The sequence below is a fragment of the Citrobacter sp. CK198 genome (assembly GCF_030333295.1).
Taxonomy (GTDB): Bacteria; Pseudomonadota; Gammaproteobacteria; order Enterobacterales; family Enterobacteriaceae; genus Citrobacter_B; species Citrobacter_B koseri.
Window position 1 is genome coordinate 286,153 of sequence record NZ_JAOWGE010000028.1, and the last position, 57,671, is coordinate 343,823.

General features: G+C 54.0%; 49 protein-coding genes and 3 pseudogenes (2 of these 52 only partly in view). 19 read left to right on the forward strand and 33 right to left on the reverse strand.

Features of this window, described 5'->3' with window-relative positions; genetic code table 11:
- The 3 genes in view from entF to fes are tightly spaced (at most 29 nt apart) and all read right to left on the reverse strand, a layout consistent with a single transcriptional unit that may run on beyond the window.
- On the reverse strand, positions 1-2,308 hold the 5' portion of the coding sequence (gene entF, locus OGY62_RS07860) for an enterobactin non-ribosomal peptide synthetase EntF (RefSeq protein WP_286459465.1). 1,577 nt of this gene lie to the left of the window's left edge; only the first 2,308 of its 3,885 coding nucleotides appear in the window; it begins with the start codon at positions 2,306-2,308; the stop codon falls past the left edge of the window.
- Entirely contained in the window at positions 2,305-2,523 is a 219-nt protein-coding gene (locus tag OGY62_RS07865; protein ID WP_047458244.1) for an MbtH family protein, read from the reverse strand. The genes entF and OGY62_RS07865 overlap by 4 nt, the downstream gene beginning before the upstream one ends.
- 29 nt (positions 2,524-2,552) lie before the next feature.
- A complete protein-coding gene (fes, locus tag OGY62_RS07870) occupies positions 2,553-3,767 on the reverse strand; it encodes an enterochelin esterase (protein ID WP_286459467.1) in 1,215 nt (404 codons plus the stop codon).
- A 305-nt stretch (positions 3,768-4,072) separates the two neighbouring features.
- Between fes and OGY62_RS07875 the strand changes: the two genes are divergently transcribed.
- Both OGY62_RS07875 and entD read left to right on the forward strand, forming a co-directional pair.
- Complete coding sequence (locus tag OGY62_RS07875; RefSeq protein ID WP_012133407.1) at positions 4,073-6,316, forward strand: TonB-dependent siderophore receptor; 2,244 nt, start codon at positions 4,073-4,075, stop codon at positions 6,314-6,316.
- A gap of 47 nt (positions 6,317-6,363) precedes the next feature.
- Positions 6,364-7,017, forward strand: a complete 654-nt coding sequence (entD, locus tag OGY62_RS07880; protein ID WP_286459469.1) for an enterobactin synthase subunit EntD — start codon at positions 6,364-6,366, stop codon at positions 7,015-7,017.
- 169 nt (positions 7,018-7,186) lie between these two features.
- Here the strand turns inward: entD and OGY62_RS07885 are convergent, their stop codons facing one another.
- Positions 7,187-9,220, reverse strand: coding sequence for a choline transporter (locus tag OGY62_RS07885; RefSeq protein ID WP_047458253.1), 2,034 nt, complete (start codon positions 9,218-9,220; stop codon positions 7,187-7,189).
- Positions 9,221-9,502: 282 nt separating this feature from the next.
- Between OGY62_RS07885 and betI the strand changes: the two genes are divergently transcribed.
- The 5 genes from betI to OGY62_RS07910 all read left to right on the forward strand — a co-directional run bounded on the left by betI (position 9,503) and on the right by OGY62_RS07910 (position 14,810).
- A complete protein-coding gene (gene betI, locus OGY62_RS07890; protein WP_024130562.1) occupies positions 9,503-10,096 on the forward strand; it encodes a transcriptional regulator BetI in 594 nt (197 codons plus the stop codon).
- A gap of 13 nt (positions 10,097-10,109) precedes the next feature.
- A complete protein-coding gene (betB, locus tag OGY62_RS07895; protein ID WP_112002151.1) occupies positions 10,110-11,582 on the forward strand; it encodes a betaine-aldehyde dehydrogenase in 1,473 nt (490 codons plus the stop codon).
- Between the two features lie 13 nt (positions 11,583-11,595).
- Entirely contained in the window at positions 11,596-13,272 is a 1,677-nt protein-coding gene (gene betA, locus OGY62_RS07900) for a choline dehydrogenase (RefSeq protein ID WP_058668741.1), read from the forward strand.
- A 105-nt stretch (positions 13,273-13,377) separates the two neighbouring features.
- Complete coding sequence (locus tag OGY62_RS07905) at positions 13,378-14,496, forward strand: YbdK family carboxylate-amine ligase (RefSeq protein ID WP_058668740.1); 1,119 nt, start codon at positions 13,378-13,380, stop codon at positions 14,494-14,496.
- Positions 14,497-14,561: 65 nt separating this feature from the next.
- Positions 14,562-14,810, forward strand: a complete 249-nt coding sequence (locus OGY62_RS07910; RefSeq protein WP_012133415.1) for a DUF1158 domain-containing protein — start codon at positions 14,562-14,564, stop codon at positions 14,808-14,810.
- On the opposite strand, the gene OGY62_RS07915 is transcribed toward OGY62_RS07910, so the two are convergent.
- Positions 14,739-16,364: an alpha/beta hydrolase-fold protein gene (locus tag OGY62_RS07915; RefSeq protein WP_058668739.1), complete on the reverse strand. Its 1,626-nt coding sequence runs from the start codon at positions 16,362-16,364 to the stop codon at positions 14,739-14,741. The genes OGY62_RS07910 and OGY62_RS07915 overlap by 72 nt on opposite strands.
- Positions 16,365-16,521: 157 nt before the next feature.
- Between OGY62_RS07915 and OGY62_RS07920 the strand changes: the two genes are divergently transcribed.
- Complete coding sequence (locus OGY62_RS07920) at positions 16,522-18,666, forward strand: TonB-dependent siderophore receptor (RefSeq protein WP_286459590.1); 2,145 nt, start codon at positions 16,522-16,524, stop codon at positions 18,664-18,666.
- Positions 18,667-18,702: 36 nt separating this feature from the next.
- On the opposite strand, the gene OGY62_RS07925 is transcribed toward OGY62_RS07920, so the two are convergent.
- Together OGY62_RS07925 and OGY62_RS07930 are read right to left on the reverse strand one after the other, a co-directional pair.
- Positions 18,703-19,044: a RamA family antibiotic efflux transcriptional regulator gene (locus tag OGY62_RS07925; RefSeq protein ID WP_024130566.1), complete on the reverse strand. Its 342-nt coding sequence runs from the start codon at positions 19,042-19,044 to the stop codon at positions 18,703-18,705.
- A gap of 29 nt (positions 19,045-19,073) precedes the next feature.
- Positions 19,074-20,174: an MBL fold metallo-hydrolase gene (locus OGY62_RS07930; protein WP_012133420.1), complete on the reverse strand. Its 1,101-nt coding sequence runs from the start codon at positions 20,172-20,174 to the stop codon at positions 19,074-19,076.
- 190 nt (positions 20,175-20,364) lie between these two features.
- Here OGY62_RS07930 and OGY62_RS07935 point away from each other — a divergent pair, with 190 nt between their 5' ends.
- From OGY62_RS07935 to nfsB, 3 genes are all read left to right on the forward strand, one after another.
- Positions 20,365-20,946: a TetR/AcrR family transcriptional regulator gene (locus OGY62_RS07935; protein ID WP_012133421.1), complete on the forward strand. Its 582-nt coding sequence runs from the start codon at positions 20,365-20,367 to the stop codon at positions 20,944-20,946.
- Positions 20,946-21,314 carry an MmcQ/YjbR family DNA-binding protein gene (locus tag OGY62_RS07940; RefSeq protein WP_058668738.1) on the forward strand — a complete coding sequence of 123 codons (369 nt, stop codon included), beginning with the start codon at positions 20,946-20,948 and terminating at the stop codon, positions 21,312-21,314. Before OGY62_RS07935 ends, OGY62_RS07940 begins: the two co-directional genes overlap by 1 nt.
- 120 nt (positions 21,315-21,434) lie before the next feature.
- Positions 21,435-22,088 (forward strand): oxygen-insensitive NAD(P)H nitroreductase, encoded by a 654-nt coding sequence (gene nfsB, locus OGY62_RS07945; protein ID WP_047458272.1) that lies wholly within the window; start codon positions 21,435-21,437, stop codon positions 22,086-22,088.
- Positions 22,089-22,311: 223 nt separating this feature from the next.
- On the opposite strand, the gene OGY62_RS07950 is transcribed toward nfsB, so the two are convergent.
- Positions 22,312-23,178, reverse strand: a complete 867-nt coding sequence (locus OGY62_RS07950) for a helix-turn-helix transcriptional regulator (protein WP_049010291.1) — start codon at positions 23,176-23,178, stop codon at positions 22,312-22,314.
- A 107-nt stretch (positions 23,179-23,285) separates the two neighbouring features.
- Between OGY62_RS07950 and OGY62_RS07955 the strand changes: the two genes are divergently transcribed.
- Both OGY62_RS07955 and OGY62_RS07960 read left to right on the forward strand, forming a co-directional pair.
- The gene (locus OGY62_RS07955; protein WP_286459471.1) at positions 23,286-24,722 is read left to right on the forward strand and encodes an MFS transporter; all 1,437 of its coding nucleotides are present in this window, start codon (positions 23,286-23,288) and stop codon (positions 24,720-24,722) included.
- 74 nt (positions 24,723-24,796) lie between these two features.
- Positions 24,797-26,041 (forward strand): mechanosensitive ion channel family protein, encoded by a 1,245-nt coding sequence (locus OGY62_RS07960; RefSeq protein WP_012133427.1) that lies wholly within the window; start codon positions 24,797-24,799, stop codon positions 26,039-26,041.
- A 2-nt stretch (positions 26,042-26,043) separates the two neighbouring features.
- On the opposite strand, the gene OGY62_RS07965 is transcribed toward OGY62_RS07960, so the two are convergent.
- The 6 genes from OGY62_RS07965 to OGY62_RS07990 all read right to left on the reverse strand — a co-directional run bounded on the left by OGY62_RS07965 (position 26,044) and on the right by OGY62_RS07990 (position 33,339).
- A complete protein-coding gene (locus OGY62_RS07965; protein WP_286459472.1) occupies positions 26,044-27,024 on the reverse strand; it encodes a LacI family DNA-binding transcriptional regulator in 981 nt (326 codons plus the stop codon).
- Positions 27,025-27,101: 77 nt separating this feature from the next.
- Positions 27,102-28,253, reverse strand: a complete 1,152-nt coding sequence (locus tag OGY62_RS07970; RefSeq protein ID WP_200091917.1) for a Gfo/Idh/MocA family protein — start codon at positions 28,251-28,253, stop codon at positions 27,102-27,104.
- Entirely contained in the window at positions 28,250-29,278 is a 1,029-nt protein-coding gene (locus tag OGY62_RS07975) for a sugar phosphate isomerase/epimerase family protein (protein WP_060815862.1), read from the reverse strand. The genes OGY62_RS07970 and OGY62_RS07975 overlap by 4 nt, the downstream gene beginning before the upstream one ends.
- Positions 29,279-29,293: 15 nt before the next feature.
- Positions 29,294-30,535 (reverse strand): MFS transporter, encoded by a 1,242-nt coding sequence (locus OGY62_RS07980; protein ID WP_286459474.1) that lies wholly within the window; start codon positions 30,533-30,535, stop codon positions 29,294-29,296.
- Positions 30,536-30,733: 198 nt separating this feature from the next.
- Positions 30,734-32,128, reverse strand: a complete 1,395-nt coding sequence (gene pheP, locus OGY62_RS07985) for a phenylalanine transporter (RefSeq protein ID WP_024130568.1) — start codon at positions 32,126-32,128, stop codon at positions 30,734-30,736.
- Between the two features lie 125 nt (positions 32,129-32,253).
- Positions 32,254-33,339: a YncE family protein gene (locus OGY62_RS07990; RefSeq protein WP_024130569.1), complete on the reverse strand. Its 1,086-nt coding sequence runs from the start codon at positions 33,337-33,339 to the stop codon at positions 32,254-32,256.
- A 407-nt stretch (positions 33,340-33,746) separates the two neighbouring features.
- On the opposite strand from OGY62_RS07990, the gene OGY62_RS07995 reads away from it, so the two are divergent.
- A complete protein-coding gene (locus OGY62_RS07995; protein WP_012133435.1) occupies positions 33,747-34,922 on the forward strand; it encodes a coiled-coil domain-containing protein in 1,176 nt (391 codons plus the stop codon).
- Positions 34,923-34,975: 53 nt separating this feature from the next.
- Here OGY62_RS07995 and OGY62_RS08000 read toward each other — a convergent pair whose 3' ends face one another.
- The 5 genes from OGY62_RS08000 to OGY62_RS08020 form a co-directional block, all read right to left on the reverse strand.
- Positions 34,976-35,671, reverse strand: coding sequence for a flagellar brake protein (locus tag OGY62_RS08000; protein ID WP_012133436.1), 696 nt, complete (start codon positions 35,669-35,671; stop codon positions 34,976-34,978).
- Between the two features lie 627 nt (positions 35,672-36,298).
- Complete coding sequence (locus OGY62_RS08005; RefSeq protein ID WP_286459477.1) at positions 36,299-39,445, reverse strand: CusA/CzcA family heavy metal efflux RND transporter; 3,147 nt, start codon at positions 39,443-39,445, stop codon at positions 36,299-36,301.
- An 11-nt stretch (positions 39,446-39,456) separates the two neighbouring features.
- Positions 39,457-40,734 (reverse strand): efflux RND transporter periplasmic adaptor subunit, encoded by a 1,278-nt coding sequence (locus tag OGY62_RS08010; RefSeq protein ID WP_115609519.1) that lies wholly within the window; start codon positions 40,732-40,734, stop codon positions 39,457-39,459.
- A gap of 98 nt (positions 40,735-40,832) precedes the next feature.
- A complete protein-coding gene (gene cusF / locus OGY62_RS08015; RefSeq protein WP_024130571.1) occupies positions 40,833-41,180 on the reverse strand; it encodes a cation efflux system protein CusF in 348 nt (115 codons plus the stop codon).
- Positions 41,181-41,211: 31 nt separating this feature from the next.
- A complete protein-coding gene (locus OGY62_RS08020; protein WP_286459480.1) occupies positions 41,212-42,594 on the reverse strand; it encodes an efflux transporter outer membrane subunit in 1,383 nt (460 codons plus the stop codon).
- A 194-nt stretch (positions 42,595-42,788) separates the two neighbouring features.
- Between OGY62_RS08020 and cusR the strand changes: the two genes are divergently transcribed.
- From cusR to OGY62_RS08035, 3 genes are all read left to right on the forward strand, one after another.
- Positions 42,789-43,472, forward strand: a complete 684-nt coding sequence (gene cusR, locus OGY62_RS08025; RefSeq protein WP_024130574.1) for a copper response regulator transcription factor CusR — start codon at positions 42,789-42,791, stop codon at positions 43,470-43,472.
- Entirely contained in the window at positions 43,462-44,913 is a 1,452-nt protein-coding gene (locus tag OGY62_RS08030; protein WP_047458304.1) for a Cu(+)/Ag(+) sensor histidine kinase, read from the forward strand. Before cusR ends, OGY62_RS08030 begins: the two co-directional genes overlap by 11 nt.
- Positions 44,914-45,358: 445 nt before the next feature.
- Positions 45,359-45,553, forward strand: coding sequence for a helix-turn-helix transcriptional regulator (locus tag OGY62_RS08035; RefSeq protein WP_316391248.1), 195 nt, complete (start codon positions 45,359-45,361; stop codon positions 45,551-45,553).
- Positions 45,554-45,574: 21 nt separating this feature from the next.
- Here the strand turns inward: OGY62_RS08035 and OGY62_RS08040 are convergent.
- A pseudogene (locus OGY62_RS08040) lies at positions 45,575-45,721 on the reverse strand (excisionase family DNA-binding protein); the annotation flags it as partial.
- 41 nt (positions 45,722-45,762) lie between these two features.
- Between OGY62_RS08040 and OGY62_RS08045 the strand changes: the two are divergent.
- Positions 45,763-45,942 (forward strand): helix-turn-helix transcriptional regulator, encoded by a 180-nt coding sequence (locus tag OGY62_RS08045; protein WP_286459482.1) that lies wholly within the window; start codon positions 45,763-45,765, stop codon positions 45,940-45,942.
- Positions 45,943-45,947: 5 nt separating this feature from the next.
- Positions 45,948-46,130 carry a DinI-like family protein gene (locus OGY62_RS08050; protein ID WP_502873548.1) on the forward strand — a complete coding sequence of 61 codons (183 nt, stop codon included), beginning with the start codon at positions 45,948-45,950 and terminating at the stop codon, positions 46,128-46,130.
- Between the two features lie 124 nt (positions 46,131-46,254).
- Here the strand turns inward: OGY62_RS08050 and OGY62_RS08055 are convergent, their stop codons facing one another.
- The 13 genes and pseudogenes from OGY62_RS08055 to OGY62_RS08115 all read right to left on the reverse strand — a co-directional run.
- Entirely contained in the window at positions 46,255-46,488 is a 234-nt protein-coding gene (locus tag OGY62_RS08055; RefSeq protein WP_286459486.1) for a tail fiber assembly protein, read from the reverse strand.
- Positions 46,488-46,760, reverse strand: a complete 273-nt coding sequence (locus OGY62_RS08060; protein WP_286459487.1) for a hypothetical protein — start codon at positions 46,758-46,760, stop codon at positions 46,488-46,490. Before OGY62_RS08060 ends, OGY62_RS08055 begins: the two co-directional genes overlap by 1 nt.
- A 427-nt stretch (positions 46,761-47,187) precedes the next feature.
- Positions 47,188-47,574: pseudogene (locus OGY62_RS08065) on the reverse strand (phage tail fiber protein); the annotation flags it as partial.
- Positions 47,575-47,583: 9 nt separating this feature from the next.
- On the reverse strand, positions 47,584-48,537 hold the full coding sequence (locus tag OGY62_RS08070; protein WP_275055689.1) for a DUF6453 family protein: 954 nt from the start codon (positions 48,535-48,537) through the stop codon (positions 47,584-47,586).
- Positions 48,538-48,539: 2 nt separating this feature from the next.
- Positions 48,540-51,251 (reverse strand): phage tail tip fiber protein, encoded by a 2,712-nt coding sequence (locus tag OGY62_RS08075; protein ID WP_286459490.1) that lies wholly within the window; start codon positions 51,249-51,251, stop codon positions 48,540-48,542.
- Positions 51,251-51,649, reverse strand: coding sequence for a DUF6950 family protein (locus OGY62_RS08080; RefSeq protein WP_286459491.1), 399 nt, complete (start codon positions 51,647-51,649; stop codon positions 51,251-51,253). Before OGY62_RS08080 ends, OGY62_RS08075 begins: the two co-directional genes overlap by 1 nt.
- A 6-nt stretch (positions 51,650-51,655) precedes the next feature.
- Positions 51,656-52,240 (reverse strand): hypothetical protein, encoded by a 585-nt coding sequence (locus OGY62_RS08085; RefSeq protein WP_286459493.1) that lies wholly within the window; start codon positions 52,238-52,240, stop codon positions 51,656-51,658.
- Positions 52,240-52,833, reverse strand: a complete 594-nt coding sequence (locus tag OGY62_RS08090) for a hypothetical protein (protein WP_286459495.1) — start codon at positions 52,831-52,833, stop codon at positions 52,240-52,242. The genes OGY62_RS08085 and OGY62_RS08090 overlap by 1 nt, the downstream gene beginning before the upstream one ends.
- Before the next feature lie 14 nt (positions 52,834-52,847).
- Positions 52,848-56,180: a phage tail tape measure protein gene (locus tag OGY62_RS08095; RefSeq protein WP_286459498.1), complete on the reverse strand. Its 3,333-nt coding sequence runs from the start codon at positions 56,178-56,180 to the stop codon at positions 52,848-52,850.
- Positions 56,181-56,238: 58 nt separating this feature from the next.
- Positions 56,239-56,652, reverse strand: a complete 414-nt coding sequence (locus OGY62_RS08100) for a hypothetical protein (RefSeq protein WP_136164429.1) — start codon at positions 56,650-56,652, stop codon at positions 56,239-56,241.
- 54 nt (positions 56,653-56,706) lie between these two features.
- Positions 56,707-56,997, reverse strand: coding sequence for a phage tail assembly protein T (locus tag OGY62_RS08105; RefSeq protein ID WP_284885606.1), 291 nt, complete (start codon positions 56,995-56,997; stop codon positions 56,707-56,709).
- Positions 56,998-57,008: 11 nt separating this feature from the next.
- On the reverse strand, positions 57,009-57,377 hold the full coding sequence (locus tag OGY62_RS08110) for a phage tail assembly chaperone (protein ID WP_286459500.1): 369 nt from the start codon (positions 57,375-57,377) through the stop codon (positions 57,009-57,011).
- A 34-nt stretch (positions 57,378-57,411) separates the two neighbouring features.
- Positions 57,412-57,671, reverse strand: a pseudogene (locus OGY62_RS08115) (phage tail protein); its annotated part runs 160 nt beyond the window's last position; the annotation flags it as partial.

Genomic DNA, 57,671 nt, shown 5'->3' on the forward strand with positions numbered 1-57,671 from the left:
CGGTGACATCCGCCAGTTCTTTGCCGCAGGCGGGATACCAGCTGACATCCACCGCCGCTTCCGTCGGCCCGTACAGATTGTGCAGCGGCGCGCCGGTCAACTGTTCCCACTCGCGGCACAGCCCGGTGGGCAACGCCTCGCCGCTACAAAATACGCGCTGTAGCGTAGCGCAGCTTTCATGAGCGGATTCAGGGGTGAGCGAGGCGACGAACGCCGCCAGCATTGACGGGACAAAATGGGTGGTGGTCACACCATACTTCGCAAAGAAATGCTGCATGGCAATCGGATCGCGGTGCGCGTCCGGCTCCGCCATCACCAGCTTCGCCCCGGCAATAAACGGCCAGAAGAACTCCCACACCGAAACATCGAAACTGCACGGCGTTTTTTGTGCGACCACATCCTCTGTCGTTAACGGATAGTGATCCTGCATCCACAGCAGGCGATTCACGATAGCGGTTTGCCCGACCATTACCCCTTTCGGCCTGCCGGTCGAACCGGATGTAAAGATGATGTATGCCGTATGGTGCGGCAACGACAACGCCAGCGATTCAGCCCCGTTCGTCGGCAGCAGCGCGCTGTAGCACAGGCTCTCTACGCCGGGGATATCGTTAAATCGCGGCAGTTGTTCTGCGGTTGTGATCAGTAATTTCGGCTGCGCGTCTTCGAGCATCATTCGCAGACGATCGTCTGGATACCCCGTATCTAACGGCAGCCAGGCGGCTCCGGCCTCCACAATGCCGTGCAGCGCCAGCGTCAGGAAAACCGAGCGCGGCAACGCCACCGCGACGCTGTCGCCCGGTTTAACGCCATGTTCACGCAGCAGGTGCGCCAGGGCGATCACCTGCTCGCGCATCTCCTGATAACTGAGCTGATAGCGCGCATCAGCCAACGCGGGCGCGTCCGGCGTTTTGCGTGTCTGTTCGTCAACCAGCGTGCTGAGCGTCGTGAGCGGTATGCTTACCGCCGTATCATTAATCTGCGCCAGTTGCGCATATTCGGCAGGCAGAAGCATTTCGGCATCGCCACAGCGCAGCGCCGGATTGTCCGCAAACTGGCGTATCAGCGCCGTCAGCCGTGACGCATGGCGGGATAACGTCGCCTCATCATAGCGCTGTTTGTTGGCTAAGATTTCAATGCTCAGGCCGCCCTCTTCATCCGGGAACAGCGCCAGTTCAAGATCGTTAACCGGGCCGGTCGCCAGCGTATGGGTTTGCGCCTGTACACCGGGAATATCCAGTTGATAATCAAAGACCTTCACGTTCAGCACCGGGCCAAACAGCGGCTCTTCACCCGCCGCGCGGCCGCTGTCGCGAACGATCTGTTCGGCGTCATAACGCTGATGGCGACGCATTTTTTTCATCTGCCCGGCAAGACGCGTCGCCAGTTCCGGCAGCGTTTCCGCCGCATTAATGCTTACCCCTAACGGCAGGACGTTCAGTACCGGGCCGGTCGCCGTTAACGCCGCCGATCCCATACGCCGCATGAATATAAATCCGGCGGCATAGTCCATCCGACCGCACAGGCGGCCCAGCCATAGCGCCACCAGCGCCAGCGCTAAATCCGCACGTTGAATATCAGACATGCGTGCCGCCAGCTGACGGAAAACACCGTCGGGCACATCCAGTTTCATACGCAAAATATCGGCGCTGGCCGCCCGCCCTGGAAGCGGCGCAGCCGACAGCGAAGCGGGAGGCGGCAACTGGCGACGCTGCTCCGCCCAGAAGGCGCCATCGCGTTGATAAGCCTCGCTCTCACGGTAACGCTGATACTCCTCCACCACGTCAGCAAATGGCGTAAACGGCGAGTCGGGCGTCGGGGCGTTACACTGCCAGGCGCGGTAAATCGCCGCGATCTGACGGGTTATCGCCGGGAAACTGAAGCCATCCACCAGTAGATGGTGATAACGCTGATACCAGTACCAACGGGTATCATCGACCTGAATCAACTGGTGGAACGCCAGCGGTTTGCCGCCATCAACGCGTAAATTTTGTCGCAGATCGGCCTGCATCCGCGCCAGCGCCGCCGCATGCGGATCGGGCTCGTCACGCAGATCGATAAGCTCAGGTTGTGCAAACGTGAATGCCGGGTCCACCCACTGCCAGACCTCGCCGTTATCTTCAGTAAATCGCATACGGAGGGTATCCGCTTGCGCCATACCGGTTACAATCGCCTGCGCCAGCAGAGGGGCATTCAGCGTGCCGTGTAATTCCACATAGTGCGCCACGCTCCAGGCGGAAGGCAGTGTAGAGAGTTTTTCCGCCATCCAGATCCCTGGCTGGGCGGCCACTAACGGTAAACGCGTGGTCATTGAGCCTCCTGCGCAGCGGCGTAATGGGCGGGAGTTAGCGCGGTCCAGTGCGCATCCAGCCACTGCTGGCAAAGCGCCTGCGATTGCGGTTCGCACACCACCTGCCAGCCCGCAGGGAGAGAACACTGCTGTGGCCAGAGGCTAAATTGACGCTGCGGGTTTTGCAGAATGTAAAATTGTCCCTGCGGGTTATCGAAGGGATTACTGAATTCCATACTCAACTCCTGTCGTGGAAAATCGCCAGCTACAGCGTGTCGGTTAACGGTTGCCAGAGGGTCATCAACCCCTGCATTAATCCGCCACGCCAGCAAAGCGCATCATGTCCGCCGTCAACCTGACGCCAGAAAACCGACTGCTGCGTAGTGTGTAGTTGGCTGTAAAGCGCCTGATTTGCCCGGAAAATAAGCGGCTCTCTGATACCGGCCTCCAGCACGATGCGCAATCCTCTGGCGGTCAATGTGCCCGCCTTCAGTTGTTCAATAATCTCGCCTTCCCGATCTGCGCCGCGCTGCGGCCACCAGAACGATCCCGACTGGCTCAGTACGCAGCCAAAGCGCTCAGGCCAGTTCAGACCGGCATACAGCGAGGAGAGCCCGCCAAAACTCTGCCCGGCGACGATCGTCCTTTTTGCACAATCGCTGAATGGCGCAACGGTTTTCACCAGCGGCAGGAGTTCTTGTTGTACCGCCAGCCAGAAATCGGCATTGCAGGGCAGTTCACGGCTACGGTGGGGGGTATCAATGGCATCAATCAGCAGGTAGACCGCAGGAGGGAGCTGACGCCGCCGGGTCAGTGAGGTGAGCGCGGGCCAGACGGGCATGCTTTCCGCCCAAAACTGCCCGTCGAGCAGAATCGCTAGCGGACGTTCAGGTCGGACGTCGCCGGTCGTGAACACCCACACGCGACGCGTATTGCCCAGCCGCTCGCTGCGCCATTGCAGACATACCGGGGGAGCTGACGGATTTTCAGGCTTATCCCAGCCGGGTTGTGCTGGCGCGCCAGGCATTTCCAGCGCGGAAACCGCATGGCCCCGCCCCCCCTTCCAGCTCACCGGGTTAAGAGGATCGGCAATCGCCTGCGGCAATAACTGACGCCAGCCTTCACGCAGCGTGGTTCTGTCAGGCGTTTCATCTACTGCCAGAGAAGCAAAAATATCATCGCGTTCAGAAGGGATGAAACAGTAACTACCACGCCAGTCGGCGCTTAATGTCGTGCTCCATCGCCAGACATCCGTGCCCGCAATACGCTGCATGGATTGCGGAACCGCATTCTGATGATGGTCGGTGACGCCCGTAATGTAGACCCATACGCGGCGAATTGAAGAGCGGTTTTCCGTTCCCTGCGGATCGCGCCACCAGAAAGTCACCCGATATTTTTCGTCTGTTTCACGCTCCCATTCGGGACCGTGTTTTGACTGCCACCAGGTCTCACTTCCTGTCGTTAACGCCGTCACCGTCATAACCCCATGTTTATTGTGTAATTTTTTATTTAATGATGAAATATATTGATAATATTATTGATAACTATTTTCATTTGCAATAGCGTATTGTCGCGCCGTGGGAAGCGCGAACATTATTTCACCACCCAGGCTGGGTCTCTCATTCGTGCATTGACGCCACCTTCAAATGAGAAACACAACCTGAAACCTGCACTGCGTGCTTTTTCTGGAATGTATGGCTTTCGCAGATGCGGGCGACATCAGGCTAAACACCTCACCACGAGAGTTTGGCGCATGTGGCTAAATAAAGATAAGCAGGAAACACAATGAACAATAAGATTCATTCCCTGGCCTTACTGGTCAATCTGGGAATTTATGGGGTCGCTCTGCCTGTTATGGCGGAGGAGACCACTGATAGCGCAGCGCTTCATGAAGACACCATCGTGGTCACCGCCGCCCAGCAGAACCTCCAGGCACCGGGCGTATCGACCATTACCGCCGACGAAATCCGTAAAAATCCTCCCGCTCGCGACGTTGCCGAAATCATCCGCACCATGCCGGGCGTGAACCTGACCGGTAACTCAACCAGCGGCCAGCGCGGCAACAACCGCCAGATCGACATTCGCGGCATGGGCCCGGAGAACACCCTGATTCTGATCGACGGCAAACCGGTGACCAGCCGCAACTCCATCCGTCTGGGCTGGCGCGGCGAGCGTGACACCCGTGGCGATACCGGTTGGGTGCCGCCAGAGATGATCGAACGCATTGATGTGATTCGTGGCCCTGCGGCGGCACGTTACGGCAACGGCGCAGCGGGCGGCGTGGTAAACATCATCACCAAGAAATTCGACGATCAGTGGCATGGTTCGTGGAACACCTATCTGAATGCGCCGGAACACAAAGACGAAGGTTCCACCAAGCGCACCAACTTTAGCCTGAGCGGCCCGCTGGGCGGCGAATTCAGCTTCCGCATGTACGGCAACCTGGATAAAACTCAGGCCGACGCCTGGGACATCAATCAGGGCCACCAGTCTGAGCGTACCGGCGCCTACGCCAACACCCTGCCAGCAGGTCGTGAAGGGGTTGAAAACAAAGATATTAATGGTGTCGTACGTTGGGATTTCGCGCCGATGCAGGCGCTGGAGTTTGAAGCAGGCTACAGCCGCCAGAACAACCTTTACGCGGGCGACACCCAAAACACCAATAACGACAATGCCCTGGTGAAGAAAAACTACGGTAAAGAGACTAACCGTATTTATCGCCAGAACTTCGCAGTGACCTGGAACGGCGGCTGGGATAACGGTATCACCACCAGCAACTGGGCACAGTACGAACACACCCGCAACTCGCGTCTGGGCGAAGGACTGGCGGGCGGTCTCGAAGGGTTGTTCAACAGCGACGAATTCACCGACACCGACCTGGCCGACGTGATGTTGCACAGTGAAATTAACCTGCCGCTTGATTTCATCGTTAATCAAAACCTGACGCTGGGTACTGAGTGGAACCAGCAGCGTATGAAGGATTCCGCCTCGAATACTCAGGCTCAACAGGGCGGAGCCATCCCAGGCATGAGCGACGACCGCAGTCCGTACTCATCCGCAGAAATCTTCTCCCTGTTTGCCGAGAACAACATGGAGATAACTGACAGCACCATGCTGACCCCGGCGCTACGCTTTGATCACCACACTATCGTCGGCAACAACTGGAGCCCGTCCCTGAACCTGTCGCAGGCGCTGGGCGATGATTTCACCCTGAAGATGGGTATCGCCCGTGCCTATAAAGCACCGAGCCTCTATCAGACCAACCCGAACTACCTGCTGTACAGCAAAGGCCAGGGTTGCTATGCAAGCTCCGATGGCGTCGGTTGCTACATGATGGGTAACGATGACCTGAAAGCGGAAACCAGCGTCAACAAAGAGATTGGTCTTGAGTGGAAACACGACGGCTGGCAGGCCGGTGTGACCTGGTTCCGTAACGACTACCGCGATAAGATTGAAGCGGGCTATGCGCCAGTCGGCCATACCTCTTCAGGTAAAGTGCAAACCGATATCTACCAGTGGGAAAACGTGCCGAAGGCCGTGGTAGAAGGTCTGGAAGGATCGTTGAATATTCCGGTCAGCGATGCGATAAACTGGACCAACAACATTACCTACATGCTACAGAGCAAGAACAAAACAACCGGCGATCGTCTGTCGATCATCCCGGAGTACACGCTGAACTCAACCCTGAGCTGGCAGGTACATCAGGATGTGTCAGTGCAGTCAACCTTCACCTGGTACGGCAAGCAGCAGCCGAAGAAATACAACTATAAGGGCCAGCCTGCTACCGGCTCTGAGAAAGATGAAGTCAGCCCGTACAGCATTGTCGGCCTGAGCGCGACCTGGGACGTAACCAAAAACGTCAGCCTGACCGGCGGCGTGGATAACGTCTTCGACAAGCGTCAATGGCGTGCGGGGAATGCCCAGACCACGGGTAACGACGCGACCGGCGCTTATATGTACGGTGCAGGTGCTTACACCTACAACGAGCCGGGTCGTACATGGTACATGGGCGTTAACACGCGCTTCTGATAACGACCGCCCTCTCCCTGAACGGGAGAGGGTTTTTATGAGAAACCATGCGAACCACTTACACCGCCCTCTCTTTTTCCCGCCACAAACTTCATCTTATCGGGTTCGATATCGATAGCTTCCACGAACACGATCTGCTCTGGTTGCCGCACCATGCGCAGTTGCTTCCCGCCGGGCGAAAACGTCAGGCTGAACATTTAGCGGGACGTCTCGCCGCGTTTCATGCTCTGACTGAATATGGGCACAAAACCGTACCCGCTATCGGCGATAAACGGCAGCCCTTGTGGCCGGAAGGTCTGTTCGGCAGTATCAGCCACAGCGCCGCCACGGCGCTGGCAGTCGTCTCCCTCACTCCGGTAGGGGTTGATATCGAAGCAATCTTCACGCCTCAAACGGCGGCAGAACTCACCAGCAGTATCGTCGATAACGATGAACAACGCGTTTTACAGCGCAGTTCCCTCCCTTTTCCGCTCGCGTTAACCCTGGCGTTTTCCGCCAAAGAGAGCGTCTATAAAGCGTTCTCCGATCGCGCGGCAACGTTACCGGGTTTTGCCAGCGCCAGGATCGTTTCAGTGACGAAAACACATCTAACCATGCAAATGACGTCGGCGTTTTCGCCGCAGCTTGCTGATTGCACAGTGGATATTTCGTGGCGTGAGTACGACGGTCAGGTCATTACGCTCTGCGCGTCCGCCCTGTAGAATTTGCCCGCAGCCATTGCTGACTGCGGAGCACAAGAATTGCCATAAAAGCGTACTTCGTCAGCATATATCGCCTCCATGCGAAGAAGAGACTAACAAGCCGAATTGTCGTGTTCGGGTTGTTAGCCTCAAGGTTGACGGAACTATTTTCAGAAAACGTGAGATCCGCTTACATTCCCGGGAACAACACCCCGTTGCCAGGCGCCTCACGATCCAGATGAATAAAGTTCAGATGACGTTCATACTGATCGAGAATGTCCGTAATCACCTGCTCTTTGCTGTAGTCCATCAGGTCATTTCCCTGGCTTCCTTCCAGCAGGAACGTTTCCAGCCGGTAATAGCTCGACTTGCCGCTACGCGCCCGGTAGGTAAAGCCGGGGATTGCGTACTGCTGCGGCCAGATCTGATAGATAAAGTTGCGCTCATCGCCCATATGAACCCGCAGATCCAGATGACCAAGGTTTTCCCCTTCCTGCGGCGGCATACTTTTCAACTCCACCGATGCGCCGCGCAGTTGCAGCTCATGGGCGACCTCTTCCATTGCCGGGAAACATACCTTCTCCATCATTTCGCGGGTATAGCGCGTTCCCGGGTAGTTCATCAGGCGCGACAGCCGTTTTTTCCAGCTCAGCCGGTCCTGCACGCCCATCGGACGCGGCGCGGTATGACGACTGGCGCTTTCCCGACGATAATCTTCAACTTTCAATGACTTATACAATCCCGCCATAATAAAGAAGATCACAAAACTAAACGGCAGCCCCATGATCACCGTCGTGTTTTGCAGCGCTGAAATCCCGTTGGTCATCAGCATCCCCAGCGTCAGCAGGCCAATCGCTACCGACCAGAAAACACGCAGCCAGGCTGGCGCATCGCTGTTGATGTCTTTCAGTTTTGAGGTGAAATTGCCCAGCACCAGCGCACCGGAGTCCGCCGATGTCACGTAGAACAACAGACCGGTGATTGTGGCGACAGACGCGCTGAAGGTGAAGGCCGGATACTGCGCCAGCAGGCTATAAAAGCCGCGCTCAGGGTGCGCCATCGCTTCCTCGGCAAAACCGGCATCGCCATGAATGATTTCATACAGCGCGCTATTGCCAAACACCGACAGCCACAGCAGGGTGAAAGTGAACGGGATAATCAACGTACCGAAGACAAACTGGCGAATGGTGCGGCCACGCGAAATACGCGCCAGGAACAGCCCGACAAACGGCGACCACGCAACCCACCACGCCCAGAAAAAGAGCGTCCAGTTGTTCATCCACTCAACCGGCCTGTCGAACGCAAAGCTGTTCAACGTCATCCCCATAAAGCGGTTAACGTAGTCGCCCACATTCAGCACCAGCGCATTGAGCAGGAATGAGGTGTCCCCCATAAACAGCACAAAGAGGATCAACCCCAGCGCCAGCAGCACATTCAGCTCCGACAGAACCCGAATGCCTTTGTCCACGCCAGAAGTCACCGAGATCGTGGCGATCACCACCGACAGCACAATCAGCGCCGCTTTGGCCGCCATTGAATCCGGGATATCAAACAGCACGCTCAGACCGTAATTGAGCTGCACCACACCAATCCCCAGCGTCGTGGCGATACCAAAGATGGTGCCGATAACCGCGGCAATATCCACACTATGCCCAATCGGCCCGTTGATGCGCTTACCGAAGATTGGATAGAGCGCTGAGCGAATGGTCAACGGCAGGTTATAGCGATAGCTAAAGTAGCCAAGCGCCATCCCCATTAACGCATACATCGACCAACCGGTCAGGCCGTAGTGAAACAGCGTCCAGACCATCGACTGGCGAGCGGCTTCAATGGTCTGCCCTGCGCCTTCCGGCGGCTGCATATATTGGGTGACGGGCTCAGCCACCGAGAAGAACATCAGGTCGATGCCAATCCCGGCGGCGAAAAGCATTGCCGCCCAGCTTAGCAGACTAAATTCCGGCTTTGACTGCTCAGGCCCGAGCTTGACGGAACCGAAACGCGAGCAGGCAATGAATATGACAAAAACGATATAGAGCGTGGCGGCCAGCAGATAGTACCAGCCAAACGTTCTGGAGACCCAGTTCAGCGTGCGGCCGATCCAGACTGCGGAGAAATCACTAAAAAAAATGGTCGTCAGGGAAAACAACAAAATCAGTCCGGCAGACGTATAAAACACAACGGGATTGATTTTGTCCTTTTCTCTGTTCTGAGCAAGGTTCGTCATCGATTACCTCTGATTAAGTAACGGTGACTACTCTGTCGAGCAGCTAACTTTTTGAGATTCTGTAAGGCGATGGCATTTTTAACAGATTTGCAAAAATAGCCTTATTAACAGAAATGATGATATTTTCAATTTATTGTTTTTATTAAGTTTATCTAATATCCCATTACATTCTCCTTACCTGTTAACCGCTAAATTGATAACAATTAAGACACATTTTATATTGAACGTCCAATCAAAAAACGGTTTAATACATAACCATAACTGATGACTGGAGCGATAAAAATGCCCAAAGTGGGGATGCAAACCCTTCGTCGCAGGCAACTGATTGACGCCACCCTGGAGGCCATTAATGAAGTCGGGATGCATGACGCGACCATTGCGCAAATAGCCCGGCGAGCAGGCGTGTCGACCGGCATCATCAGTCACTATTTCAAGGATAAAAATGGATTGCTGGAAGCGACGATGCGCGACATCACCAGCCAGCTTCGCTATGCCGTCCTGCGTCGGTTGCACGCCCTTCCAGAGGCCAGCGCTGAATTGCGTTTGCGCGCCATCGTAGCGGGCAACTTTGACGACAGTCAGATAAGCCAGGCCGCGATGAAAGCCTGGCTCGCATTCTGGGCAAGCAGCATGCATCAGCCGATGCTCTACCGCCTGCAACAGGTCGCCAGCAAGCGGCTGCTGTCGAACATTGTGTATGAATTCAGGCGCGAACTTCCGCGCCAGCAGGCTCAACAGGCCGGTTATGGCCTGGCGGCGCTTATCGATGGGCTGTGGCTACGCGCCGCGCTGAGCGGAAAACCGTTTAATCTCAGTCTCGCTCAGGCGCTGACCACCCATTTCATCAGTCAGCATTTGCCGAACGCCACTGACTAACCGAGGAGAACTCATGCCCCGAATGGCAGAACAACAGCTTTATATTGACGGCGCATATACTGCCGCCACCAGCGGTCGCACCTTTGAGACGATCAATCCCGCTAACGGCGAGGTACTGGCTACCGTACAGGCCGCAGGCCGCGACGATGTCGATCGCGCCGTGAAAAGCGCGCAGCGCGGGCAAAAAATATGGGCCGCGATGAGCGCAATGGCGCGCTCGCGAATCCTGCGTCGGGCAGTTGATATTCTGCGTGAACGCAATGACGAGCTGGCGCAACTGGAAACGCTCGATACCGGTAAACCACTGAGCGAAACCGCCAGCGTGGACATCGTCACCGGCGCTGACGTGCTTGAGTATTACGCCGGGCTGATCCCAGCCCTGGAAGGCAGCCAGATCCCGCTACGCGAGACGTCATTCGTCTACACCCGTCGCGAGCCGCTGGGCGTGGTGGCCGGGATCGGCGCATGGAACTACCCCATTCAAATCGCCCTGTGGAAATCCGCTCCGGCGCTGGCGGCAGGCAATGCCATGATCTTCAAACCCAGTGAAGTCACGCCGCTAACCGCGTTAAAACTGGCGGAAATCTACAGCGAAGCCGGTCTCCCGGACGGCGTGTTCAACGTGCTGCCAGGCACCGGCGCGGAAACAGGGCAGTTCCTGACGGAACATCCTGATATCGCCAAAATCTCCTTCACCGGCGGCGTCGCCAGCGGCAAGAAAGTGATGGCTAATTCAGCGGCTTCATCGCTGAAAGAGGTGACGATGGAGCTGGGCGGCAAATCACCGCTGATTATCTTTGACGACGCGGACCCCGACCTCGCGGCGGATATCGCCATGATGGCGAACTTCTTCAGCTCCGGCCAGGTCTGCACCAACGGCACGCGCGTATTCATTCCGGCGCACATGAAAAGCGCCTTCGAGCAAAAAATTCTGGCGCGCGTAAGCCGCATTCGCGCAGGCGATCTGTCTGACCCGGCAACCAATTTTGGCCCACTGGTGAGCTTCCCTCATCGCGACAACGTTCTGCGCTATATCGCCAGCGGAAAAGCGGAAGGCGCAACGCTGCTTTGCGGCGGCGACGTATTAAAAGGCGAAGCGTTTGATAACGGCGCCTGGGTCGCCCCCACCGTATTCACCGACTGCCGGGATGAGATGACCATCGTACGCGAAGAAATTTTCGGCCCGGTAATGTCCATTCTGACCTACGAAAACGAAGAAGAGGCGATCCGCCGCGCCAATAACACCGATTACGGACTGGCCGCCGGGGTAGTGACAGCCGATCTCAACCGCGCTCATCGCGCAATCCACCAGCTTGAAGCGGGGATCTGCTGGATCAATACCTGGGGGGAATCTCCTGCTGAAATGCCGGTCGGCGGCTACAAGCATTCCGGTATTGGTCGCGAGAACGGCATCATGACGCTGCAAAGCTACACCCAGGTGAAGTCCATCCAGGTTGAGATGGGTCAGTTTCAATCCATATTTTAACCAGGAGGTTTGTTTGCATTTTGACTACATCATTATTGGCGCCGGTTCGGCGGGCAACGTACTGGCAACACGGCTGACCGAAGACAGCGACACCACCGTGTTGCTGCTGGAAGCGGGCGGCCCGGACTACCGTGCGGATTTCCGCACCCAGATGCCTGCCGCGCTGGCGTTTCCGCTACAGGGTAAACGTTATAACTGGGCGTATGAGACCGAACCGGAGCCGCATATGAACTACCGCCGCATGGAGTGCGGCCGTGGTAAAGGGCTGGGCGGCTCATCGCTGATTAACGGCATGTGCTACATTCGCGGCAACGCGATGGATCTCGACAACTGGGCGCAGGAGCCGGGCCTCGAACACTGGAGTTACCTCAACTGCCTGCCCTATTACCGCAAGGCGGAAACCCGTGATATCGGCCCCAACGACTACCACGGCGGCGACGGCCCGGTAAGCGTCGCCACGCCAAAGCACAATAACAATCCACTGTTCCATGCGATGATAGAAGCAGGCGTCCAGGCGGGATATCCACGTACCGACGACCTCAACGGCTATCAGCAGGAGGGGTTTGGGCCGATGGACAGAACCGTGACGCCGCAAGGACGACGCGCCAGTACGGCACGCGGGTATCTCGATCAGGCCAAAGGTCGGCCGAATCTGACCATCATCACCCATGCGCTGACCGACCATATTCTATTCGAAGGTAAAAAAGCGTCAGGCGTTGAGTGGCTGGAAGGCGACAGCACCATCCCGACCCGGGCGACGGCGCGCAAAGAGGTGTTGCTGTGCGCGGGCGCCATTGCGTCGCCGCAAATCCTGCAACGCTCCGGCGTGGGTGACGCATCACTGCTGAAAGCGTTTGATATTCCGTTGGTGCACCACCTGCCGGGCGTGGGTGAAAACTTGCAGGACCATCTGGAGATGTATCTACAGTATGAGTGCAAAGAACCCGTCTCTCTCTACCCGGCATTGCAATGGTGGAACCAGCCGAAAATTGGCGCTGAGTGGTTATTTGGCGGCACCGGCGTGGGCGCCAGCAACCATTTTGAGGCAGGTGGATTTATCCGCAGCAGCGAAGCGTTTAGCTGGCCGAATATTCAGTATCACTTCCTGCCGGTGGCGATTAATTACAACGGCTCGAATGCGGTGAAAGAACACGGTTTTCAGTGTCATGTCGGTTCGATGCGCTCACCCAGCCGTGGGCATGTGCACATTAAATCGCGCGATCCGCGCGAGCATCCGGCCATTCTGTTTAACTATATGTCCACCGGGCAGGACTGGCAGGAGTTCCGCGATGCCATACGCATCACGCGTGAAATCATCAACCAGCCTGCACTGGACAAATACCGTGGACGCGAAATCAGCCCCGGTATTACGTGCCAGACCGACGAACAGCTGGATGCGTTTGTGCGCGACCACGCGGAGACCGCGTTTCATCCTTGCGGCACCTGCAAGATGGGTTACGACGAAATGGCGGTAGTCGACGGCGAAGGCCGGGTTCACGGCGTGGAAAATCTGCGCGTGGTGGACGCCTCCATTATGCCGCAAATTATCACCGGCAACCTGAACGCCACCACCATTATGATCGGCGAGAAGATGGCCGATGCGATTCGTGGCCGCGAACCGCTGGCAAAGAGCACCGCAAGCTATTACGTCGCAGGTGATGCGCCCGTGCGTCAGCCGCCGCTGCGTTAATCCCACCTCTTTTTCCCGCTCTGCTGCTGAGCGGGAAAAGACCACGCCCCCCTCCTCCTCCCTGACATCTATACTCAACGCAACGCCCTGACAAAAGAGAACGTTATGCCGCTACCCGATTTTCACGTTTCCGAACCGTTTACGCTGGGAATTGAACTGGAAATGCAGGTGGTCAATCCGCCGGGTTACGATTTAAGCCAGGACTCTTCCACCCTGATTGACGCCGTCAAATCCCAACTCACCGCCGGAGAAGTGAAGCACGATATCACCGAAAGCATGCTTGAGATGGCGACGGGAGTCTGCCGCAACATTGACCAGGCGGCGGCGCAGTTCTCCGCCATGCAGCAGGTGATTTTGCAGGCTGCCGCAGACCATCATCTTGAAATCTGTGGCGGGGGCACGCACCCTTTTCAAAAGTGGCAGCGCCAGGAGGTGTGCGACAATGCGCGCTACCAGCGTACGCTGGAAAACTTCGGTTATCTGATTCAGCAGGCGACGGTATTTGGTCAGCACGTCCATATTGGATGCGCGAACGGTGATGACGCTATCTACCTCCTGCATGGTCTGTCGCGCTTTGTTCCTCACTTTATTGCGCTGGCGGCGGCATCGCCGTATATGCAAGGGTCAGATACCCGTTTTTCCAGCGCCCGGCTGAATATCTTCTCAAGCTTTCCTGATAACGGCCCGATGCCGTGGGCCAGCAACTGGCAGGAATGTGAAGGGCTGTTCCGCCGCCTCGCGTACACCAGCATGATCGACAGCATCAAAGATCTGCACTGGGATATCCGTCCCAGCCCTCACTTCGGCACGGTAGAAGTTCGGGTAATGGATACGCCTCTGACCCTTGCTCATGCGGTCAATATCGCGGGGCTGATTCAGGCGACGGCCCACTGGCTGCTGACCGAGCGCCCGTTCAGGCATCAGGAGCGGGATTATCTGCTGTACAAATTCAACCGCTTTCAGGCCTGTCGGTATGGTCTGGAGGGAACATTGACCGATGTCCACACCGGCAACCATCACCTGCTGTCTGATGACACGCTACGCCTGCTGGAGAATGTCGCCTCCTCCGCAGATAAAGTCGGCGCCGCCAGCGCCATTAACGCTCTGCGCCTCCAGGTGAAAAACGGGCTGAATGAAGCGCGGCAGATGCGGGAGTTTGTGACGGATGGCGGTTCGCTGATTGGGCTGGTGAAAAAACATTGCGAGATCTGGGCGGGTCAGTAGGCGACGATTTGCGTTAGCCGGCGATATCCCGGACAATGGCTTTTTAACTCAAGTTTAACAATGCCATGAAACACCCGCTTGAATCGTTGATGACCGCTGCTGGCATCCTGCTGATGGCTTTTCTCTCCTGCCTGCTGCTGCCTGTGCCCTCGCCTGGCATGGTGCTGGCGCAAAAGCTGGTTGCGACCTTCCATTTAATGGATCTCAACCAGCTTTACACCCTGCTGTTTTGCCTGTGGTTTTTAACGCTTGGCGCTCTCGAATATTTCGTGATCCGCTTTATCTGGCGTCGCTGGTTTTCGCTGGCTGACTAAGCCGGTGAAATCCCGCATACCGTGAACCAGCGCTTCACACCACGCGGCGTAATCGTGTCCGCTTGACCACGGATGAAAACTCACCGGATAGCCTTTTTCACGTAGTACCTGCGCAAATTCCAGCGTGTTGCGATAAATACCGCCGTCCGGGCCTTTGGTTTCAAAGCGGCCGGCCTGCAACCAGAAGCGGACAGGATAACGCGGCGAATTCTGGTACTGACGCGTCAGCCAGCTGGCCTCCTCGTCTTTTGGCGCCCACCAGTACGAACCGGATAAACTCAGCACGTTACCGAACAGACGCGGATAGCGCAACGCGACCCAGGATGACGCCAGCCCGCCATAGCTGGAGCCCGCCAGCACCGTTTTTTGTCGTTGCGTAGTCACCCCCTGCTGACGCAGCCAGGGCAATAATTCATGCGCCATAAAGTCGGCAAAATCAGGGTTCGGCGGCAGCTCTTTCGCCCGTCTGGCGTGATCGAGCGTATCAATAAACACCACGTTTATCGGCGGCAGTTGATGGCGCGCGATCAGCCCATCCAGCACGCGATCGATATGATAATCATCAAGATACGTTTTGCCGTCAAACAGCATCAGCGTCCAGCGTGCCGGTTGCGCGCTGTGTGGGCGATAAATCGCAATTTCACGACTGTTGCCCAGACGTTCGCTGAACAATGTTTTGCGCGTAAGCGAACCGTAACGAACAGGCTGCGCGGTAGCTTGCGCAGAGCAAAAGCGCGCGGGACTCAGATCGAGAAGGGAAAACTGATTCCAGCGATCGGCATACTTCTCGCCAAGCGTCAGCGGGTTAAGCGGATCTCTCTGCGCGCTGACCAGAATCGCCCGCCGCTGATCGCGCGGCGAACCGTTCACCAGCGGAACATCCGGCGCCAGTTTATACTGCATTACCGTATCCGCAGGCACCACATAGCTGCGAAACCAGACGTCGGAATCGCCCAGGCGGAACAAGGGATCGTGATCGCCTGCCGGAGAACCGAGAATAAAAACGTTCTGCTTCGCACCGCGCCACAGAAACGTAACCCGCTTATGGCTGTCGTCAACCGGCTCCACCAGCGGCGTACCGTTGCGCTGTAGATCCTGCCAGAAATGAGCGGTTCCGGCGCCTGCCGCCAGCGCTTTTTCCAGTTGCTGCAAGGTTGGGCTGACGGGAGCGACGCGCTGTATTTTCGGCAGCGGCGTGGTCTCTTTCATCTGCCATGTAAATCGCCAGCGAGCGCCCTCATTACCGTGCAACACCAGAGAAGTGGCTTGTTGTACCGGCAACGAAAACAACAGTTGATGCTCACCATCGGCCGGGCCGCCTTCCAGTAAAGTACGGATGCGACGGTTCTGACCGTCCAGCAAACGAGCATCGGTAATCCCCGACAGGGTGGCCGAAACATAATTTTCACTCAGCGCGGGAAGCACAAAGCAGATCTCGCCGCTGGCATCAAATTTCCCCTGCTGCTCTCCCTGAACGGAGGGCGTCGAACACGGCATCGCCTGAGCCGACATCGTCCCCAGCCCAATCACCAAACCACTCCATGCCATCTTCATTAACGGTGCTTTCCTGATGAAATTTGTTAACAACGCTAATGCAAATGGTAATGATTTGCAATAACATCTGTCGCGTTTAATGAGGATGGCAGTCCGGCATTTGTCTGACAGGACGACCGGACAATTTCAGGTATGGCATAGAAAAGGATGCTAAATGATATTTAAAAATAACAAGATAATGCAGCTCTGGGTTCTCAGCCTGGCGACCGTCAGTACGACGACGTTTGCCAAAACGCAGGAGGAGACCATTCTGGTGATACAAGGCGTCAGCCAGGAACCCACTGCGCCGGTGAAGGGAATGGTGGCGACCAAAACCCTGTCGGCAACCAAAACCTCCGCGGAGCTGGTGAAAACGCCGCAGTCCGTCTCCGTCGTTACCCGCGACCAGATGGACGCGCTGGACGCCACCTCCGTCTCCCAGGCGCTACGCTACACCGCCGGGGCATTTACGGAGTATCGCGGCTCATCCAACCGTAACGATGAAGTGTTTGTACGCGGCTTCAGCTACGTTCCTAAATTCCTTGATGGTCTGAGCTTTGGCGCAACGGCGTCATCGCAAACCGGCACCGTTGATCCGTGGCTGCTGGAGCGGGTAGAGCTGGTGCGCGGCCCGGCTTCGGTTCTGTTTGGCCAGGTGAACCCCGGCGGGCTTATCAGCATGACCAGCAAACGCCCCACCAGCGAACCGATTCATAAGGTTCAGTTCAGCACTGGTAATCGCGATCTGGCGGAAGGCGCATTTGATTTCGGCGGCCCGCTGAGCGATGACGGCCGGGTACTGTATCGCCTGAACGGGATCGCCCGCACTCAGCATAACCAGGTTGAAGACTATAAAGATTCGCGCGTCGCGATTGCTCCGGCTATCACCTGGTATCCAAACGATCAGACCCGTTTCACGCTGCTGACCAGCTATCAGAAAGATCCCGATGCGGGCTACCGTAACTTCCTGCCTGCTTACGGCACCGTCACCAGCGCTAACGGAAAATATATTCCGCTCGATTTTAACGTCAGCGATCCTGATTACGATCAGTCATGGCGTGAGCAGACGATGGTGGGTTATGAGTTTGAACATCAGTTCAATGACATGATGACCTTCCGCCAGAACGCCCGCTATGCCAGCATCAAGCAAAAATACCGCTATCTGGTTTACTTCAACAGCAAACCGGAAAGCACGCTGCTCAGCCGTCGCGCCCAGCATGAGGAGCGCACGACCAATGAGTTTGGCATTGATAACCAACTGGAAGCACAGTTTGCGACCGCGCAGATGAACCATACGCTGCTCGGCGGGCTGGATTACAAGTCCAGCAACGACAAGCAACTGTTAATGCGCGGTTCCGGCTCGCAGTACGATATGGACTGGACGCACCCGGTTTATGGCGTAAACGTCGATGAAAGCACCTTCAGCCCCGCCAGCCACGAACAGCAGAACCTCGATCAGATGGGCCTCTATTTGCAGGATCAGATGAGCTGGAACAACTGGGAGCTGCTGCTCTCCGGGCGCTATGACTGGACGGAAGTTCGCACCACCGATTACATCAACAGTGAGAAAACGCAGCAGAACGACAACAAGTTCACCTGGCGTACCGGCTTGCTGTATGCCTTTGATTTCGGCCTCTCGCCGTACATCAGCTACAGCACCTCGTATGAACCTAATCTGCAAACCAACCGCGCGCCGGGCAGCGCGCCGTTTAAACCCACTACCGGTAAACAAACCGAAGTGGGCGTGAAGTATCAGCCGGTGGATAACACGCTGATGTCGCTGGCGTTATACGATCTCAAACAGAGCAATGTGTCCACTTATAACAGCACGCTGGGCTGGTTCGAAAACGCAGGGGAAGTGCGTTCCAAAGGCGTGGAAGCGGAAATTCACTCTTCACTGTGGGATAGCGTCAACCTGATTGGCTCGTATACCTACACGGATGCGGAAACCGTCAACACCACGGTAGCGGGTACGGAAGGGAAAACGCCTGCCCGTATTCCTGCCCACATGGCTTCCGCCTTCGCCAGTTATACCTTCCCCGGCGGCCCGCTGAAAAGCCTGACGACCGGCGTGGGCGTACGCTACATCGGCACCAGCTACGGCGATGCGAAAAACACCTTTAAAGTGCCGGCGGTGGATCTGTATGACGCGATGGTGAGCTACGAACTGGGAGAACTGAACAGCAGCCTGAAAGGCGCAGCCGTACAGTTTAATGTCAATAATATCGCCGATACGAAATACGTGGCCTCTTGCGCCAGCGACACCGCCTGCTTCTATGGCGTAGGTCGTACGGTTACGGCAACAGTGAGCTATTCCTGGTAAGAAAGATTCCCGGCAGCCAGGCGCTGCCGGGGAAACTCAGTGCGTACGGCTGTGATTCTCTTTACGGTAGGCGCCCGGCGGCTGATTAAAGGTTCGGGTGAAGATCCGCGTAAAGGTCTGCTGCGAATCAAAACCGTACTTCAGGCAGATGTCATACACCCTTTGGTCGGTATCGCGTAAATCACGCGCCGCCAGCCGCAGCTTACGCTCCCGGATATAGCGCCCCAGACTCTCCCCTTTGTACTGCATAAACAGGCGTTGCAGATGCCATTTGGAGTACCCGGCGTGGCGGGCAATATCATCAATGCGCAACGGTTGATTTAAATTATCATCAATCCACTCGACAATAGTGTCGATTACCTGAGCGGAAATGGTCATCGTGCTCTCCCCCTCCGAAAAATGGTCGCTTATTCCCACCAGGCCGTAAACTGCTGGGTCGGATCGGCCAACATCACCGGTTCTCCCAGCGTCGGCGTCAGCAGACGGTAGCGTTTATGACGACTCGCCAGCGCCAGACGTTTATACGGATCGTCCCAGCTGTGTTTCGCCAGGACAAAACGCCCGGCATGACCGGGTAAAATCGCTTTTGCGCGCAGGTCCTGCGCCGCCTGCGCGGTCTCTTCCGGCATCATGTGAATGTATCGCCAGTCCCGGTCGTACTGACCGTTTTCCATGATGGCCAGATCGACTGAGCCGAACTGTTCTCCAATCGCCTTAAAATGCGGCCCGTAACCGGAGTCCCCGCTGTAATAAACCTTCTGTTCAGGCGTCTCAAACATAAAACTCGCCCACAGCGTCTGGTTACGTTTGAGCCCCCGACCAGAAAAATGGCGCGCGGGCAGGACGTGGATCAGCAGCGCGTCATCGATCCTGACGGACTGGTTCCAGTCGCGCTCGTCGATAATCCCGCCATTCATGCCCCAGTAGCGCAAATGCGATCCCACACCCAGCGGCGTAATGACTCGCTTAATCTTCGGCATCAGCGCTTTGATGGTGGCGTAGTCCAGATGGTCATAGTGATCGTGCGAGATGATCAGCAGGTCGATCTCCGGCATATTTTGCGCCGTCCAGGGGTAGTCTCCGGCAAAGGCTTTATTCAGAAACGAAAACGGCGCGGCATAGCTGCTGAATACCGGGTCGATCAGAATGCGTTTTCCCGCCAGTTGCAGATACCAGGAGGAATGGCCCAGCCAGATGAGCGTGTCCCGATCGCGCGGTACGCTGGCGAGATCGGTGTTTACCAGCGGCAACGGTTGGGCAGGCCGCGCGTTTTCACGTTTAGCGACCAGAAACTCCCACCATGCGGCGAGCATCCCCTTATCCCCGGTGTAACCGGGAGTGGGTAATTGATTATGAAACTGTCCATCACGATAGTGTGGAGACTGTTCCACCAGGCTCAGTTGAGCGCCCTGCGGCACCTGACCAAACCCGGCGTTAAGGACAAACGGCAGACTCGCTGTAGAAGCAATAAGCATAATAACAACCACACAAATTGTGAGACGCTTCATATCCTGATCCGAAAACGCGCCCCTTTCCGCTGGTTTGCGCGACTGTCACTTGATTATGAGTGAGTAAGCACTCATTATAGAAAGCGAAGGAATCTCGTCAAGATGATTTTCAATCTTTGACATTCACCGTTGCGGCGCTGCAAAGAGCGTGTTTCAATCATGTTTTTTACATCATTAAGGGTAAAGTGTAGTGGCTCGTCCGAAGAGTGAAGACAAAAAACTGGCGTTACTGGAAGCCGCAACAAAAGCGATCGCGCAATCCGGCATTGCCGCCTCCACCGCCGTCATTGCTCGCAACGCAGGTGTTGCTGAGGGAACATTGTTTCGCTATTTCGCGACAAAAGATGACTTAATCAACGAGCTTTATCTGCATTTGAAGCAGGATCTCTGCCAGTCGATGATGGCGAATCTGGACCGCTCAATCACCGACACCAGGACCATGACGCACTTTATCTGGAACAGCTACATCAACTGGGGTCTGAACAACACTAACGGGCACCGCACCATCCGCCAGCTTGCGGTTAGTGAGAAAATCACGAAAGAAACCGAGCAACTGGCAGACGATATGTTCCCGGAACTGCGCGATCTCTGCCATCGTTCGGTTCTGCCCATTTTCATGTCTGACGAATACCGCGCCTTTGGCGATGCCCTGTTCCTCACCCTGGCGGAAACCACGATGGAATTTGCCGCCCGCGATCCGGCCCACGCAAATGAGTACATCTCGCTGGGTTTTGAAGCGATGTGGCGCGCCCTCACCCGCGAGGAAAAATAATGGACGGCCAGACGCTGCATCGTTGTGCGAAACGCATCGCGCTCGAACTGCCTTTCACCGAACACTGCTGGCCGTTCGGCCCGGAGTTTGATGTCTTTAAAGTCGGCGGCAAGATATTCATGATCGTTTCAGAACAACGCGGCCGTCGGTTTGTGAACCTGAAGTCCGATCCACAGAAATCCCTGTTAAATCAGCAGATTTATCGCAGTATTGAACCCGGTTACCACATGAACAAAAAACACTGGATTTCCGTTTACGCAGGAGACGATATCACGCCGTCGCTGCTTGCCGACCTGATCGGCGACTCCTGGAATCTGGTGGTGGATGGTCTGGCTAAAAAAGATCAAAAACGTCTGCGCCCCACCTGATTTATCGTTGATATCGATAAGTGTTTTCGCACTTTTCTCTCTTATCTTTTATGCGCTAACCCTGTACCCTGCTGGCACGAAAACGCACCCGCAGGGTATTAAAAAACATCAGGAGTATTTATGGATATCGTTTCTGTCGCCTTAAAACGCTACTCCACTAAGGCGTTCGATCCCAGCAAACAACTGACCGCAGACGAAGCGGAAAAACTCAAAACATTGCTGCAATATAGCCCTTCCAGCACCAACTCTCAGCCGTGGCATTTCATCGTCGCCAGTACCGAAGAAGGGAAAGCGCGCGTTGCGAAATCCGCCGCCGGTAATTTCGTATTTAACGAGCGCAAAATGCTGGATGCTTCCCATGTCGTCGTGTTTTGCGCAAAAACCGCAATGGACGACGCCTGGCTGGATCGCGTTGTCGATCAGGAAGATGCCGATGGCCGTTTTGCCACGCCGGAAGCCAAAGCGGCAAATAACAAAGGCCGTCGCTTTTTCGCGGATCTGCACCGCCGCGACCTGAAAGATGACGATCAGTGGATGGCGAAACAGGTATACCTGAACGTTGGCAACTTCCTGCTGGGCGTCGCCGCGATGGGTCTGGACGCCGTACCGATTGAAGGCTTCGACGCCGCGGTTCTTGACGCTGAATTTGGCCTGAAAGAAAAAGGTTATACCAGCCTGGTCGTGGTGCCTGTCGGCCATCACAGCGTAGAAGATTTTAACGCTGCGCTGCCGAAATCCCGCCTGCCGCAGGAAACCACCCTGACGGAAGTCTGATTTCTTGTTATGCCGGATGGCGGCTGCGCCTTATCCGGCCTACGAAGCACGTGTTATTGTAGGCCCGGTAAGCGTAGCGCCACCGGGCATATCGCCTTATCCGGCCTACGGAGCACACATTATTGTAGGCCCGGTAAGCGTAGCGCCACCGGGCATATCGCCTTATCCGGCCTACGGAGCATACGCTATTGTAGGCCCGGTAAGCATAGCGCCACCGGGCATTTTACTGCTTATCCAGCCACGCCAGCGCCTGTTCTCCGGCCTCATCCATCGGTAAATACACCAACAACCGGGAGCCGTTACGCGGGGCGGAATACCAGTACATCTGCTGCAAACTAAAACGCCCTAACCGGGGATGGAGAAAATTCTTCACCTGGTTTTCCACGCCACGCACTTCATAACGCTGATGCCATAACGCTTCAAACTCGGAAGATGCGGCGAAAAAGCGCGCCAGTTTATTTTCCCACCCCGGATCGCCACGGTGTTCCGCCATTGCCGCACGAAAATAAGAGACAAACGTCGGCAGCACGTCGCGGTTTTCTATACGGCTGCGCCAGGTTTCGTTGGTGAGGTAGAGGTAAATACAGTTGCGATCGTCATCCGGGATCGTGGCAAAATCCACGCCCATCAGCCGACAAAAACTCTCATTCCACGCCACAATATCAAAATTAGGTTTCTGAATGCTGGCTGGCTGCGGCATCAGGCTGTCAAGCATACGGCGGGTTCCCGCACTGATCCCCTCGCACACGGTGATCTGCGTCGATTCCGGCGGCGTCAGCCCGGCCAGAACAAACAGGTGTCGGGTTTCCAGCGGGCTGCATTGCAGCGCATTCGCAACGCCAACCAGTACCGACTCAGAGGGATTCACCTCCCGCCCCTGTTCCAGCCAGGTGTACCAGGTCACGCCAACTTCCGCCAGCATCGCCACCTCTTCGCGGCGCAGACCAGGCGTTCGCCGCCGACCGACGCGCGGCAGCCCCATACGTTGCGGATCGAGGCTTTCCCGCCGGGCGCGTAAAAATGCGCCGAGCTGCTTCCGGTTGTCTGCGGGTTGCATCACCGTGGGCTCACGTCGCGTCATCACCGTCATATTACCTCCAGCATGGTAGTACCAATACCAGTATAACCAGGAACTGGTACCCGTTTAATTCTTCAGTAATGCTACGTCCATCTGTTGAATGACGCAATGGAGTTACCATGAATACGTCAGTCGTTTCACTCAGTCGCACCGGGCTATCGCTCTTGCTGACAGGCCAAATGCTGCCGCTTATTGATACATCGATTACCAACGTCGCCCTGGAGTCCATTACCCGCTCTTTACAGGCGACAACGACGCAACTGGAGTTAATTGTCGCCCTCTATGGGATTACGTTCGCGGTCTGTCTGGCGCTGGGGAGCAAGCTCGGCGATAACTACGGTCGCCGCCGCCTGTTTATGTGGGGAGTCGCATTCTTTGGCGTCGCCTCCCTGCTCTGCGGTCTGGCGAATTCTATTCACATGCTGCTGGGCGCCCGTATTTTGCAGGGGGCTGGCGCGGCGTTGATCGTGCCGCAAATTCTCGCCACGCTTCACGTCACGCTAAAAGGAAGCGCGCACGCAAAGGCCATCAGTTTGTATGGCGGTATTGGCGGCATTGCCTTTATCGTCGGTCAAATGGGCGGTGGCTGGCTGGTCTCGGCGGATATCGCCGGGCTTGGCTGGCGCAACGCATTTTTTATTAATGTCCCGGTCTGCCTTCTGGTACTGGCATTCAGCCGCCGCCACGTTCCCGAAACGGCCAGCGAAACCCGCGCCGACATCGACTGGTTGGGCACCGTCTGTCTGGCCGCCATCCTCTGCTGCCTGCTTTTTCCTATGGCGCTGGGGCCAGAAACCGGCTGGCCCTGGCAGGCTCAGGCGGCGCTATTTGCCATTCTCCCGCTGGGATGGTGGATGCGTAAAAATGCGCTCCGGCAGGAGCTGCGCCACCAGCACCCGCTTCTGCCGCCGCGCCTGTTACGGCTGACCAGCATCCGCTTCGGCATTCTGATCGCATTGCTGTTTTTTAGCGCATGGTCAGGTTTTATGTTCTGTATGGCGCTGACTCTGCAAATGGGTCTGGGGATGGCGCCGTGGGAATCCGGTAACAGCTTTATCGCCCTCGGCGCGGCCTATTTCATCTCGGCCTGCTACGCACCGCGATTGATTGCGCGCTACAGCATGGGGCGTATTCTGTTGATGGGTCTGGCGATTCAGATAGTCGGCTTAGCCGGGTTAATGATGACCTTCTGGCATTCGGGCATGCAAACATCCACCTTCGCGCTGGCGCCGGCAACGGCCCTGATAGGTTATGGACAGGCGCTGATCGTGAACAGCTTTTATCGTATCGGCATGCGCGATATCAGCACGCAGGATGCCGGAGCCGGAAGCGCCATTTTAAGCACGTTGCAGCAAGCCACATTGGGGCTTGGCCCGGCGGTGCTGGGGGCGTTATTTTTGCATCTGCAACACAATAGTCACGGCGATTATACGCAGTCGGTGATCGGTTTTCTGGCCGTCGAAGCCGCCATGATGCTCAGTCTGGTTCTGGCGACATTATGGTTTCGCCGCGCATTGAATATCAATGCAGCCCGCCCCTGTATGGCGTCAAAATAGCAAACCTGCATCGTGCAATTTGCATAATATCCGCACAGCGGTCATCATAGACCGCTGTTTATAAAGGAGACGTTATGCAGGAATTAATATCTCAGGTAGAAGAACTCGGGATCGAAATGAATCACACCACTTCGCTGGTGATGATTTTTGGCATTATTTTTCTCACTGCCATCATTGTGCATATTATTTTGCATTGGGTGGTGCTGCGAGCCTTTGAAAAGCGCGCCAGCGCCAGTTCACGCCTGTGGCTGCAAATCATTACCCAGAATAAATTATTTCACCGCCTGGCGTTTACGCTCCAGGGGATTATCGTCAATATTCAGGCTGTGCTCTGGCTACAAAAGGGGACTGAGGCAGCTGAGATATTAACCACCTGCGCACAGCTGTGGATCATGATGTATGCCCTGTTATCCGTCTTTTCATTACTGGATGTTATTCTCAACCTGTCGCAAAAATTCCCGGCGGCCTCTCAGCTTCCGCTGAAAGGGATATTCCAGGGCATCAAGCTCATCGGCGCCATTATCATCGGTATTCTGATGATCTCCCTGCTGATAGGCCAGTCTCCGGCCATTCTCATTAGCGGTCTCGGCGCGATGGCCGCCGTCTTAATGCTGGTGTTTAAAGACCCCATTCTCGGTCTGGTCGCGGGTATACAGCTTTCAGCGAACGATATGTTGAAGCTGGGCGACTGGCTGGAAATGCCGAAATACGGCGCGGACGGCGCGGTGATCGATATCGGCTTAACCACCGTGAAAGTGCGCAACTGGGATAATACCATTACCACCATCCCCACCTGGTCCCTGGTTTCGGACTCTTTCAAAAACTGGAGCGGCATGTCCGCCTCTGGCGGTCGCCGAATTAAACGCAGCATCAGTATCGACGCCACCAGCATTCATTTTCTTGATGAGGATGAGCAGCAGCGTTTATATAAAGCGCATTTGTTAAAGCCCTATTTAACCACCCGTCATCAGGAAATCCAGGAATGGAACCAACAGCAGACTGCGCCGGAATCCGTACTCAATCATCGTCGAATGACCAATATTGGCACTTTCCGCGCCTACCTGAATGAATATTTACGCCACCATCCGCGTATCCGCAAAGATATGACCATGATGGTACGCCAGCTTGCGCCGGACGATCAGGGTTTACCCATTGAGATTTACGCGTTTACCAATACCGTGGTGTGGCTGGAATATGAAAGTATTCAGGCCGATATTTTCGACCACATTTTTGCCGTGGTCGAAGAGTTTGGCTTACGGATTCACCAGTCCCCTACAGGAAACGATATTCGCGCGCTGTCCGGGGCGTTTCAGCGCTAATATCAGGTACTGGCGCGGGAAATATAGCGCCAGTCCATCATCACCCTTTCGGTTGACGTATCCGGGTGTTCAATCCGGTTCAGCAGCAGCCCGACCGCTTTACGGCCAATATCGCGGGAAGGCTGCTCGATAGTGGTCAGTTGCGGGGAGACCATCTCCGCCAGTTCCGTACCGTCAAAACCCACGACGGCGATATCCTGCGGGATGCGCAATCCGGCGTTGGCAATGGCGCGCATGGCGCCTGCCGCCAGAGTATCCGATACCGCAAAAACCGCATCCGGGCGCGTTTCTGCCGCCAGCAAAACGTCCATCGCCGCCATTCCGGCGCTGGAACTCAGTTCGCTGGCATACTCTACCGCCTGATAATCCAGAGACCAGGCATGAAGCGCCGCCTTATACCCCCGCTCCCTCAGACGCGCATATTTATAGCTTAAGTCATGGTTGATCAGCGCAATCCGCTGATACCCCTTTTCGACCAGATGGGAGATGACCGACTGTGCGGCATCAACGTCATTGATCCCCACACAGGAGACCGCGCCTTTATCGGCGTATTCCGCGCACTGCACCCACGGCGCATCGCCGATCATGGTGGTCAGCTCCGGTAATTTTGAAAACGCGTCCATAGTGATAATGCCATCGACAATTTTCCCCGAGAGCAGTTTCAGCGCCGATTTTGAACGCGCCATATCCGAGCCTGAATTACACAGCAGAATGCGATACCCGTTTTTCTCCGCCTCTTCTTCAATGCCCTTCACCACTTCTGCGCAAAAAGGGTTCGCAATATTTGAAACCATCACTAGAATCATTGAACTGCGCGCGGTGCGAAGCTGGCGCGCCAGCAGGTTGGGCTGATAGTTACTTTCCTTGATGGCTTGCAGCACGCGCTCGCGGTTTTTGGCTTTGACGGTATCACTGTTATTGAGCACGCGTGATACCGTCGCCACCGACACACCGGCGAGCTGGGCGATTTTTTGAATAGACATAACGGCGACACATCCTGCGGTTTGCGCTTTGTGTTGAGGCTACCATAAAATCGCCCTCCGGCGAACCGGGCGAAGGTTTACCGCATCACGCTCACCCACCGCTGGTGTTGATGGCTTTTCACAATGGCGTCAATGATATACATCACGTCAGCACCGTCCGCGAACGAGGCAAAACGACGCACCTCCGGCGCGGGCATTTTTCCTGCCTGCACCGCAAGATAAAACTGCTGCATCATGTTTTTAAAGGCATCCGGCCAGCCCTCAATATGCCCACCGGGAAAGTGCGCGCTGCCAGCCACATCCGCGTTCATTAATCCGGGATCGTCCGTCAGGATCTGATTCGCCTGCTGCCGGTGGCCGATCCACAGCTGCTGCGGCACTTCCTGATCCCAGGCCAGCGAACAGTGACTGCCGTTAATCTCAAATGTCAGCTGGTTTTTCCGCCCGGCGCTCACCTGTGAAACGCTGAAACAGCCTTTGCTGCCGTCATCAAAACGTACCAGCACCGCGCCTCTGTCTTCCGTGCTGACCGGTTTATCTACCCACTGGCGTTCCGTGAGCGGCTGAGTAAACGTCGAGCCCCCTTCCACGCTGGCCTTACGCGTTGGCCAGACCGTGGCAAGATCCGCCATCACCTCCACAATCCGCTTTCCAGTAACAAACTGCACCGTGTCGCACCAGTGTGAACCGATATCCGCCACCGCGCGTGAGCTCCCGCCAAGCGCGGGGTCTACGCGCCAGTTATAGTCGGTTTCCAGCAGCATCCAGTCCTGCAAATAACTGCCCTGCACGGAAAACTGCCGCCCGACGCTCCCGGCGCGTACCATGCTGGCGGCCTGCTGCACCATCGCAAACTGCCGGTAGACAAAACTCACGCCATGCACCACCCCCGCCTGCTCCGCCAGCGCGGCCAGTTCACGCGCTTCATCCGGCGTCATGCAGAGCGGTTTTTCGGAGAACACAGACAACCCCGCCCGCAACACCTGGCGATTGATGTCGGCATGAAGGTGGTTTGGCGTGCAGTTGTGTACCACCTGCAATCCCGGATGCGCCAGTAATGCCTCCACGCTGCCGTAAGCGTGCGGAACGTTTAACGCCCGGGCTTTCTCCTGCGCCTTCTCCAGCGAACTGTCGCAAAGCGCAACCACCGATACGTTTCCCGGTCGGCGCAAGGCTTCAATATGCGCAGGGCCAATAAACCCGGTTCCGATAATGCCAACCTGAATCATTTACGTACCTCATCACCCGCAGCGAAATCATCAAACGCATGCTCAGAAACCGGAATAATATGACGGCGAATAAATTCACTGCCCTCACGCGCGCCGGTGGCGGCTTCTTTCAGGCAGCACTCCCACTCCAGTACCGCCCAGCCGGGGTAATCATATTGGGCGAACTTGCTGAACAGCGTTTTGAAATCCACCTGTCCGTCGCCCGGCGAACGAAACCGCCCGGCCCGCTCAATCCAGGGTTGATACCCGCCGTATACGCCGCTACGGCTGCTGGCGCGATACTCGGCATCTTTCACATGAAACGCTTTAATGCGCGAGTGGTACACATCCACAAAGCCCAGATAATCCATCTGTTGTAGCAGCAGGTGGCTGGGATCGTACAGAATATGGCAACGCGGATGATCGTCGACCAGTGCTAAAAAACGCTCGAACGTGACGCCATCGTGCAAATCTTCGCTGGGGTGAATCTCATAACACACGTCCACGCCATGCTCATCAAAGCAGTCGAGAATCGGTCGCCAGCGGCGCGCCAGTTCGCTGAACGCCTCGTCAAAACGCTGACGATTATGCGGCGGCCAGGGGTAAAAATAGGGCCAGGCGAGCGAACCTGAGAAGGTGGCATGTGCGGTCAGCCCCAGTTTTTGCGAAGCGGCGGCAGCCTGTTGCAACGTCTGCGTCGCCCATGCCTGTCGCGCCTGCGGGTTTCCGCGCACCGACGGCGGCGCAAAACCGGCAAACGCCTCATCATAGGCCGGGTGTACCGCAATCAGTTGACCTTCAAGATGGGTCGATAATTCACTGATGACCAGGCCGTGATCCGCCAGCATCCCGCGAATATCATCACAGTAGGTCTGGCTCACGGCGGCCTGTTCAACATCAAACAACGCTTTATGATTGCAGGGGATCTGCAAGGCCTTATAACCCAGCCCTGCCGCCCAACCGGCCAGCCCTTCCAGCGTATTAAACGGGGGTTGCCCCCCGATAAACTGCGCCAGAAAAATACCCGGTCCCTTAATGGTTCTCATAACCCCTCCTGAAAATTACGCCTGCTCTTTTTCGTCATACTTGAAAGCGAAAAGGAAAATCGCGGCAATCACCGCAGCGGCCACTGCCGGGAGCCACCAGAACGTCACCCAGGCCAGGGGAACCGCCTGCCCCGCCACCAGGCGGTTGTACAGCGCACCGGAGATCTGCGAGCCGAGCAGCATACCGATGCCATAGGTAAACATGACGATCATACTTTGCGCCTGCCCTTTCACCTTTTCTCCAGCAATGCGGTCGGTATAGATAAAACCCACGACAAAGAAAAAGTCATAGCACACGCCATGAAGCAAAATACCGAGATAGAGCAGGAAGCGCCCCTCTTCGCTGATGCCGAGCGCAAAGAAGGCATAACGGACAAACCAGGCGCACATCCCGATCAGCAGCATGTATTTCACTCCCAGGCGGCGGAACAGGAAGGGGATCACCAGCATAAAGACGATTTCGGACATCTGGCCGAATGACATCGCGGTGCTGACATCGCCCACGCCAGCATCCGCCAGGAACGAGGCGGTATAGGCGTAGTAAGTTCCCAGCGGCACGGAGATTAACGTCGCGCAAAGCGAGAACACAAAGAAGTGGCGGGTCTTGAGTAATGCAAACGCATCAGCGCAAAAAAGATCGCGTATCTTCACCGGCAACCCCTTCGCTGGCGCAGGGGTGTGCGGCAGCGTCAGGCTGTAGAGCGCCAGAATCACAGAGCAGAGCGCGGCAAGCGTGAAGATCCCGGTGGTGTCGGAAATCCCCGTCACGCCGATAAAAATACCGGCCACAATCCAGCCAATCGTGCCGAACACGCGTACAACCGGGAAGGTTTTATCTTTATCTGACAGGCTATGAAAGGCGATGTTGTTGGTCAGCGCCAGCGTTGGCATGTAGCACAGCGTATAGCCAAACAGCAGCCCGATGAGCAATGCCCCGTTTTGCGCCACCAGCGCCTGCGGCACAAACCACAGAATCGCCGCCCCCGCCACATGCATCACCGCCATCACTTTTTGCGACGCAAAGAAGCGATCCACCAGCATCCCCAGTACAAACGGCGACAGGATGGAGGCGATCGGCCCGGCGGAAAACGCATCGCCAATCAGCAGCGACATGTTGTACTGGGTCATCACCAGCCCCAGCGTCACCGACCAGCTCCCCCAGATGAAGAACTGTAAGAACATCATTAACGACAGTCTCGGCACCAGCAGCCGGTACTGTACGGTCTGTTTTCCACTACTTTCGGTTGTCGACACCATTTTTTTGCCTCACCTTTAAAAAGTAATCGATTACAAATAAACTCAAAATGAAAAGTAATCGATTACAAAACAAAGATCCTGCGGATCAAATAAGAATTGCGAGGAGAGTCACGATAAAGGTGAAGTGTGGCGCGGCGCGCGATGTTGCGGGTGGCGGCTGTGCAGGCCCGGTAAGCGCAACGCCACCGGGCAGCAGGATTAACGGGTTTTACGGCGCAGTAATTTAAAGGCAACGAACAGGAACAGTATCCATACCGGCAGCAATATCGCCGACAGGCGCATATCGTCAATGGTACACATCAGAACCAGAATCATCGCCAGAAAAGCAATGCACAGGTAGTTCCCGGCAGGGTACAGCAACGCCCTGAACTGCGTGTCGCGACCTTTGCGCCGCATCGCCGCGCGAAAACGCAGGTGCGCCAGGCAGATCATAATCCAGTTCAGCAGCAGCGTGGCGACCACCAGCGCCATCAGTAAGCCAAAGGCTTTCTGCGGCAGCAGATAGTTGATGAGTACCACCAGCGAGGTGATAGCGCCAGAGAGCACCAACGAGTTCACCGGTACGCCACGGCGACTGACGCGGGTTAAAAACTTCGGCGCATTTCCCTGAACGGAAAGACCGAACAGCATACGGCTGTTGGAATAGACGCCGCTGTTATAAACCGACAGCGAGGCCACCAGAATGACAAAGTTCAGCGCAGAAGCCACCACGTTACTGTCGAGATTATGGAAAATCATCACGAACGGGCTGCTGTTGGATTGCACTTCCACCCACGGATAAAGCGCTAACAGCACCACCAGCGAACCGATATAAAACAGCAGAATACGGTAAACCACCTGATTCACCGCTTTTGGAATGCTTTTATGCGGATCGCGCGCTTCAGCGGCGGTGATCCCAATAAGCTCAAGCCCGCCGAAAGAGAACATGATCACCGCCAGAGAGAGGATCAGCCCGTTCCAGCCGGTAGCGAAAAAGCCGTTGTAGCGCCAGAGGTTCTCGATACTGGCATGTTCTCCCCCGTTACCAGAAAAGAGCATCCACAGGCCAAAGCCGATCATGCCGATAATCGCCAGCACTTTGATTAGCGCAAACCAGAACTCCGTTTCACCGTACAGGCGCACGTTCACGAGGTTAACGGCGTTGATGATAATGAAGAACGCGGCGGCCCAGATCCAGGTTGGAACATCGGGAAGCCAGTATTGCATATAGATACCGGCGGCAGTCAGCTCCGCCATCCCGACCAGTACGAACATGACCCAGTAGTTCCAGCCGGAAAGAAAACCGGCGAAGGGGCCCCAGTATTTGTATGCAAAGTGCGCGAAAGAGCCGGAAACGGGTTCTTCAACCACCATTTCACCCAGCTGGCGCATGATGAGGAAAGCGATAATTCCGGCGACGCCGTAACCCAGCAGAACCGCCGGGCCAGCCATTTGAATGGCGGGGCCAATCCCCAGAAACAGACCTGTACCAATTGCGCCGCCCAGCGCAATCAATTGAATATGGCGGTTTTGCAACCCCCGTTGAAGCGTCGGCTCTCCGTTCGACGCAGCATCAGGCAAACTGTTGCCAGATGCAGTTGACGCGTTTTTCACGCCCTACCCCTGTATCGTTTTTATTGAAGGGGCACCTTTTAACATTTCGCTATAGTTGCCGCAAGGCACAATCCTCAGGGATGCGCCAGGCATCCCTGCCTGACGCCCCGAGGCGACGCTATTTATTATTTGTTCAGATCAATACGCACCACGCTGTCTGGCGCATCAGTCGAGTGATCTTTATTGAATTTCTGTTTCACCGTGACATACAGCGTCTGACCATCGGCGGACAGCAGCAGGCTGTTTGGATTCGGCGGCAGATCCCAGGATTTCTTCACGCTGTAATCCGTCGCGTTGAGGCTGAGCAACTTCCCGGACTCACGCTGAGAAATATAAAGCTCATTGCGTTTCGGGTTGAATTTCACCGATAAGGAATCACCCACATCCAGCTGTTTGATAAGTTTGCCCGTATGGATATCCAGCACCAGCGTGGTTTTCGCTTTGGAGTTGTCGGTAACAAACAGGCGACCGGTTTGCGTATCTTCCGCCATATTCAGCAGCAGCGCCGGTTTATCACCCAGCGGTTTCCAGCGTTTTTCTACGCGCTGCGTGCGAGGATTGATAACCAGAATTTCACCGCCGCCATTCGCGGCATAGATACGCTGCGTGCTGTCAGAGTAGTGCAGACCGGTCATCCATTTACCGGTATTTTTGATGCGGGTTTTCAGCTTCAGGGTGTCGGCATCGACGACCCAGATCACCGCCGGATCGGCAACGGCGCCGATATACAGCAGGCCGTTATGCAGCAGAACCTGACGCGCGCCGTACGGGAATCCTTCCGGGTTACGTTCCGGGAAGAGCACACGGTTTTTCACTTTGCCGTCAGCGGTATTCAGCGCGCTCACGCCGCCATCCAGCGAATTGGTGACATAGACGGTTTTACCGTCCGGCGAAATCGCCATACCGAAGTTTTTCAGGTCAGTGTGGCTGGCGCCAATGGTTTTCAGCGTCTTCGGATCCAGTTTGTAGACCACCCCGCCCTGCACATCTTTAAAACCTTCGGCGCTGGCAACGTAAAGCGCATCGCCTGACGGGCTTAACGCCATTTCATACAGTCCATCGGCTAAATCACGTTTCTGAACATCGGTCGCAACGGCTGGCGCAGTCGGCGTTGCCTGCGGCGCAACGGGGGTTGAAGAACCGGAAGTGGCCGCACAACCACTTAATGCAACGGCAATCAGCAGGGCCAACGCGGATGTTGTCTTTTTCATTTTGGAAATCCTTACCTGGGTAATGTGAACCATGTGAAAAAAGCCTGATAACGTCCTTTGCACGCGGCAGTGACGTGATGAACCATCCGTGTAGAGAGGGAAAGTCTTACGAACCGTAAGCGCATTCGCCGCCAGGCCATTAAATAATAAAGAGAATGAGAACTATACTTATTCTCTTTAGCGAAGCAAGAATAATTCACCCGAAAGACGAAATTTCAAAACGGTGGTTTGAAGTACAAGCCAGATGGACATACCAGGGCACGTCGTATAATTTTCGTGAATTGTTCTGGACGAAAAGGCTTCACACACCACAGAATATGTTTTAATTTTTTTTCTATATTTTCAAACGCGTGAGTCGGATCTACTATCTGTCACTCGTTTTTGAGTCACGTCGGGCATCGGCTGTCATGAATAAAATCATTAAACGGTTAGAGATCGTCAAAAGCGCCATCGAACTTGAGGATGAGGAGATCATCCATCAGCAACTTGCGCACCTGAAAGACGCCTCTCTGGATGCGGCCATCGGCACCATTGCCCTGGCGATCGAGGAGCGACGTTTCGGCGACGCGATGCGTGAAATTGCCGCCTGGTTACAGTCCCAGCGCGCCGTCTCGACGTGGCAGGACCCCGGCATCGCCGCCAGCAAGCTGGAACTGAAGGCGCTCGAAACGCAGCTACGCGAGCTGATCGACAAACGCAATGCCCGCATCCAGATCCTCGACGATTTCAACGATTTGTATCACTTGCGCCTCGGCCCGCTCATGGGCCGTATTCTGGAGCTACGCAAACAGCTGGCCGCCAGCGCGCAGCGTAGGCAAGAGGCCGAACTCAGACGACGTGAAAAGGACTATCAGTCCTGCCAGCAGTATATTTCTCAGGCTATCGATCAGTTAGTGAAGCTTAAACAGCACTGGGTAAGCCTTAGCTCAACCTCCCGGGAAGCGGTGGAAACCAGAGAGCGTATTCAGCAGCAGACGGAACTTATCACCTCCCTGCTGGCGGAAATTCGCGAGCTGGAGAATGATTTCTCGCGTCAGGATGACAGCGCAACCCGACAGGCGCGTGAAGAGGCCGATCACGAATATGAGGAATATCAGGAGCAGCATCAGGATGCGCAGCACCGCTATGCGCGCGATCAGCGCCTCTCTGCTGATGAACGTAATGAGCTTAAACGCCTGTGGCGCCAGGCCAGCCGACTCTGCCACCCGGACGTGGTCGCCGATGAGCTGAAAGAAAAAGCGCACCAGATGATGGTTCAACTTAACCAGGCCAGGCAGAATGCCGACCTGGCCACGATCCGTTCGCTACTTACCCAGTTGCAAAGCGGTCTGGAGCCGATGCTGGCGAGCGACAGGCTGAACAATCTTGCCCATCTGCGCAGTAAGATAGAGCAACTCAGAACGCAAATTAACGCCCTGCTCAAAGAGATAAGCGAGCTGGAAACGGAGAACGCCTGGCGTCTTGCCACATCCGTAACCGACAAAGAAGCGTACTTTGCTGAGCAGGAGCGCGCATTAGCGGAAATTCGCGATACGCTGGAAGTTCAGGTAAAACATGCGGAACAAGAGATCCTCGCCGGGTAAGGCGGAGCGTCAGGGAGGCAGCTCACAACATCATCATGACCACCCTTTACCCTTTATAGCCGTCGAACTTTATTGCCCATTAAAAAACTAATGATGATTCTTTCGATCTCTGCTTCTTCACGCGAATTTTTAAAATCAAAACGACAGGAGACCTGATAACAGGAATACAGCTGATTCTCTGCATCAAATTCATTGACCATCACCACATCCACCACTTTTAAGTCGAGTTGCAAATAGCCGAATTGTTCAAAATCCAGAGACGCGCCTTTTATGACGGCATCTTTATAGAGAAAACGCGTATTCGCATCCTGCGCAATTAATGCGCATCCCCCCCTGGACATATTTTTAATTTTGAAAGAATAATTCTCTCCATTTTTATATCGTCCAAAGCAGTTGAAACTGTGTCCCTTCAGGAAGGAGAAGCGCTGATGCTGGCGTCGTTGTATAAGAAAGACCATCTCGGGAATGAAATACGCCAGCGCATTCTCCATGCCGTCTGACATTTCCTGATCAATTCTGGCGTTAAATTTTATAATTCCATTTTCACTGTGAAGAATAAACGTTTGGATCTTTTTGGTGACAATATCCTTATGGTGAGGGATAACAAAATGTTCAAAATCAACTTTTTCCAGCTGCGTGACCACACTAGTGTTGGCATATTTAAGCTCTAGTTTAGTCTTCTTTAGTAGCTCTTCACGGAAAACAGCGATAATTTCAAACTTGTTATCCTTCATCAATCCAAAACTCATCAGCAAGTCCTTATTTTTTATTCGAGATACATCTCATTCTCGTTTATGTGAAAAACGCAAAATCGTCCCCCATCCCTGGCTTTTGATTACCATAATGGATTCCAGATCAAATAATTCGTGAGAAATTAAGTTTTTAACTATTTTTGCCGTTTTATTGATACATAAAAACATTCATAAATGATTAAAGTTAGCGTAACTTATGTGCTACACAATACAAATTTAACTCAAAATTATAACAATTTGGAATAACATCGCTGCTCGCGCCGCGATTCTGAAATAAAAAAAGAGGGATTGCAATATAAACTAAAGGAGTAGACTGTCGGATTTTTTCATTATGCGTGGAATTTACACTGCGGCATCGTCTTTAATATTGAAGAAGATCTGGAGAACAAAAATGTAACGTCAGGAGGGAAAAAATAATAATGAACCTGAGCAGAAACACTTAAAATAAATTAACCTGTTAAGGCTTACTTTCTTTGCGGCGATAAAGACAAAATATTCACCACGCAACAGTAATAACTTGATTTTAAAAGATAAACATAATTCACCGTTCAATACGCTATGGCATCTCATCCGGCCCATGAAGCGTACTCCACGGGCCGGACGACTGGCGCAGCAGGTATAACGTTATGAGCGCTTATGTTGATGCGTGCGCAACCACATCAGTTTATACGCCGCCGGAATGATAAATAGCGACAGCAGCGGCGCGGTGATCATACCGCCAATCATCGGCGCGGCAATACGGCTCATCACTTCTGAACCCGCCCCGGTTCCCCATAAAATAGGCAACAGACCGGCGATAATCACCGCCACGGTCATGGCCTTTGGCCGCACGCGGAGAACCGCACCGTGGTACAGCGCCTCATCAAGTTTCTCTGCCGTAAAGGTTTGTGGATTATCCAGAGACGGCTCCGCTTCAATCGCATGACGCAGGTACATCAGCATGACCACGCCAAACTCTGCGGCGACGCCTGCCAGCGCGATGAATCCTGTTCCGGTGGCAACGGACAAATGAAAACCCATCCAGTACAGGAACCAGATCCCGCCGACCAGGGCGAAAGGAACGCTGGTAATGATCAGCAGCGCTTCCCCCACCCGACGAAACGCCAGATACAGCAGAACGAAAATAATCATCAGCGTCATCGGCACCATCAGCTTCAGCTTATGGCTGGCGCGTTCAAGCAGCTCAAACTGCCCGGAAAACGCCACGCTGGTTCCCGGTTTCAACTGCACCTTTTCCGCGATCGCTTTTTTCAGATCGTTAACTACCGACACCATGTCACGATCGCGCGCATCAATATAGATCCAGCTTGCAGGTCGGGCATTTTCAGTTTTCAACATCGACGGTCCTGGCGCGATCTTCACGTCCGCCACATCCGCCAGGGTAATTTGCTGCTGCATTGGCGTCAGAATCGGCAGTTGACGTAAGGTTTCCGGGCTGTCGCGATAGCGTTGCGGGTAGCGCAGGTTAATGGGATAACGCGCAATCCCCTCCACGGTTTCGCTTACCATCGCCCCACCGACTGCGGAGGTAATAAACAGTTGTACATCACCGACGGTCATCCCGTAACGGGCGGCTTTTTCACGATGAATGTCGATATTGAGGTAACGGCCTCCTTCCAGCCGTTCCGCCAGCGCCGACGCAACGCCCGGTACGGTTCTGGCAACCTCTTCGATCTGCTCCGCCGTGGCATCAATATCAGCCAGCACGGTGCCGGACACTTTAATGCCAATCGGACTTTTTATCCCGGTAGACAACATGTCGATTCGGTTACGGATTGGCGGCACCCACAGATTCGCCAGCCCCGGTAAGCGCACCGTTTTATCCAGTTCTTCGATGATTTTGTTCATCGTCATTCCCGGTCGCCACTGATCCTGCGGTTTCAGTTGGATCGTCGTTTCCACCATCTCCAGCGGCGCAGAGTCGGTGGCCGTTTCCGCCTTGCCGGTTTTGCCGAACACGCGCGCCACTTCCGGCACTGTCATGATCAGCTTATCGGTTTTTTGCAGCATATCCGCCGCCTGCGCCGCCGAAATCCCCGGTAGCGTGGAAGGCATATACAGCAGATCGCCCTCGTTAATTTGTGGTAAGAACTCCCCGCCCACTTTATTAAGCGGCCAGATGACCGTCAGGATCGAAAGTACCGCCACCAGCAGCGTGGTCTTCGGCCAGTGCAGCACTTTCAACAGCAGCGGGTGATAAATGCGGATCAAAAAGCGGTTAAGCGGATTACTGCTCTCTGCCGGGATCTTACCGCGAATCCAGTAGCCCATCAGGATCGGGATCACCACGATCGCCAGGAAGGCCGCCCCTGCCATCGCATAGGTTTTAGTGAATGCCAGCGGGCCGAACAGGCGTCCTTCCTGCCCTTCGAGGGTAAAAATCGGGATGAACGACAGGGTAATAATCAGCAGACTGATAAACAGCGCCGGGCCCACTTCCACCGAGGCGTTCGTGATAACTTTCCAGCGCGTTTCGTTATCCAGCGGGTCGCCGGGATGCTGGTGCGCCCACTCCTCCAGCCGTTTATGCGCGTTTTCGATCATCACAATCGCGGCATCCACCATTGCCCCTACCGCAATGGCGATCCCGCCGAGCGACATAATATTGGCGTTCAGCCCCTGAAAATGCATCACGATAAAGGCAATACAGAGGCCCAGCGGCAACGAAATGATCGCCACCAGCGCAGAGCGGACATGCCACAGGAACAGCGCGCAGACCAGCGCAACCACAATAAACTCTTCGAGCAATTTGTAGCTGAGGTTATCAATAGCGCGGTCAATCAGCTGGCTACGATCGTAGGTTGTCACGACTTCAACGCCTTCCGGCAGACTGCTTTTCAGCGTTTCCAGCTTCGTCTTCACGGCGGAAATAACGTCCCGGGCGTTTTTACCGGAACGCAGAATCACCACCCCGCCCGCCACTTCGCCTTCGCCGTTCAGCTCAGCAATGCCCCGGCGCATTTCCGGGCCAATCTGTACGCGGGCGACATCGCGAAGGTACACCGGAACGCCGTTCTCACCAGACTTCAGCACAATGTTGTTGAAGTCATCGAGGGTCTGCAAATAGCCGCTGGCGCGAACCATGTATTCCGCTTCTGACAGTTCGACGGAGGAGCCCCCCGCCTCCTGGTTGGACATATCCAGAGCCGACTTCACCTGCGCAAGGCTGATGCCATACTGCGTGAGTTTCATCGGGTCGATAACGACCTGGTACTCTTTCACCACGCCGCCGACCGAGGCCACTTCCGCCACATTCGGAATGGTTTTCAGCTCATACTTTAAAAACCAGTCCTGTAAAGAGCGCAGTTCCGCCAGATCGTGTTTACCGCTGCGATCCACCAGCGCATATTCAAATATCCAGCCGACGCCGGTGGCGTCTGGCCCCATTTCCGCGCTGACGCCCGCAGGCAGTTTCCCCTGCACCTGATTGAGGTACTCCAGCACGCGGGAACGCGCCCAGTAGGGATCGGTGCCATCTTCAAAAATGACGTACACGTAAGAATCGCCAAACTGCGAGAAACCGCGCACCGTCTTCGCGCCTGGCACCGACAGCATGGTGGTCGTCAATGGATAGGTCACCTGATTTTCAACAATCTGCGGCGCCTGTCCCGGATAGCTGGTTTTCACAATCACCTGCACGTCAGACAGGTCAGGCAGCGCATCAACCGGCGTGTTAATGATGGTCCAGGTTCCCCAGATGCTGAGGAACAGCGCCCCCATCACAACCAGAAAACGGTTCGCTACGGAGCGGCGGATAATCCATTCAATCATTTGTCATTCCCTCAATGTGAATGGGCCGCATGATCGGGCGCAGCAGAGGAAGATTGCGCCCGCATACGATCCAGCGCGCCGGAGATATTGGCTTCGGAGTCAATCAGGAACAGTCCGCTGGAGACCACTTTTTCACCTTCGGCAAGCCCGGCGCGAATCGCCGTCACGCCTTGTGATTCATGGAACACCGAGACCTGTTTCGGCACAAAGCGACCGTCGTTGTCGACGGCGATCACCCGCTGTTCCGTTCCATTATCAATCAATGCCTTAGACGGGATTAACAGCATCGGTTCGCTTTGCGTTTTCAGCTTCAGGTACGCATTCATTCCGGGCTTGAGCGCTTCATCAGGGTTATCAACCTGTAAGCGCAACTGGAGGGTACGGGTGGTGGCGTCCACGCTTGGCAGAATCGCCCATTTACTGATGGTGAAGCGTTTATCCGGCCACGCGGGCACGGTAATATCGAACTGCGAGGCATCTTTAATCAGCCATGCGATGGATTCAGGAACGGCCGCGCTGATCCACACCGGGTCCATCCCCTGGATTTTCGCCACCACGTTATCTTTGGCGATATTCATCCCGGCGCGCAGATCGAACGCGGTGATCACCCCATCAATAGGCGCTTTCAGGGTAAAACGGGTCTGAATTTTACGGGTCGATACTAAGCGGCGGATATCCTCTTCCGGCATCCCGGCCAGACGCAATCGTTCAAGAATGCCTTCCACCTGCGTTGCCGTACCGCCCGTTTCCCGCAGCAGTAAATATTCACTCTGGGCTTCAACCCAGTCAGGAATGGTCAGGTCGATCAGCGGCGTTCCTTTCTTAATTTTATCCCCCACCGTCAGCGGCCAGACTTTATCGATAAAGCCAGCGGAACGCGCCTGCATAATCACAAACTGGTATTCATTGAAACTGACGTTAGCCGGAAAAGTTTGCGCGTAGCGCAGCGGCCCACGGCGGACAGCCTCCGTCTTTAACCCTAAATTCTGCGTCTGTACCGGATCGATACGCACGCCTGGCGCAGAGGTCGTGTCTGACTCTTCGTCAGCGTATTTCGCCACCAGATCCATATCCATAAACGGCGATTTACCGGGCTTATCAAAGCGCGTATTCGGATACATGGGGTCATACCAGAACAGAACCTTACGGGCCTCCTTTTCGGAGGCAGGCGCAGTATCGACAGGCTGATGCGCAGACGCAAAATAAGCGTAAACGCCGACCGAGATAATCCCTCCGACGATCATACTGCCGAGAATAAGCGCGGTAGTTTTTATTTTTAAAGACGCCATAGTGACTTCCATTCGATCCATTTTCTGGATCAGTTACGCAGGAGATATGCCCGCGCTTCTGTAAACCCGGGCAAGAACAAAGAGACAGCGAATACGCTTTACTGGCTGACCTGAATATCGCGTAATAAAGAGAGATTGCCCTGCTGAACGAAAGTAAACGCCACTTTGTCGCCGGGTTTAATGTCACCGGAACGGGTTTCCGGGGTCAGGGTAAAGCGCATCGTCATCGCAGGCCAGTTGACCGCCGGAATAGGTTCATGATCGATAGTCACTTTTTTCGTGTCTTTGTCGATGGCTTTAACCACGCCGGTTGAATGAATCACCTGCTCCTGCTGCGCCGCTGATGCGTTATTCATCATCTCGCCGTGGTGGTGTTCATTCGCCTGAACGTTAAATACCACGGCGGAGAACAGACCCAAAATCGCCGCTTTTACTGTATTGTTCATCATGCTTTCTCCTGAAAATAACGATAAATTTTTATTCCACCCAACCGCCGCCCAGCGCGGTGAACAGCGTAATTTCATTAGCCTGTCGGGCGTAATTCAGATCGAGTAACGTTTGCTGGGTTGAAAACAGAGAGCGCTCCGCATCCAGCACTTCGATATAGCTGACCGCGCCATGCTGATAGAGCGCTCTGGCGCGTTGCAGCGTAATACGCAGCGAGCTCAGATAACGCTGTTGCGCGGTTATCTGGTCGTCCAGGCTCTGGCGCAAAGCCAGCGCATCCGCCACCTCTTTAAACGCGGTCTGGATCTTCTGTTCATAATTCACAACCGATTGCTGCTGGCGAATTTCCGCCAGATCGAGGTTGGCCTGATTACGTCCGGCGTTAAAAATCGGCAGTTCCACTTTCGGGATAAAATTCCACATCCCGCTCGCGGCATTAAATAAACGGGAGAGATCGCTGCTGCTGCCGGACACCCCGCTGGTCAGGGTAATGGAGGGAAAAAAGGCTGCGCGCGCCGCGCCAATATTGGCATTCGCCGCCATCAACGAATGTTCAGCTTCCATAATATCCGGGCGCTGCAACAAGATTTGCGAGGAAAGCGACGGCGGGAGCGTCACGTTTTTAATATCTCCGCTATCGCGCGCTCTGTCATCCGGCAGCACAGAATAAGTGCCCAACAGCAATTGCAGCGCATTATTAGCCTGCGCCAGCTCGCCCTGTCGTTTCGCAATATCGCTGCGGGTGCTTTCAATCACGCCCCGCGCCTGTTCCAGCGCCAGCACGGTCGTGCTGCCGGTCAGTAACTGCTTTTCTACAAATGCGTAAGAGCGTGTATAGTTTTCCAGCGTTTCTTGTGCGATTTGCAACTGCGCGTACGCCAACCGTTGATTAAAATAACTTTGCGCCACGTTTGAGATTAATAAGATATGCACTGCCCGGCGCGCTTCTTCGCTGGCAAAATAGTTCTGTCGGTCAGCCTCACTCATGTTTTTCAGCCGGCCAAAAAAGTCCAGATCAAAACTCAGATTCAGCCCGGCTTCATATTCGCGGGTACTGCTGCTGTCACCCTTTAATTTTCCTTCCCAGCTTCCACTGGCATCGGAATTAAGCTGCGGATAACGATCGGCATCCGTCACCCGGTATTGCGCTCTGGCTTCCTGCACTTTCAGCGTCGCCATGCGCAAGTCACGGTTATTGCGTAACGCCTCACCAATCAGCAACTTTACTTGCTCATCAACAAAAAAGGTTCGCCAGCCGGTCTCCTGATACCCCGCAGGCGCAGAAACCAGCGCATTCTGGCTCAGGGAGAATTGTTGCGGCACCGGCAACGCGGGCCGCTGATAGTCCGGCGCCAGCGAACAGCCCGTCAGAACAAGCATCACGCTGAGGGTAAGAAGCTTAAATTTGCGCATAGCGTTTCTCGTCCCAACGGGACTGATAACCATATAGTGAATGTGAATTTATGCCCTGTACCTTAACGAAGTGACTCTGTTCGGCCCGTGACAGGAAAATGACAAAGTTGTCATTTTCCCAATAACCGATTGCTATCCGATCCTGCTCCTCTAGAATTGAAAACCCGCCCAACCTTTGCGTGAAGGAAGACGTGATGAAGATTCTGATAGTCGAAGACGAGAAAAAAACCGGTGAATACCTGACCAAAGGTCTGACGGAAGCGGGCTTCGTGGTGGACCTGGCGGATAACGGGCTTAACGGGTATCACCTGGCGATGACGGGAGATTACGATCTGCTGATCCTCGACATCATGCTGCCGGATGTGAATGGCTGGGATATTGTCCGTATGCTGCGCACCGCCAACAAAGGCATGCCAATCCTTCTTCTTACCGCGCTGGGCACCATTGAACACCGGGTAAAAGGTCTGGAGCTGGGGGCTGACGACTATCTGGTTAAACCGTTCGCTTTCGCTGAATTACTGGCTCGCGTCAGAACGCTGCTGCGTCGCGGCGCGGCGGTGATGGTCGAAAGTCAGTTTCAGGTCGCGGATTTGACGCTCGATCTGGTCAGCAGAAAAGTGACCCGCAACGGCATGCGCATCACGCTCACCAGTAAAGAGTTTACGCTACTGGAGTTTTTCGTTCGCCACCAGGGAGAAGTCTTGCCCCGCTCGCTGATCGCTTCCCAGGTCTGGGATATGAACTTTGACAGCGATACCAACGCGATTGACGTTGCCGTTAAACGGCTGCGCGCGAAAATCGATAACGAGTTCGAACCGAAACTCATCCAGACCGTGCGCGGCGTGGGCTATGTGCTTGAGGTACCGGATGGTGACTAAACGCTTTCAGCGCCCTTTCTCGCTGGCGACGCGCCTGACATTTTTCATCAGCCTCGCCACCATTGCCTCTTTTTTCGCGTTTGCCTGGATCATGATTCACTCCGTAAAAGTGCATTTTGCCGAGCAGGATATCAATGACCTGAAAGAGATCAGCGCGACGCTGGAGCGAATCCTCACACATCCCGACGAACCGGAAGCACGCCGACTGGAAATCCTAAAAAACGTTGCCGCCGGTTACTCGAACGTCATTATTTCGCTGGAAGATGCCAACCAGCGGGCGATTTTTCACTCTCCCGGTTCACCTGATCTTCGCCAGTTTATCGCCAAAGCCACGCCGGATAGCAGCGCGCGTAACGGCGATGTCTTTTTGTTGTCCAGCCCGGACTTACAAGGCAAGAGGCACGCTAACGGGCACGGTGCTCATTCCGCATGGCGCATGATTCGCCTGCCGGTCGGGCAACTCGCGGACGGGCAACCGGCCTACACGCTCTATATGGCGTTATCGATCGACTTCCATCTGCACTATATTAACGATCTGAAAAATAAGCTGATTATGACGGCTTCGCTGATTAGCATGATGATCATTTTTATTGTGCTGTTCGCCGTCTACAAAGGCCATGAACCGATTCGCAGCGTCAGCCGCCGGATTCAAAATATTACGTCGAAAGACCTCGATGTGCGTCTTGACCCGCAGGCCGTTCCGATTGAGCTGGAGCGGCTGGTGCTCTCGTTTAACCATATGCTTGAACGCATTGAGGATGTTTTTACCCGCCAGTCGAATTTCTCTGCGGATATCGCCCATGAAATTCGCACCCCGATTACGAACCTGGTGACGCAAACAGAGATTGCGCTAAGCCAGACCCGCAGCCAAAAAGAGCTGGAAGACGTACTCTACTCCAACCTCGAAGAGTTTGGCCGTATGTCGAAGATGGTAAGCGACATGCTGTTTCTGGCTCAGGCCGACAATAACCAGCTCATCCCGGAGAAAAAGGCGCTCGACCTGGCGGATGAAGTCCACAAGGTGTTCGACTTTTTTGAAGCCTGGGCAGAAGAACGCGAAGTGCGTTTGCATTTTGAAGGACGCGCATGTTGGGTATCCGGCGATCCCATCATGTTACGCAGAGCGCTCAGCAACTTGCTGTCTAACGCCATGCGCTACACCCCGAAAGGCGAAGCCGTTACCGTGCGGCTCAAAGAAATGGACAGACAGGCGCAGATTACCGTTGAAAACCCCGGCGCCCCCATTGCGCCAGAACATTTACCGCGCCTGTTTGACCGCTTCTACCGGGTTGACCCTTCCCGACAGCGTAAGGGCGAAGGCAGCGGAATTGGGCTGGCGATTGTCAAATCAATTGTCATCGCCCATCAGGGAACCGTGTCCGTAACGTCCGATCTGCGCGCAACGCGCTTTATTCTGACATTGCCGAAACATGGCGATTGAAATGCAGTGATAACGACGCAGCGAAATGAAGTCTGACAGAAAGGCGAGAATAAAGACTGGCGCCCCTGCATGATTGAATATCATCACACAACAACCTGATAATAATGAAAATTACTTAGTTCAATTAAGTGACATACCCCCAAACATACCCCCATATTCATCTACACAGATACAGCCCCCCAAATTCACCACAAAGATCAAATTAGATAACTTTAAAAATAACATTTGCACAACAAAACGACAGAGAGATTTATTGGTAATTTTGGATCAGGTCTGAATAAAAAACACGTATATATACGCAGAAAACGTTGTTCCAGTCGTTCCAGTTGTTCCAAATTTCGTAATCAATTGATTTATAATGAAACGCGACTCAAAAAGCGGAACAACTCGGGAGTAAAAAAGTTGTTCCAGATGGCTGTTTTGGTACAACTGATGGGAAGATAAAATGAAGAGGGCTATTGGTAAGAAAGAACTACTGACTATAGTGCCGTTGTCATGGAGCACTATCGATAGACTGGAGAAAAAAGGTGAGTTTCCGAAGCGTTGGCACATAACTGACAATCGTTGCGCTTGGAATATTGAAGATATTGAGCACTGGCTTGATGAACGACAGTCTGCGGAATTTTTTCCAAAAACCTAAGCAAATCATTTCTCTCGTGAACAAATATGGTGATTTAGGCCTGTCGCTTACCCGGTAGGCTTTTAGCCTTCCTTCCAGAACCCACTGCGTCACGGTTGCCGTGGAGATACCCAGTAGTTCGGCTGCTTCCTTTCTGGTTAAAGTTAATTTTTCCATACTCATCTCCATTAGCCGCTCAAATAAGGGAACATTGCTTGAACATATATCTTATGGATCTGAAACAGGTTTGTAGTGCTGTTGGTTTCAAAAAAACGACCATTTACAAATGGATGAATACAGGGGAGTTCCCAAAATCGATCAACATTGGTGGCAATGTTAGATGGGCATCAACGGAAGTGGAAAAATGGATAGAAGAGAAAATATCTGAGTCCAGAGCGAACCAACAGTAGATAGTTTGCGAAACAAGGTAATAATTCAGAGGGAGTCATCGGTTTTCCCCGATGCTGATGTTCGGGTTAAACCGATGATGACACTGCCGACGATCAACGCCGAAGCCAGCAAGCATGAGAAAGAACAGATAAACCGTACTGTTGAGGACATATTTGAAGAGTCTGATATGTGGCTGGTTTCAGATTAAGAGCATTGTTTTATCATATTGCATATGTAGAATCCGCACCGGCTGGCAATCATTCTATATTCGCACTATCGAACGATCGCCAGCCAGCCGCGCCCGGGTCCTGCATACGCTCTGGTGCGGCAATTCAAACCGCTGAAGAATGTTCATCAGCAGGCAGCACAGGCCAGTACACATTTTCAGGAAAACCGTCCTGTTCAGGGATGTCACGCAATCCCTGTCTATATACGCCCCAGGCGGTTTTATCTCCCGGTGCATCCGGTAGCATTCTCCAGTCCGAGTCGGACAGAAGAATGTTTCTTTTTGCTCTCACTTCTTCTGCCTTAACGCTTTTTTCACTGACCCAGTTAACCTTTCCCATCAGTACACCTCGACCCGTTCTGTTTTTTCCAGTGCGCTGGCATCTTTGCCGTAAAAACCAATGACGACAACAGACAGCTCACCATCCTTTTTCACAGCCATTAAGACCGGACACGGATCCAGAACTGAGCAGAATTCAGTAGTGTGGCCATCCGGCATTTCGCTGAAATCGAACGTATCCGATTCGCCGTCAAGCATTACAGTCAGGGTGTCACCGGACACTGAATATTTCACCGTTTTATCCGCACGTTGCGGTGTGATGATTAGTTTCATTTTCATTTCCTCAGAACCAGCGACCGATGGCTGTAATGTAGATAGTGTCTGACCCTGTATAGGTACCAGTGTTTATAGCGTGGAAAGCAAACTGACAGGATGCCAGGGGGCCACTCACTAACTCAATTCTTACGTTCTGACCATTGTTGTTTATGTGGCCTGAGCAACAAGGGGAAGCCGCAAAAGAGGCGGGAAAAGCCACAACATTTTGTGAAGTTCGATAACCGCCCAGACCGCCTGAAGCAGTCAAATTTTTATTTGCGGCATCTGCCGCAGAAAATACCATCCGGCAAATTTGAGTCCCATCTGCAAAGCGGACGTACTCCCCATTTGAATTAGAGCCCTTCTCGATAATTGCCCCCGTAGGAACTCCGCCACTTTGCGAGACTATCCCGAGAATATCGGCACGCGCTGCACTCTTGAAACTGTTCCATGCCGGGCCAGTCCATTCCGAACCGTCGGGTAATTTAACTGTGACGTTACCGGTTCCGCTGAAAATGCTCTGCCAGTTCTGCTTGTCGTAGTTCAGCCCACGCAGGGCTTCAGCGCTCTGGGCCACCAGCGCGGCGGTAACCATGTTCAGGGCTACGCGGGGAACAGCAAACCAGGCGGCGCCTGATTGAGTCGGCCCGGTGTAGTTACTGACCAGCGTTAACGAGGTGTTACTGTTAACAGTCTTAACGGGAAGCGTGTACGGAACCCCGCCGACGGTAACAACGATAAAGTCACCGGCTGCCAGCTCAGTAGTAAAGGCTGTTCCGCTACCAGTTACGGCTGCGGAGTTATTTGTTAGTGTTATGGTTCCTGCTGACATAGACTCCCCTCAGTACATGTTCGGTAAAATAAGAATCGGCATGGTGATGTTTCTGTTCTTTGTCATGTTCAGGCTGGTGTTGTAATTTCCCACGACTCTGTTGTATGCAGACCTGACGCTGCCGTTTGACATAACCACCCCTTTGGTTCTGAGGTTTGCGTAACCACCATTCATCCGAACCTGAGCCCCGGTATAAACTATCTGGCAGTACCCTCCGCCAATATTCTGGAAGGCGTCGGTGATCTGGATTTGCCGGTCGTATACAAAAGGTCGTTTCAGAGTGGAGAACGTCACCTGGCCCGCGGCGTTGGTCATGGTGATACCATCGCCGCCAACTGGTGCTGTCTGATTGAATATCACCAGATCAATCGTCGCCGTTCCGGCAACGTCGTCCCGCCCGGTGTAGGAAATATCGCGGACAATGATGTTGGTGCCATCAAACCCCACCGACACATTCGGGTTATCCCATTTCCCAAAAGGAATGCCACCAACCGGAAGAGGTGCGCTGCCGTTAACCGTAATACGCCCGGAATAGGCACAGGTCATCAGCGCGGCCTGATTAGATATGGCAGTGAAATCCGTCGAGTTCGCAACCAGTAACCCTTCGTTATAGGTAGCAGCAGGCAGCAATTCCATTACGTAACCAGACCAGTTCGGGATCATCCAACTATCATTAATTACCTCTATAGAGATCCTGACACCTGAATTTCCATTTCTTGTAACACTCCCCATCATTGCAATGGCGTAATATGCAAAGTCATAAATATAAATCGGATTTGTTGGCACCACGATGACCTGAGAATCAGGTATCAACGGTGTGTTAACTTGATAATATTGATTTGTTTGCGACGTTTCCGGCGACTCGCCTGAAAATGAAGTGCAGAAACTGGGGGCGCGAAGCCCCGCTGTTATCGCCATCACCGGGCGGCCATCGTTGTAATCAATCAGAATACCCTCCGGCATTATTACCACCTCCCGACGACGACCCGTCCACCACCAGAAAGATTAACAGTCACTCCATCGCCGTTGATAACGACTGTGTTATTCGTACCATTAAATGCAAACTGACCGCTGGTCGCATACAGTTTTCCATGGAACTCACAGTCACCGTTTTTCCACAGACGCCAGCCGCGCGTCCCGGCGATAAAATTTGAAGACTGAAGGCTGTCCGTTATTTTGGCAAAATCTATAGAAGCATCCTGAATAAGTACGCTACGGATAAACACCTGGCCGTTGTAAACGAAGAAAGCCGCCTGCCAGTTCCCCGGATTGTTACCGGAATAAACACCAAACTGATCGGCTGCTACCACCACAGTGGACTTGTACGAACTGCCATCCGGCTCAATGGACATGCCGAAACCTGCACTGTACTTCACTCCGTTTCTTATGATGCCCAGGTTAGTGACATAGGACGCCTTTGCTGAACCATCGATGTTAACTTCAGCAGTCATCTTCTGATTCACTGCGGCGACAAGGCTGCCGTTGGGGCCAATTTGCGCCTGTACATAATCAGAAAGACCAGCGTACGCGCCAGTAAGATCTACAACCGTTTCTTTAACTGTCAGTACATCAGCGCGAACTTCACCGAATTGCTGATACTGATGCTCAACAGTTCCGTGATTGCCCAGCGCATTCTGCATAATGCCTTCCAGGTTGGTATCCACCCCATCTTTAATATTCTGGAAAGCATCTGATTTTTGAATGCCGTCATCAATGATGTCGATGAGGCTGCCGGTATCCATCTCACACAGTGCAGGGACTTCGACAAATGCCGACGCGCCGAACGCATTGATCGTACGGATATACCAGTAATAGGTATGCCCGACCTGTAACTGATTGCTCGTCCATGTGGTTCCGATCCCCTCCCGGCTCGCATTACCCTCAACGGTTTCCGTTGATGAGTCGGGAAGCGCTGTTTCTCCTGACGTCCAGAAATCAAACTGCGTTGAAACGTTGGCGATGGCGGCAAGGCGGGGAATAAGCGTGACGGAAAAGAACCCCTGTTCGATATCAACATGGGACGGCGGCGGCGGCGCCTGAATGCTGAACTCAAGGTACGCTTCCGGCGACTCCGCGCCCATCTGGTTTACCGCTATGACGTGTGCGGTGTAAGTGTCTTTCGGCAGTCCGGTCAGTCGTGTAAACGATCCTGGAACCTGCACAGAGAGCACCATCTGACCATTGCGGCGGATGATGACTTTGTTATAGGAGACCTGTCCGATGTTCTGCCAGGACAGAATGCCCTGCACCACCTGGCCAATTTCTTCAACCGTATATTTCAGGTTCTGCGGCTGCGCCACGCCACCGCTGGGGAGCTGAGTAAAGGGCGGTCGCACGATGGGCTTGCCAATCGCATCACCCCACACATCTGCTGTTTCCTGCTTCAGGGTGACCTGCGCACCGTTCTGCACGCCAAACTTCCAGTCCGTAACGCGCATTTCAACGTCAACGATCCCCAGCGAAGGGAAATTCACCTTCACATACATTCCGGGACGATAACGGTATCCGCTCAGGTTCAGCGGAACATTCATCGTTCTGGAAATACGGGTTCGCTTGAGTTTCACGTCAGCAAGGCGCTGGGCCTGGAACTCAGACGTTACAAAGCGAAGCTTCATATCCTGTGAAATTTCGACACCGTCTTCTGCCACCCACTCACTGACGGAAACTGACGGAAAGTCTGCTTCAGTAAAGCCCTGCTCAGGATCAACAAATGTCCCTTTGATAGTGTTCACACGCTCTGACTGGGAGACTTCCGGCATGATTTCAATATCACCGGCAACCTGGCTTTCGGTGATCACTTCAGTCGCCGGGCCATAATAGGCACCGACCAGCAGACCGTGTTTCCCGGCGATATACGTCACATCACCAGCACAGGCTGAAAGCATCGCCTCCAGAATGCTGGCTTTGTTTTCGCTGAGATCAAACTCGCCGTTAATGGTGTAGCGCTTCTCTGTCGCGCCAGCGCCGGTTGCCACAACCTCATCACAGATATTTGCGGCTTCCTGAAACTGATCCCAGTTAATGTCGGAATCAGGGACCTTCAGATAATTGCGGTAGTAGTCGAGAATACACAGCGCGGCATTGTTGCTGTACGCAGTCAGCCCGGTACGCGGATCGTAAACGGCCCACCCCAGCTTCTCGGCTTTAATGTTCGGTATGCCTGACGGAAACTGTTCTGCGTTGAATTTCAGCGACACGCGCAGCCAGGTGATCCCCTTCCCGATCATGTCCTCTTTCCATGACGGGCAGTTCGCAAGCATGTAAGGGTCAGCAGTCTGTCGGTTGGTGTGGACCTCAAAAGAGGCATTGTCACCGTATGCGCTTATCGCATCATCACCGAGGTAAATAACCGGAACGCCGGATAACGGGTGGCCTGCAAGAGAAATAGCGAGATGCAACATCTCACCCTCGGTCTGGTCGCCCGCCTGCTCTTCGGAGAAAAACAGGGTTCCGGCAGTGACGGTGCGGCCATAAACAACCGTTTTTGCGCTGGCTGCCGCGCGCAGAACCTGTTTACGCTCTGAGGTATCGCGATACGCATTCAGTGAGGGCGTTTTTGTCATCGCCTGGGTTGCGATCTGCGCTGCGACGGTGATCACCATCGCAAGGGCATACATTTCACTTGCTGCCGCTGCACCTGCGGCGACGGCAGCGACAATAGGGATAGCCTGCGGCATTAACGAACCCTCCAGACACTCAAAGGTTTGACGCGCAGGCAGACCAGTCCTGTTTCACCAGGAACCCAGACAGCACCGCCATAAATCACGCCTGCGCACCGCGCGCCATAATTTTCAACAATCGCGATATCACCACGCTGCGCCAGCTTCACCGGCACCTCGTCGAGATACCGCGCAATGACCTTCTCAAGAGAGCCACCACCGCGCAGAATGGCTTTCTTTGCGCCGGTTTCGCTGTCATAGGTTCCGCGCCAGTCCACCGCAAAATCTTCACCGCACATCGCCTGCGCACAGTCCGCGGCGAAAAGGCAGCAGTCGTGCTCACCCCATAAAAAAGGCCGCTTTTCAGCGGCCTTTATTACGGTGATTAATCTGTTATGCCAGTCCGGCTGCTTCATGCTTCCTCACTTATAGGTAAATCCGGGCGCATCTTTTTTGCTGCCCCAGTAAATCGAGCGCTCGGCCATTTGCGCCACATAGCGGAAAATCCGGTCGCCTGGATACGCTGCCTGGTGGGATTCGTCGGTATTGCGATCGGGAAAAGGCCTCTGCCAGTCTTCAAAAATGTTGCTGACGGTATACTGGAGGGCATTGTTATTTCCGAAGGTTGCGCCAGTGCTGGATGCCCGCCCCTTATACAGAAGATCGGCAACCTGGACCACGCCATTGTCATCCATCGCAACGAGATAGATTTCGGCATTCCTGCCCACGCATCGCTCATTAAGCGTCGTGGCAAACAGGGCGCTATCGAGTCCAGACAGTGTCATTTTGAGCTGCGTCGGACTGGTCGTGTTGGTCTCATTGGCGTCATCTATTGCACCCATTCGCCCCATGCCGTAATAGACGTAACCACCCAACACGATGGTCCCAGTACCGGAATGCACATAAACGGTGCCGGACTCAAACTGGATATTCGCGGCGATCACCGCCGTCACCCTGTCGCGCGACAGCCAGTCAACCATTGAGTCTGAAAAAGGGGAATACAGCATTAAAACGCCTCCTCAAATTCCAGGGTGTAGCTGGTAAACACACCCGGCACCCGGTTACCGGCCCCCTGCTGGTTATCCTTCAGCTTGAAAATCCCGTAAGGGTTTGCAACCTCGATAACAGCATTAGCAGGAGGTGAACTGCGCAACATTGGCGCAAACGGAATAAGCGCCGTACCGTTCGATGCACTGCTCACATCTGCCGTAACCATTTTCAGCTCATCGTTAACAGTAATGTAGTCACCCTGTCGCAGGACAACCATTCCCGCCGTCCAGCCCTTACTGTGCAATTCAGTCCCGGTCTGGTTCGCCCCGTCAACTAAAGGTGAACCAGTCGGGGTTCTGCCTGACCGCCCCCAGTCCCGGATTTTTACCCTGCCATATTCACCGTCAAGCTCAGCGACCAGCGAATCAATACGCCGGGATTTCTCATCCGAGAGGTTATTAAATGTCAGGGAGCACATCCACCGGGTGCCGGGGAAACGTACCGTCTGAGATGCGCCATTAAAGGGAGAGCGAAATGTTTTGGTATTGCTTTCCGGTCGCCATGTCAGGGACGCCGGACAGACATCTTCCGGCCATTCAAGTGCGGCCATAATTCACTCCTGTTTTATACGCCCAACAGTCGGCGGGCCTGCCCGCGCGTCTGAAAATCCTGAAGCAAATCCTGACGGGCCTGCTTCGCACCGTCGTTAGCCCCCTGCCTTGCCGCCTGCTGCATTGCCTGCTTAAGGGCTGCATCACCGTTACCGGAAACGTTAATGTGCTGGGTAATATGGATTTCACCACTGCCACCGGGTGCCGTTTGAGCACCCGTTACCCGAACACCAAGTGAACCATCTGCGGAGCGCGTGAGCGGCATGATGGCTTCCGGTCCAGCTTCACCCATAAGACCTGCGCCTTTTGCAAAAGCAAAGTAAGTTGGTGTTCTCACAATACTGTTGCTGTATGCGCTCAGACTTTCAGAAGCATAAGTACCTCCTTTGGCATTCAACTTGATACCGGATGCAGCAGAGTTATATGCGCCGGAGGGGGTGCTTCCGCCAGCAGAGGCGGCACCAAACATTCCACCGATGGAACTGAAAAAACCGCTGTTACTGGCCGACCGCAGGGAGTCCACCAGCATCGCGTTCAGTATGATTTTCTGCATAGACTGGAGCACAGAATTAGCCCAGTCTTCCCAGTCAACCTTATTACCGGCCAGAGCATCAGAAATATTACCGACGAGACCGGACATGGAGTTATTAACCAGATCAGCAGACTGCGAAGCGTAATCCGAAGCAGTATCAGCCCAGTTAGCGAATCCTTCACGCATGCCAGCGGTCCAGTTGCTACGTTGGGCATCAGAGGCAGAGTAATAAACTTCCTGATCGCGAAGACGTTCATCGAGATAGCGCTTATTCAGCGCCAGTCCTTGTTGGTAAAATGTTTCGTCAATTTCACCAGCCTGACGCTGCCGTAACAGGGCGGTATTCTTCTCTTCAAACTCCTTACGGATATTGAACTGCTCCTGCATCCGTTCGCGAAAACGAGTCCCTTGTCCGTAACCAAGCAACTCAGCATCGTTAGCAGCGCGTGAACTGGCGTTACTATCGGCGAGATTTGCCTCATAATTACGCAGTTGTTCGCGTAGTTTCACCTGATCAATAAGCGCGGCATTCTGAAGCAGGCTTTGTTTCTGCGCTTCGGTGAGAGTTGCAAGCTCACCCTGGCTTACCTGATACTTTACCTTCGCCAGTTCGGTATTCTGGCCAGCCAGTGAGATCTGCTCTTTCTGCTGCTTTATAAGGCGGGAGTAAACATCTTCGGTTTTTTCCGCTTCAGTTTTACCACCTTTCGCTTTTGGCTTATTAGCCTGATTGTTGCGCCATTCCTCCAGTCCATTGTTTATAAATTCCTGTCGGCTTGACTGGTAGCGTGGATCATTAGATACAAAACCAAGATCATCAGCGGCGTATCTCAAACGAGCCAGTTCTTTTGCTTCACCACGTAACCGTGACAACTCAAGTTCACGGCGACTTTTTGCCAACGCATCAGTTTGTTTATTGTCCAGATCGGCCTGCGGGATGCGCAACGGAGAATTAGTAATACTTTGTCGCGCCCTGAGGAGTTCATTACCCAGCCCCAGCAGACGATTAAATTCCGTATGCTGGCCGTTCATATTTACAAGAGACTGATACTCTGCGTTTTGTCTCCATGCCCGCTCTTTAATGAGGTCATTACGACGCCTTTCGTTTTCTTCAAGAGCCTGCGATACTGAGCGAGATTTCTCCCTCATCTGTGCGAGTTTTTCTTCTTCAACAGAAATCTGATCGGTAAGAATTGCAATCGCCCTGATAATATTCAGTTCGTTTTCCTGATTTAAAGCAGGGTTACTCCTCGTCTCGTTAAGCTCATTTAGCCGCCGATTAAGACTCATTACGCTCTTTTCCTGCTCGGTAATGAGTCTTTTTTGCTCCTCCAGTGCAGCCACTGTCTGATTGCGACTGTTATCCAGTTCAGGGAGAGACATTTTCGATGTCTTCTCTTTTATCTCATCAATCTGATTCGCATATTCCCGGGCAGACTGGCGAGCCTGTTCCTGATTCTGATACATGGTGTACCAGGCACCAGCTCCAAGCATCAGAAGTCCAGGTAAACCTCCAACCAGAGAAAGCAATCCCGTTGCTCCGCTTCTGACGAGCCCCATGACAGAGGTTGCTGCGTTAAGAGCCTGCTGTGATGCAGTAACAGCACGGTTAGACTGAACCAGAGCGGCATTCGCCGTGATCATCGCTCTACGCCTTGCAATAGCGTTCTGCGTCGCCGTTGCCTCCGCATTAGTATTACGGGCTAACTCAAGTTCCGCCTGGGCTAGTTGAAATGCTCTTTCTGCCGCAATTGCATCTGCGGCGGCTTTCCTCTGCGACTGAGTTGCTGAGCTTGCTCGCGCGGCGGCCAGCGCTATTTCATTCTTACGCGCGTCAATTAACTGAGCCGTCTGGCTACCGAGATCACCAAACATACCACCAAGAAATCGGGCGCCACCAATAGCAGCCAAAGCGCCAGCAGCAGTTGCGACGGTATTAATGTTATCAGAAATGGTATTGAGAACCCCGGTCAAAGCACTGGTAGCACCGGTTGCCTCGTTTGCACCGCCTACCCATGTCATAAACGCGTTTTCGATTTTTGTCGTAGCCGCCGATACTGTCTGAGGCATTGCATCGTATTCTTCGCGAAGGGTTCCAAGTTGGTTGATTAATGCTGGAACAACCTTGTCAGAAGTTAGAGCCCCCTGATCAGCCATCGCTTTGAGGTCTTTTCTGGCTACTCCCATCCCGGCAGCAAGAGCACGAATAACGCGGTCACCATTTTCGTTTACGGAGTTGAATTCTTCTCCACGGAGAACGCCCTGTGCCAACGCCTGACTGAATTGAGTAATTACCGAACTGGCCTCTGATGTGCTGGCGCCGGACAGCTTAAGCCCTGTTGAAATGGCTTCAGTTACTTTCAGAACTTCTTCTGAGCCATAGCCATATTCACGCATAGACGCTGCTGAACGAGCAAAAAGACTGGCGTTGTCAGAAAAGGCGGTTCCTGTGCGTTGGCTGATCTCCATTAATGCCCGCTGTGACTCTTTGAAGTCATCAGTAGACTGCGATGCCTGCTTCAGTCTGGCGTTAACGGAACTCCATTCATCAGCCAGGGAAATCAGGTGGCCCGTAGCGTAAGCGCCAGCAAAGGCACCAGCCAACCCTATAGCAGAATTTTTTGCAGAATTAAGCTGGCTGGTCACTTCAGACAGCGCTCTCTGGGTCTCTCTCGATGCGGCCGCTGCCTGACGCCCACCATTCTGCATGGTGCGGTAGTAATCCTGCCCGGTACGTGATGCTCGCGCAATCTCCGTCTGAAAAGACTGTGAGTTTGCTGAAATTTTTATAATCAGTTCGCGGAGAGTTGCCATATTCCACCCAATAAAAAACCCGCCTTTTGAGCGGGTGTCTTATAATTCGAGAAATTACTTAAAAAGCAGTTGGGGAGAACCTGAAATCACCATTAGCCCCGTATCCAACCCTGTATATTAATGCCTTATCTTTTACCACATCAGCACCGACCTCAACCATACCACCAGCGCACCAGCCATGCGGAGTTGCGCTCAAAACATGACGCCCTGGTTTCGGATAGAAAGTGACTTTTTCCCTTGAGTCGATATCTGCAATTGGATTGCCATCAATATAAATACTGATAAGGCATGCACTTCCCATTAACCCGGAATCTCTTTTGACAATAACAGTTCCGGTGTCGGCTGATTTTTTAACGATCTTTTTATCCCAGATCCTGTTTGCAGAAACATTTTTAGCTTGTTGTGTAGGAACAGGCTGCGTAGAGCAGCCGGATAATAACGCTATCGCAACTACCAGAAGTATTTTATTCATATCCCTATTCCATATTTAAAAGAGAATAAATATTAATAGGGAATGATTGCATTGTCACTGCGTCGCCGCAGTAAGTGCAGCTTCCAGCCCGGCAAACGGGTCGGCCCCTTCATCTTCAGGATCATTCTGCCAGTTCAGCAACATGTCGCCCATCGTGGCTTTAACTCCCTGGGCATTAAATACCGCCGTTGCTATTTGTGCAGCCTGGATATCTCCGCGGATGTCGCCTATCGGGCTGTGTTTATCAAACTCTGCCCATAGCCGAAGTTCACTGGCCGACATTGTTTCACGAAGTTCTGAAAGCGTGCGCCCCATACGGAGCGCGAGCGCCATCAAAAACCGCATGCCGGGCTTTGCTACTTTTCCTCGGCTTCTTTCGGGTCGGTGGTAAGATTAAGCGCCTGCCGCAACAATCTTGCATGAACAGGCCCATAAACCGACTCAACATCAGCAAAATCATCCTTGCTGAACACCGGTTCCCCCTGCTCATCAAAGAGTACATCGATAAACAGAGTTACATCTGCGCGCAGATTACGGTGCGCCCGTTCAGAAACTGACAATTCACCGTCAGTGTCAGCAGGCTTAATCACATCCTGCCAGTGCAACCATGCCTCTGCTGATGGCTCACGGAGCATCACTTTCGCACCGTCCCATTCGGGTACATCAACGGTCGTGTGTCGAAACGCTGACTGACGCGACAACGCCAACTCTTTTAGTGATTTCATTGGTTACACCTTATGAGCCAGGTTCAATTTTTGTTGGTTTTCCTTTCAGTCGCAGCGAGAACGTTGCGGCCACGACACTGTTTGTACCGGAAGACCAGGTGTGCTGGCGAACTTCTGCCAGGAACTGGAAGCCAATCCCCGAAGGAAAAATAATTTTGAAGCCGTAGGTGGTGTCATTTTCATACGCTTCGCGCAGCGCATCTTGTGCCGGGTTGGAGTAAAAGTTACCCGACAATGAGATTTCGGACTGGGCGCCAAGTCCGTTGATGTTCTCCTGCTCAGTAGAGCACAGAG

Bases quoted from the DNA above. Each gene is read 5' to 3' on its own strand.
- OGY62_RS08100 (WP_136164429.1), bottom strand. From the start codon at position 56,652: ATGAATAAAATACTTCTGGTAGTTGCGATAGCGTTATTATCCGGCTGC.
- OGY62_RS08070 (WP_275055689.1), bottom strand. From the start codon at position 48,537: ATGCCGGAGGGTATTCTGATTGATTACAACGATGGCCGCCCGGTGATG.
- nfsB (WP_047458272.1), top strand. From the start codon at position 21,435: ATGGATATCGTTTCTGTCGCCTTAAAACGCTACTCCACTAAGGCGTTC.
- OGY62_RS07975 (WP_060815862.1), bottom strand. From the start codon at position 29,278: ATGAGAACCATTAAGGGACCGGGTATTTTTCTGGCGCAGTTTATCGGG.
- OGY62_RS08095 (WP_286459498.1), bottom strand. From the start codon at position 56,180: ATGGCAACTCTCCGCGAACTGATTATAAAAATTTCAGCAAACTCACAG.
- OGY62_RS07960 (WP_012133427.1), top strand. From the start codon at position 24,797: ATGCAGGAATTAATATCTCAGGTAGAAGAACTCGGGATCGAAATGAAT.
- OGY62_RS07995 (WP_012133435.1), top strand. From the start codon at position 33,747: ATGAATAAAATCATTAAACGGTTAGAGATCGTCAAAAGCGCCATCGAA.
- fes (WP_286459467.1), bottom strand. From the start codon at position 3,767: ATGACGGTGACGGCGTTAACGACAGGAAGTGAGACCTGGTGGCAGTCA.
- OGY62_RS08075 (WP_286459490.1), bottom strand. From the start codon at position 51,251: ATGCCGCAGGCTATCCCTATTGTCGCTGCCGTCGCCGCAGGTGCAGCG.
- OGY62_RS07990 (WP_024130569.1), bottom strand. From the start codon at position 33,339: ATGAAAAAGACAACATCCGCGTTGGCCCTGCTGATTGCCGTTGCATTA.
- OGY62_RS08020 (WP_286459480.1), bottom strand. From the start codon at position 42,594: ATGCGCAAATTTAAGCTTCTTACCCTCAGCGTGATGCTTGTTCTGACG.
- OGY62_RS07950 (WP_049010291.1), bottom strand. From the start codon at position 23,178: ATGACGGTGATGACGCGACGTGAGCCCACGGTGATGCAACCCGCAGAC.
- OGY62_RS08005 (WP_286459477.1), bottom strand. From the start codon at position 39,445: ATGATTGAATGGATTATCCGCCGCTCCGTAGCGAACCGTTTTCTGGTT.
- OGY62_RS08000 (WP_012133436.1), bottom strand. From the start codon at position 35,671: ATGAGTTTTGGATTGATGAAGGATAACAAGTTTGAAATTATCGCTGTT.
- OGY62_RS08030 (WP_047458304.1), top strand. From the start codon at position 43,462: ATGGTGACTAAACGCTTTCAGCGCCCTTTCTCGCTGGCGACGCGCCTG.
- OGY62_RS08010 (WP_115609519.1), bottom strand. From the start codon at position 40,734: ATGGCGTCTTTAAAAATAAAAACTACCGCGCTTATTCTCGGCAGTATG.
- OGY62_RS07955 (WP_286459471.1), top strand. From the start codon at position 23,286: ATGAATACGTCAGTCGTTTCACTCAGTCGCACCGGGCTATCGCTCTTG.
- OGY62_RS08055 (WP_286459486.1), bottom strand. From the start codon at position 46,488: ATGGGAAAGGTTAACTGGGTCAGTGAAAAAAGCGTTAAGGCAGAAGAA.
- OGY62_RS07910 (WP_012133415.1), top strand. From the start codon at position 14,562: ATGAAACACCCGCTTGAATCGTTGATGACCGCTGCTGGCATCCTGCTG.
- betI (WP_024130562.1), top strand. From the start codon at position 9,503: ATGCCCAAAGTGGGGATGCAAACCCTTCGTCGCAGGCAACTGATTGAC.
- OGY62_RS08090 (WP_286459495.1), bottom strand. From the start codon at position 52,833: ATGGCCGCACTTGAATGGCCGGAAGATGTCTGTCCGGCGTCCCTGACA.
- OGY62_RS08035 (WP_316391248.1), top strand. From the start codon at position 45,359: ATGAAGAGGGCTATTGGTAAGAAAGAACTACTGACTATAGTGCCGTTG.
- OGY62_RS08080 (WP_286459491.1), bottom strand. From the start codon at position 51,649: ATGAAGCAGCCGGACTGGCATAACAGATTAATCACCGTAATAAAGGCC.
- OGY62_RS08060 (WP_286459487.1), bottom strand. From the start codon at position 46,760: ATGAAACTAATCATCACACCGCAACGTGCGGATAAAACGGTGAAATAT.
- OGY62_RS07940 (WP_058668738.1), top strand. From the start codon at position 20,946: ATGGACGGCCAGACGCTGCATCGTTGTGCGAAACGCATCGCGCTCGAA.
- OGY62_RS07875 (WP_012133407.1), top strand. From the start codon at position 4,073: ATGAACAATAAGATTCATTCCCTGGCCTTACTGGTCAATCTGGGAATT.
- OGY62_RS07930 (WP_012133420.1), bottom strand. From the start codon at position 20,174: ATGAAGCGTCTCACAATTTGTGTGGTTGTTATTATGCTTATTGCTTCT.
- OGY62_RS07905 (WP_058668740.1), top strand. From the start codon at position 13,378: ATGCCGCTACCCGATTTTCACGTTTCCGAACCGTTTACGCTGGGAATT.
- OGY62_RS08105 (WP_284885606.1), bottom strand. From the start codon at position 56,997: ATGCGGTTTTTGATGGCGCTCGCGCTCCGTATGGGGCGCACGCTTTCA.
- OGY62_RS07970 (WP_200091917.1), bottom strand. From the start codon at position 28,253: ATGATTCAGGTTGGCATTATCGGAACCGGGTTTATTGGCCCTGCGCAT.
- OGY62_RS07865 (WP_047458244.1), bottom strand. From the start codon at position 2,523: ATGGAATTCAGTAATCCCTTCGATAACCCGCAGGGACAATTTTACATT.
- OGY62_RS08110 (WP_286459500.1), bottom strand. From the start codon at position 57,377: ATGAAATCACTAAAAGAGTTGGCGTTGTCGCGTCAGTCAGCGTTTCGA.
- OGY62_RS07965 (WP_286459472.1), bottom strand. From the start codon at position 27,024: ATGTCTATTCAAAAAATCGCCCAGCTCGCCGGTGTGTCGGTGGCGACG.
- OGY62_RS07885 (WP_047458253.1), bottom strand. From the start codon at position 9,220: ATGACGAACCTTGCTCAGAACAGAGAAAAGGACAAAATCAATCCCGTT.
- OGY62_RS08045 (WP_286459482.1), top strand. From the start codon at position 45,763: ATGGATCTGAAACAGGTTTGTAGTGCTGTTGGTTTCAAAAAAACGACC.
- OGY62_RS08085 (WP_286459493.1), bottom strand. From the start codon at position 52,240: ATGCTGTATTCCCCTTTTTCAGACTCAATGGTTGACTGGCTGTCGCGC.
- cusF (WP_024130571.1), bottom strand. From the start codon at position 41,180: ATGAACAATACAGTAAAAGCGGCGATTTTGGGTCTGTTCTCCGCCGTG.
- OGY62_RS07925 (WP_024130566.1), bottom strand. From the start codon at position 19,044: ATGACCATTTCCGCTCAGGTAATCGACACTATTGTCGAGTGGATTGAT.
- OGY62_RS07915 (WP_058668739.1), bottom strand. From the start codon at position 16,364: ATGAAGATGGCATGGAGTGGTTTGGTGATTGGGCTGGGGACGATGTCG.
- entD (WP_286459469.1), top strand. From the start codon at position 6,364: ATGCGAACCACTTACACCGCCCTCTCTTTTTCCCGCCACAAACTTCAT.
- OGY62_RS07980 (WP_286459474.1), bottom strand. From the start codon at position 30,535: ATGGTGTCGACAACCGAAAGTAGTGGAAAACAGACCGTACAGTACCGG.
- betB (WP_112002151.1), top strand. From the start codon at position 10,110: ATGCCCCGAATGGCAGAACAACAGCTTTATATTGACGGCGCATATACT.
- cusR (WP_024130574.1), top strand. From the start codon at position 42,789: ATGAAGATTCTGATAGTCGAAGACGAGAAAAAAACCGGTGAATACCTG.